General features: G+C 45.5%; 46 protein-coding genes and 1 riboswitch (1 of these 47 running past the window's edge). Of the genes, 7 read left to right on the top strand and 39 right to left on the bottom strand.

Annotated features, from left to right (window positions below):
- The 17 genes from ACJMM4_RS05815 to ACJMM4_RS05735 all read right to left on the bottom strand — a co-directional run.
- Window positions 1-713 carry the 5' portion of an ATP-binding protein gene (locus ACJMM4_RS05815; RefSeq protein WP_405383545.1) on the bottom strand. 586 nt of this gene lie to the left of the window's left edge, so 713 of the gene's 1,299 nt are visible here — the first part of the coding sequence; its start codon is at window positions 711-713; its stop codon lies off the left edge, out of view.
- 277 nt (window positions 714-990) lie between these two features.
- Window positions 991-1,620 carry a precorrin-8X methylmutase gene (locus ACJMM4_RS05810; RefSeq protein WP_405383543.1) on the bottom strand — a complete coding sequence of 210 codons (630 nt, stop codon included), beginning with the start codon at window positions 1,618-1,620 and terminating at the stop codon, window positions 991-993.
- A gap of 40 nt (window positions 1,621-1,660) precedes the next feature.
- Window positions 1,661-2,191, bottom strand: coding sequence for a cob(I)yrinic acid a,c-diamide adenosyltransferase (locus ACJMM4_RS05805; protein ID WP_405383541.1), 531 nt, complete (start codon window positions 2,189-2,191; stop codon window positions 1,661-1,663).
- Window positions 2,191-3,711: a cobyric acid synthase gene (locus tag ACJMM4_RS05800; protein ID WP_405383539.1), complete on the bottom strand. Its 1,521-nt coding sequence runs from the start codon at window positions 3,709-3,711 to the stop codon at window positions 2,191-2,193. Before ACJMM4_RS05800 ends, ACJMM4_RS05805 begins: the two co-directional genes overlap by 1 nt.
- 1 nt (window position 3,712) lies before the next feature.
- A complete protein-coding gene (locus ACJMM4_RS05795) occupies window positions 3,713-4,846 on the bottom strand; it encodes a phosphoglycerate mutase (RefSeq protein WP_405383537.1) in 1,134 nt (377 codons plus the stop codon).
- Window positions 4,821-5,909, bottom strand: a complete 1,089-nt coding sequence (locus tag ACJMM4_RS05790; protein ID WP_405383535.1) for a pyridoxal phosphate-dependent aminotransferase — start codon at window positions 5,907-5,909, stop codon at window positions 4,821-4,823. The genes ACJMM4_RS05795 and ACJMM4_RS05790 overlap by 26 nt, the downstream gene beginning before the upstream one ends.
- A 23-nt stretch (window positions 5,910-5,932) precedes the next feature.
- A complete protein-coding gene (cbiB, locus tag ACJMM4_RS05785; protein WP_405383533.1) occupies window positions 5,933-6,898 on the bottom strand; it encodes an adenosylcobinamide-phosphate synthase CbiB in 966 nt (321 codons plus the stop codon).
- A gap of 15 nt (window positions 6,899-6,913) precedes the next feature.
- The gene (locus ACJMM4_RS05780) at window positions 6,914-8,296 is read right to left on the bottom strand and encodes a cobyrinate a,c-diamide synthase (protein WP_405383531.1); all 1,383 of its coding nucleotides are present in this window, start codon (window positions 8,294-8,296) and stop codon (window positions 6,914-6,916) included.
- Window positions 8,289-9,509 (bottom strand): precorrin-6y C5,15-methyltransferase (decarboxylating) subunit CbiE, encoded by a 1,221-nt coding sequence (gene cbiE / locus ACJMM4_RS05775; protein WP_405383529.1) that lies wholly within the window; start codon window positions 9,507-9,509, stop codon window positions 8,289-8,291. Before cbiE ends, ACJMM4_RS05780 begins: the two co-directional genes overlap by 8 nt.
- An 11-nt stretch (window positions 9,510-9,520) precedes the next feature.
- Window positions 9,521-10,285 (bottom strand): precorrin-6A reductase, encoded by a 765-nt coding sequence (cobK, locus tag ACJMM4_RS05770; protein ID WP_405380460.1) that lies wholly within the window; start codon window positions 10,283-10,285, stop codon window positions 9,521-9,523.
- Complete coding sequence (gene cobJ / locus ACJMM4_RS05765; RefSeq protein ID WP_405383527.1) at window positions 10,282-11,010, bottom strand: precorrin-3B C(17)-methyltransferase; 729 nt, start codon at window positions 11,008-11,010, stop codon at window positions 10,282-10,284. Before cobJ ends, cobK begins: the two co-directional genes overlap by 4 nt.
- 97 nt (window positions 11,011-11,107) lie before the next feature.
- Window positions 11,108-12,130, bottom strand: a complete 1,023-nt coding sequence (locus ACJMM4_RS05760; RefSeq protein ID WP_405383525.1) for a cobalt-precorrin 5A hydrolase — start codon at window positions 12,128-12,130, stop codon at window positions 11,108-11,110.
- A gap of 43 nt (window positions 12,131-12,173) precedes the next feature.
- Window positions 12,174-12,959 carry a precorrin-4 C(11)-methyltransferase gene (gene cobM, locus ACJMM4_RS05755; RefSeq protein WP_405380471.1) on the bottom strand — a complete coding sequence of 262 codons (786 nt, stop codon included), beginning with the start codon at window positions 12,957-12,959 and terminating at the stop codon, window positions 12,174-12,176.
- A complete protein-coding gene (cobI, locus tag ACJMM4_RS05750; protein ID WP_405383523.1) occupies window positions 12,959-13,660 on the bottom strand; it encodes a precorrin-2 C(20)-methyltransferase in 702 nt (233 codons plus the stop codon). The genes cobM and cobI overlap by 1 nt, the downstream gene beginning before the upstream one ends.
- A 1-nt stretch (window position 13,661) precedes the next feature.
- Window positions 13,662-14,804 (bottom strand): cobalt-precorrin-5B (C(1))-methyltransferase CbiD, encoded by a 1,143-nt coding sequence (gene cbiD / locus ACJMM4_RS05745; RefSeq protein WP_405383521.1) that lies wholly within the window; start codon window positions 14,802-14,804, stop codon window positions 13,662-13,664.
- 439 nt (window positions 14,805-15,243) lie between these two features.
- Window positions 15,244-17,253 carry a TonB-dependent receptor gene (locus ACJMM4_RS05740; protein WP_405380477.1) on the bottom strand — a complete coding sequence of 670 codons (2,010 nt, stop codon included), beginning with the start codon at window positions 17,251-17,253 and terminating at the stop codon, window positions 15,244-15,246.
- Window positions 17,254-17,417: 164 nt separating this feature from the next.
- Window positions 17,418-17,586, bottom strand: a riboswitch (cobalamin riboswitch).
- A 190-nt stretch (window positions 17,587-17,776) separates the two neighbouring features.
- Entirely contained in the window at window positions 17,777-19,645 is a 1,869-nt protein-coding gene (locus ACJMM4_RS05735) for a heavy metal translocating P-type ATPase (protein ID WP_405383519.1), read from the bottom strand.
- Between the two features lie 163 nt (window positions 19,646-19,808).
- Here ACJMM4_RS05735 and ACJMM4_RS05730 point away from each other — a divergent pair, with 163 nt between their 5' ends.
- Entirely contained in the window at window positions 19,809-20,372 is a 564-nt protein-coding gene (locus ACJMM4_RS05730) for a TetR/AcrR family transcriptional regulator (RefSeq protein ID WP_405380481.1), read from the top strand.
- Window positions 20,373-20,432: 60 nt separating this feature from the next.
- On the opposite strand, the gene ACJMM4_RS05725 is transcribed toward ACJMM4_RS05730, so the two are convergent.
- Together ACJMM4_RS05725 and ACJMM4_RS05720 are read right to left on the bottom strand one after the other, a co-directional pair.
- Window positions 20,433-21,398 (bottom strand): ABC transporter substrate-binding protein, encoded by a 966-nt coding sequence (locus ACJMM4_RS05725; RefSeq protein WP_405380483.1) that lies wholly within the window; start codon window positions 21,396-21,398, stop codon window positions 20,433-20,435.
- Between the two features lie 121 nt (window positions 21,399-21,519).
- On the bottom strand, window positions 21,520-23,448 hold the full coding sequence (locus ACJMM4_RS05720) for a TonB-dependent receptor plug domain-containing protein (RefSeq protein WP_405383517.1): 1,929 nt from the start codon (window positions 23,446-23,448) through the stop codon (window positions 21,520-21,522).
- 277 nt (window positions 23,449-23,725) lie between these two features.
- Between ACJMM4_RS05720 and ACJMM4_RS05715 the strand changes: the two genes are divergently transcribed.
- The gene (locus ACJMM4_RS05715; protein WP_405380487.1) at window positions 23,726-24,052 is read left to right on the top strand and encodes a DUF805 domain-containing protein; all 327 of its coding nucleotides are present in this window, start codon (window positions 23,726-23,728) and stop codon (window positions 24,050-24,052) included.
- A gap of 65 nt (window positions 24,053-24,117) precedes the next feature.
- Here the strand turns inward: ACJMM4_RS05715 and ACJMM4_RS05710 are convergent, their stop codons facing one another.
- Window positions 24,118-25,062 (bottom strand): nitronate monooxygenase, encoded by a 945-nt coding sequence (locus ACJMM4_RS05710; protein ID WP_405380489.1) that lies wholly within the window; start codon window positions 25,060-25,062, stop codon window positions 24,118-24,120.
- 305 nt (window positions 25,063-25,367) lie between these two features.
- Between ACJMM4_RS05710 and ilvD the strand changes: the two genes are divergently transcribed.
- On the top strand, window positions 25,368-27,044 hold the full coding sequence (gene ilvD, locus ACJMM4_RS05705) for a dihydroxy-acid dehydratase (RefSeq protein ID WP_405380491.1): 1,677 nt from the start codon (window positions 25,368-25,370) through the stop codon (window positions 27,042-27,044).
- A 132-nt stretch (window positions 27,045-27,176) separates the two neighbouring features.
- Here the strand turns inward: ilvD and ACJMM4_RS05700 are convergent, their stop codons facing one another.
- Window positions 27,177-29,405, bottom strand: coding sequence for an autotransporter outer membrane beta-barrel domain-containing protein (locus tag ACJMM4_RS05700; protein ID WP_405380493.1), 2,229 nt, complete (start codon window positions 29,403-29,405; stop codon window positions 27,177-27,179).
- A 664-nt stretch (window positions 29,406-30,069) separates the two neighbouring features.
- Here ACJMM4_RS05700 and ACJMM4_RS05695 point away from each other — a divergent pair.
- The gene (locus ACJMM4_RS05695) at window positions 30,070-30,921 is read left to right on the top strand and encodes a hypothetical protein (protein WP_405383515.1); all 852 of its coding nucleotides are present in this window, start codon (window positions 30,070-30,072) and stop codon (window positions 30,919-30,921) included.
- 95 nt (window positions 30,922-31,016) lie between these two features.
- Here the strand turns inward: ACJMM4_RS05695 and ACJMM4_RS05690 are convergent, their stop codons facing one another.
- From ACJMM4_RS05690 to pyrH, 13 genes are all read right to left on the bottom strand, one after another.
- Window positions 31,017-34,775 carry a PolC-type DNA polymerase III gene (locus ACJMM4_RS05690; protein ID WP_405383513.1) on the bottom strand — a complete coding sequence of 1,253 codons (3,759 nt, stop codon included), beginning with the start codon at window positions 34,773-34,775 and terminating at the stop codon, window positions 31,017-31,019.
- 39 nt (window positions 34,776-34,814) lie between these two features.
- Window positions 34,815-35,543, bottom strand: coding sequence for an MgtC/SapB family protein (locus tag ACJMM4_RS05685; protein ID WP_405383511.1), 729 nt, complete (start codon window positions 35,541-35,543; stop codon window positions 34,815-34,817).
- 19 nt (window positions 35,544-35,562) lie between these two features.
- Window positions 35,563-37,272 (bottom strand): proline--tRNA ligase, encoded by a 1,710-nt coding sequence (locus tag ACJMM4_RS05680; protein WP_405381411.1) that lies wholly within the window; start codon window positions 37,270-37,272, stop codon window positions 35,563-35,565.
- Window positions 37,273-37,479: 207 nt separating this feature from the next.
- A complete protein-coding gene (locus ACJMM4_RS05675) occupies window positions 37,480-39,849 on the bottom strand; it encodes a hypothetical protein (protein WP_405381413.1) in 2,370 nt (789 codons plus the stop codon).
- A 1,168-nt stretch (window positions 39,850-41,017) separates the two neighbouring features.
- On the bottom strand, window positions 41,018-42,094 hold the full coding sequence (gene ispG / locus ACJMM4_RS05670; RefSeq protein WP_405381415.1) for a flavodoxin-dependent (E)-4-hydroxy-3-methylbut-2-enyl-diphosphate synthase: 1,077 nt from the start codon (window positions 42,092-42,094) through the stop codon (window positions 41,018-41,020).
- Between the two features lie 15 nt (window positions 42,095-42,109).
- Window positions 42,110-43,126, bottom strand: a complete 1,017-nt coding sequence (rseP, locus tag ACJMM4_RS05665) for an RIP metalloprotease RseP (protein WP_405381417.1) — start codon at window positions 43,124-43,126, stop codon at window positions 42,110-42,112.
- Window positions 43,127-44,278 (bottom strand): 1-deoxy-D-xylulose-5-phosphate reductoisomerase, encoded by a 1,152-nt coding sequence (locus ACJMM4_RS05660; RefSeq protein WP_405381419.1) that lies wholly within the window; start codon window positions 44,276-44,278, stop codon window positions 43,127-43,129.
- A 9-nt stretch (window positions 44,279-44,287) separates the two neighbouring features.
- Entirely contained in the window at window positions 44,288-45,166 is an 879-nt protein-coding gene (locus ACJMM4_RS05655; protein WP_405383509.1) for a phosphatidate cytidylyltransferase, read from the bottom strand.
- 24 nt (window positions 45,167-45,190) lie between these two features.
- Entirely contained in the window at window positions 45,191-45,982 is a 792-nt protein-coding gene (locus tag ACJMM4_RS05650; protein ID WP_405381423.1) for an isoprenyl transferase, read from the bottom strand.
- Window positions 45,983-46,057: 75 nt separating this feature from the next.
- The gene (locus ACJMM4_RS05645) at window positions 46,058-46,222 is read right to left on the bottom strand and encodes a 4Fe-4S binding protein (RefSeq protein WP_405381425.1); all 165 of its coding nucleotides are present in this window, start codon (window positions 46,220-46,222) and stop codon (window positions 46,058-46,060) included.
- Entirely contained in the window at window positions 46,206-46,445 is a 240-nt protein-coding gene (locus ACJMM4_RS05640) for a hypothetical protein (protein WP_405381427.1), read from the bottom strand. Before ACJMM4_RS05640 ends, ACJMM4_RS05645 begins: the two co-directional genes overlap by 17 nt.
- Window positions 46,445-47,008, bottom strand: a complete 564-nt coding sequence (frr, locus tag ACJMM4_RS05635; RefSeq protein ID WP_405381429.1) for a ribosome recycling factor — start codon at window positions 47,006-47,008, stop codon at window positions 46,445-46,447. The genes ACJMM4_RS05640 and frr overlap by 1 nt, the downstream gene beginning before the upstream one ends.
- On the bottom strand, window positions 47,008-47,736 hold the full coding sequence (gene pyrH / locus ACJMM4_RS05630; RefSeq protein ID WP_405381431.1) for a UMP kinase: 729 nt from the start codon (window positions 47,734-47,736) through the stop codon (window positions 47,008-47,010). The genes frr and pyrH overlap by 1 nt, the downstream gene beginning before the upstream one ends.
- A 202-nt stretch (window positions 47,737-47,938) precedes the next feature.
- Between pyrH and ACJMM4_RS05625 the strand changes: the two genes are divergently transcribed.
- Window positions 47,939-48,463 carry an ECF transporter S component gene (locus ACJMM4_RS05625; protein ID WP_405381433.1) on the top strand — a complete coding sequence of 175 codons (525 nt, stop codon included), beginning with the start codon at window positions 47,939-47,941 and terminating at the stop codon, window positions 48,461-48,463.
- A 137-nt stretch (window positions 48,464-48,600) separates the two neighbouring features.
- Here ACJMM4_RS05625 and ftsY read toward each other — a convergent pair whose 3' ends face one another.
- The 5 genes from ftsY to ACJMM4_RS05600 form a co-directional block, all read right to left on the bottom strand.
- A complete protein-coding gene (gene ftsY / locus ACJMM4_RS05620) occupies window positions 48,601-49,518 on the bottom strand; it encodes a signal recognition particle-docking protein FtsY (RefSeq protein ID WP_405381435.1) in 918 nt (305 codons plus the stop codon).
- A gap of 2 nt (window positions 49,519-49,520) precedes the next feature.
- Complete coding sequence (gene smc, locus ACJMM4_RS05615) at window positions 49,521-53,087, bottom strand: chromosome segregation protein SMC (RefSeq protein WP_405381437.1); 3,567 nt, start codon at window positions 53,085-53,087, stop codon at window positions 49,521-49,523.
- A gap of 99 nt (window positions 53,088-53,186) precedes the next feature.
- A complete protein-coding gene (locus tag ACJMM4_RS05610) occupies window positions 53,187-54,185 on the bottom strand; it encodes an elongator complex protein 3 (RefSeq protein ID WP_405381439.1) in 999 nt (332 codons plus the stop codon).
- A gap of 1 nt (window position 54,186) precedes the next feature.
- Window positions 54,187-54,996, bottom strand: coding sequence for a Cof-type HAD-IIB family hydrolase (locus tag ACJMM4_RS05605; protein WP_405381442.1), 810 nt, complete (start codon window positions 54,994-54,996; stop codon window positions 54,187-54,189).
- Window positions 54,986-55,414, bottom strand: coding sequence for a hypothetical protein (locus tag ACJMM4_RS05600; protein ID WP_405381444.1), 429 nt, complete (start codon window positions 55,412-55,414; stop codon window positions 54,986-54,988). Before ACJMM4_RS05600 ends, ACJMM4_RS05605 begins: the two co-directional genes overlap by 11 nt.
- A 215-nt stretch (window positions 55,415-55,629) precedes the next feature.
- Between ACJMM4_RS05600 and ACJMM4_RS05595 the strand changes: the two genes are divergently transcribed.
- Window positions 55,630-55,890, top strand: a complete 261-nt coding sequence (locus tag ACJMM4_RS05595) for a YhdT family protein (protein ID WP_405381446.1) — start codon at window positions 55,630-55,632, stop codon at window positions 55,888-55,890.
- A complete protein-coding gene (gene panF / locus ACJMM4_RS05590; RefSeq protein WP_405383507.1) occupies window positions 55,883-57,376 on the top strand; it encodes a sodium/pantothenate symporter in 1,494 nt (497 codons plus the stop codon). Before ACJMM4_RS05595 ends, panF begins: the two co-directional genes overlap by 8 nt.
- Window positions 57,377-57,671: the final 295 nt, after the last annotated feature.

Below are 57,671 nucleotides of genomic sequence, written 5' to 3'. Positions count from 1 at the left end.
GAACCGATAGCAGAAGACAGCATATTTAACAGATCTTCTAATTCACCAATGTTTTTAACCTTATTGCGTATTTTGATATCTCTAATATATATTTCACTAAAAAGATTCTGCAGCAAAGCAATTTTATCCTTAGCATCTTCCCGCAACACTACAAGGGGAATACCACCATAAAGCATATACTCAGACAACCCCATATACTTGTCGCCTTGATAAACGGACATAAACTCTGCAAAACTTAAAGGATACATACGGATTTCATCACCACGGCCGGCAAACTCCGTAGCCACATCCTTAGATAACAGCTTAGCATTACTACCGGTAACGAAAACGTCTAGATTGCTTATCCGTAAATAGCCGTTTAAAACAGCTTCAAAACAGTCTAACATCTGAATCTCGTCCAAAAGCAGATAGTAAGTATCATCATCCTTTACTTGTGACTGAATATATTCAACAAATTTTTCCGGATCAACACCTCTTTTTTCTTTTTGCATACTGATTAAGCTTTCGCCTATAAGATGCAGATCATCAGCAGAATCGAAAGCAAAACGGAGAATGTGGTCAGCAGTTACGCCTTGCTCCAAAAGATGGTTGTAGAACAAAGTATTTAACAAATATGATTTACCACAACGACGAATACCTGTGATTATTTTGATCAGACCATTGCCCTTGCGCTTAATTAATTGCTCTAAGTAAAAATCTCTTTTTATTTCCATGCTAGCACCTCTCTAGAATAGATTTTTGCAACTTTTTACACTTTTCTATTCTAGAATACCACTTTCGTGCTGCAAAATCAATCCAACCGCCATTTTCTAGAATAGATTTTTGCAACCTTTCACACTTTTCTATTCCAGAAACGTTTTCGCCCATTAAAAAAGACCTATGCAGATGTGTAAAATCTACATAGGTCTCTTCTTTTTCTAAAAAGTTCCCCTCTCAGGCGCTTCGCGCCAGCTCTCCCCAAGGAGAGCCGAGAGATTTGTCAGAAATATTCTATTTTCTTGTCAGCTTGTAAATTAAAGCGTTGCAGATAGCCGCAGCAACATTGCTGCCACCCTTGCGTCCACGAGCCACAATATAGGGAATCCCGGTCTTCATAATGATTTCCTTAGACTCCACTACATTAACAAAGCCAACAGGCACGCCGATAACAAGTTCAGGCTTAATCTTGCCTTCCTTTACCAGTTCATCAAGACGTACCAACGCTGTAGGCGCATTGCCAACAGCAATAATCACCGGTCCTTCAACAGTGCAAGCCTTTTCCATGCAGGCCGCAGCACGGGTAGAGCCTGCTTCCTTGGCGCGGGCTGCCACATCGGCATCCGCCATAAAGCACACTGCCTTAGCGCCCAGCTTAGCTAAACCCATCTTGTTAATACCGGTACAGGCCATATTGGTATCTGTGATAATCGTAGCACCTTTTTGCAAAGCTGCCAAAGCCTTCTCCACTACACCATCACTAAAAAGCAAAGTGCGAGCATAATCAAAATCTGCGGAAGTGTGGATAACGCGCTTAACAATATCCAGCTTTTCCTCATCAATCTTAATTTGTCCCAGCTCTTCGCCAATAATTTCCATACTGCGTTTCTCAATATCCGCAGGCAAAACATTTTGTAGTTGCATAACCTTTACCTATCCTTTCTTCACTCTCACCAAAGGGTTTTTATCTCTCTACACCCGTCCGTGCAGGGATGCCCTTTTCATAAGGATGTTTACGTTTACAAACTTCAGAAACATAATCCGCAAGCTCCACCAGCTGTGGTGCAGGATTACGTCCTGTCAGCACTACCTCCAGCTCTGCAGGCTTCTGCTTGAGGAAAGCTACCAAAGCATCCACATCGAAAACACCAGTATTGCAGGCGCCGATAACTTCGTCCAGAATAAGCAGGTCAAGATGCTCGTCCATGCATTTTTGTTTAACCTTCTCGAAAAGGATTTGGTGCTCACCTTTCACCTTAGCCTTCTCTTCCTCATTCATTTGGAAGGTGAATTTTTTAGTTTCCTTCCCCCGCATAACTTCAATACCGGGGATTAATGCTAAACTTTTAAGCTCACCCGTAGGGCGGCTTTTGAGAAACTGTACCAATAGTACATGGTTACCATGACCGGCGCAGCGCACTGCCAAACCAATAGCGGCAGTGGTCTTGCCCTTGCCGTCGCCACAGTAAAGATGGATTAGGCCACCATTCTGCATCAGATACCAGCCTCCAAAATTTCATAAATCTTCTTCATATCCAAATTTTTGCGGATACTGTCTGCCAGGATATCATACTGTTGACGCTTGTAATCAGCAAAATTTATCGTTTCTACGTCGTCCATCCGTAGACCCTTCTTCGCCAAAAGCGCCTCCACAATCTTCACAGCAATACCATCACCGTCAAAAACACCGTGTACATACGTACCATAAACATTTAGCTTATCGGCAACATTTTGGCTGCCTTCGGCAAAAACTTCGCCCTGCTCATGAATGGGCTTAATAGCGGTCAACGCCGTTTCTTCCGCATAAGTAGTAACTCCGGAATGAATTTCGTAGCCCACAAGGGGTACGCCGCTCAAGGCGGAGAAAACGCCCTGTACTTTGCCAAAACTACCTTCCATTTGGATAGTCCGCTTGTGCTCGATAAAAGAAGTTTCCACGTCCAAAAGTCCAAGTCCGGCAAAATCGCCGCCTTCCTCCACCCCAAAGGGGTCAGAAATCTTCTTGCCCAGCATCTGGTAGCCACCGCAAACGCCCCAAATAACCGTCCCATTATTGGCGCGTTTTAAAATAGCTGCTTCCATACCGCTTTGGCGCAACCACAGCAAATCTCCAATGGTGTTTTTAGTACCGGGAATAATAATCATATCCGGATTACCAAGCTCACGTACTTTTTGCACGTAGCGCAAAGAAACACCGGGAATAAGCTCAAAAACATTGAAATCCGTGTAGTTGGACATGCGGGGAATGCGTACCACCGCAATATCCACTAAATCAACCTGTGCTTTACCGCTAATGCGTTCGGACAGGCTGTCCTCGTCTTCAATATCCACATTAAGCATAGGCAGCACGCCCACAATGGGTACGCCCGTCTTATCCTCGATCATCTTCAACCCGGGACGCAGGATTTCTACATCTCCGCGAAATTTATTGATGACCACGCCCTTGATCATCGCACGTTCTTCCTCACCTAACAGCATAATTGTACCGTAGATAGAGGCAAAAACACCACCACGATCTATATCCGCCACTAGTAGTGCCGGAGCTTTAGCCATTTTTGCCATACCCATATTGACGAAATCGTCCTGATTGATGTTGATTTCCGCAGGACTGCCTGCACCTTCAATGCATACAACATCATATTGGTCCGCCAAAGTATCAAAAGCCTTTTGCACTTCACCCCGCAGGTTATGCTTCATAGCATAATATTCTGCAGCGGTATACGTGCCTATCGCCTCACCGTTTACAATAACTTGGGAACCGCTGTCACCCGTAGGTTTTAACAAAATAGGGTTCATAAGCACGCTAGGCTCAATATTGGCAGCTTCCGCCTGCACCACTTGGGCGCGTCCCATTTCCGCACCTTCCTTAGTAATAAAGGAGTTTAGTGCCATATTTTGGGATTTAAAGGGAGCAACCTTGTACCCATCTTGATTAAACACACGGCATAACCCTGCAGTTACCAGACTCTTGCCTGCATTGGACGTGGTACCAACGATCATTAATGCTTTTGCCACATCAATCACTCTCTTTCATCAAAAAGTCCAGAATATCACCATAGCTGTAAAGGCTAATCGCTTTGCCTGCTGTGCCTAAAGGCAGATAACCTGCCACCACCGGCGTACAGCCTGCGTCATGCCTGCCTGTTACGCTACTGGTTACGTGATCACCACAAATAACCACCTTCGTAGGCTCAGAAATCTTATCAGCCACCACCTGCAGGAACTCCCTGTCAATGCGGGCAATAAAATCTGCCTTGCCTTGATAGTCATAGCGGTGGGAAGCTTCATCGGAACCATTAAAATGGGCGAGGACGAATTTGTTCCGCTGCAGCAGCTCTATAGCAGCCTGCGCTTTGGCAGCCAAATCCGTGTCCACATCTCCGGTTGCCGTAAATGGCACAATGGTTTCCAATCCCAGTGCGCGGGCAATGCCTGCTACAATCTCTGCCTTGCACACAGCTCCACCGTAAAAGCCATGCAATTGAGCAAAGCTTGGCATCGTCTGCCTAGCACTGGCACCCCATGGATAAAGAATGTAATGCAAGCCTTTTTTAGCAAAAGGCTCTAAGCGTTTAGTAGTTTCTTTCAGAAAATAGTCTATAGCCAAGGACTGCTTCCGCAAAGGCGCCAACAGCTCTGCTACATCCTCCCCCACACTCTCATGAGGAGGACGTACATTGCAGTCAAGCACCTTCTGTTCCCTATTCATAATCAGTAGATTACGGTACTCGGATAAATGGATGAACTCAATATCCTTGAGCACATCATCACAAAGCTGCGCCGCCCTGCGCATTTGGGCTTGGTCAAGCCCAGCGCCGTTAAAGGCCGCCAATCTGCCTGCATCGTCCACTACAGCCAGATTACAGCGCAGCACCATCTCGTACTCGGAAATATCTCTATTATGGGCTAAAAGCTCAAGGTACGCCCGATTTGTAGGCATATCCTTTTTATCTACACCTAAAAGCCGGAGAATACAGCTACAGCTTTCAGGGACAATATCCTGTTCACAAATGCTGAATTGAGCAAAGCTCCCTTTAGCAGCAATCTCATCCATTACAGGATGCTCTGCCTTCTCAAACGGTGTCCGTCCACACCATTGAGAAATAGGGTCATCACCCAATCCATCAATCAATACTAATAATGCTCGCATTCTTCCTTGCTTCCTTAATTGCTTTAATCAAGCCTTTATTAAGAGTTCTTGTTTTTACAGCTATGCGGTAATATCCCGAGCCAAGGTTATGGTAATTAGCACAAGAGCGAATTAAATACCCTTGTTCACGCAGTCTTGCCTGTAAATCCACCGGCTCGGACAAAAAGAAGAATATATAGTTAGCTTCAGAGCCGTAAACTTTGGCTCCCAACGCTTTAAGTTCGCTGATTAAATATTGACGTTCCTCCCTAATCAATTGGAAGGACTCACTCAGGTAATCCTGCTCTTTTAAAGCAGCAATACCTGCTGCTTGGGCCAGTACGGATACGCTCCAATCCTGGCCGCTTTGGTGGAGCGCGTTAAGCAGCTCCATGTCGGACGTCATGCAGTAACCAAGACGGATACCGGGCATAGCGAAAGTCTTCGTAAAAGCTTTCAATATGATCAGCTCCGGATATTCCGCCAACATGTCGCGCATGCTGAAAGCCTTATCTTCGTCAACGAAATCCATAAAACATTCGTCTACCAAAAGCTTGGCACCAATCATCCGGCATTTCATGAGGATACGTTCCAAATACTGTCTATCAGTCAATTGACCTGTAGGATTATTTGGATTGCAGATTACTATAAAATCCATGCGGGCAGAAACCTTGCCCACGATGTTTTTAGTAACAGTAAAATTATCGTCCTCCTGCAACTGGTAGTCTTTACAGATACAGCCTACAGAGCGCAATGCTTTTTCGTAATCAGCGAAGGTAGGCGCTAGTAGCAGCGCTCTTTTGGGCTTCGCTGCCAAGGCCAAACGAAAAAGTACATCTGCAGCGCCATTACCAAAGAAAAGGTATTCTTCAGGTACCTGCAGATATTGAGCTGTTGCCGCCCGCAAATCCCTGCAGAAAGGATCAGGGTAATTGACGCAATTTTTTATAGCGTCCTTAACAGCCTGCTTTACCCCCGCAGGCAGGCCCAAAGGATTGATGTTAGCGGAAAAGTCCACAAACTCTTTGCCTTGGGCAGTACACTTTTCTGTATAAATATCGCCGCCATGCTGGTATGCGTACATTGTTCCACCTCATTTATTAGCTTCTAGAATAAAAATAAACTCACAAGATAAACTAAAGCAAAGAGCAGCAAGCACAGTACCGCTGTCATATACAGCAGATTATTTGTGAGTACAATGTCTTCAGGACACACAGGACGAATATTATCGCCAATAGTATCCTTATGCACCAGCTTGCCAAAATAATAATGGTCACCGCCCAATTGGATGTCCAAGGCACCGGCCGTTACTGATTCCGTCATAGCAGAATTAGGACTTAAATGGTTATAACGGTCACGCTTAAATATTCTCCAAGCATTCCTAGCATCTAAATCCAGAATATAGGATGCCATTACCATCACCAGCCCCGTAATCCTCGCCGGAAGCAGGTTGGCCAAATCATCCAATTTAGCTGCACAGCGTCCGAAATACAGATACTTGTCATTTTTATATCCAACCATGGAATCCATGGTATTGATACCCTTATAAAGAAAAGCCAAAGGAGCGCCACCAAGAACCATATACAGCATAGGAGCAACAATACCGTCGGAAGTATTTTCCGCTATAGTTTCCACTGCTCCCTTAGTAACTTCTTCAGCATCCAGATTCTGAGTATCACGGCCTACAATCCAACTAAGCTTTTTACGCGCATCCACCAGATCACCTTTTGCCAAAGCATCGTACACCTTCATGCTTTCATCACGAAGGGACTTAGTTGCAAAAATCTGGTAGCACATAACTGTCTCCAAGGCAAAGGCCAGCCATGAGCTTACGCTGCCTGCTGCCAATAAAATAGCATAGGGCACGGCGAAGGAAGCAATTATAACAATTACCACCATCAAGGCACCGCCGCACAAAAGCGCTGTTTTATTAGGCTCCAGCAATTTGCGCAGGTTACGCTCCAAAAAACCAATCATATTGCCTATAAGGCAAATAGGATGAGGTAGCCAATGGGGGTCGCCAAATATTAAATCTAAGATAAAGCCTGCCACAATGGCAGCTAAATGTAACATAAGCACAATCCCCTTCTACTCTGTCTGTTGCTTCTTTTGGGCAAACGCGCAGCAATGCTGCACGAAGCTGCGGGCGAACTCCACATTCCCATAAAGATGGATATGCGGATAGCCTGCATAGAGACTGTCCGAAACGTGGACACAGTCCCACGTACCACGACCGCTGGCTTTTACAGCCGTAAAACCATCGCCGTTATTAGTACTGTCCGAATAGTGAAATTCATGTCCGTTGATGCAGCCACCCTTTTTACACAGCACGTTATCCTGTTGGGCAGTAAGCTGCACGTAGCCAAAACGTTTAAGGCTTTTGGTCATAGCCGTTTCCCCGGGGATAGCGCCTACCCAATTATAAGCATGCTCCCCTTCCACGTAGCGCTCCAGCAGATACATAAAACCGCCGCATTCAGCAAAGCAAGGCATAGCGCTAAGGATAGCGGTCTTTACTTCCTGCAGCATTGTGCTGTTATCTGCCAATTGCTGTGCATACAGTTCAGGATAACCACCGCCAAAAATAATGCCATCACAGTCAGGAAGATGTTTATCCTCTACAGGGCTGAAAGGTACTAGCTCCGCACCCAGTTCAGCCAGCAAATCCAAGGCATCCCGGTAATAAAAGCAAAAAGCTTTGTCTTGCGCAATCGCAATCCTTGCTTTACCAACCGGTTCAAGGCCTACCGGTTCGTAGGGCAAGGGCGCTGCTCCCTTAGCCAAAGCAACAATGCCTTCTATATCCAGGGATTTTGCTGCCTGCTGAGCCAAACGTTCCACAATCTCCTGCAGGTCACCAATTTCTTCCGCTGTTACTAGTCCTAAATGACGGCTTTCAAAATTGCAATTATCCATTTTAGGAAAATACCCCAAAAGCTTAACGCCTGTTTCCGCTTCAATTGCTTCCTTATAGAAAGCATAGCTCATGGGATTGACGTTGTTTAGAATCGCACCTGCAATATGGCTGTCCTTACGGAATTCCTTAAAGCCTTTGATAGTCGCAGCAACGGATAAGGCGGCTCCTTTGCCATTAACTACCAAAACAACAGGAACATCACAAGCCTTTGCCAAAGCATAAGCGCTTGCCTCCGTAGTTTTGCCCATACCATCGTAAAAACCCATGGCACCTTCAAAAACAGCCACATCTGCCTGTGCTGCATTCTTCGCCACCAAATAGCGGGCTGTGTCCTCTCCTAACATGAACAAATCAAGGTTACGGGAATGGGCACCCATCACTCGGGTATGGAACATAGGATCAATATAGTCAGGCCCGGATTTAAAAGCGGATACGCTCACACCTTGGTTAAGCAAAGCTTTTAGCAAACCGCAGACCAAAGTGGTTTTGCCTACACCGCTTCCGGTAGCGCTGATCATAATGCGGGGTACGTTGCTAATGGCCATGTCAGTCATCCCTCTTTACTGCAGTCATCACATACACAGGATTTTGCGCCATCATCAGATTGTAGCTGCCCAAAGTTTTGTTGCGGGCAATGCTTACATTAACGATTTCCAGTGCATATTCCTGATGCTCTTTGTAGTAACCTGCAACCTCTGCCAAGGTTTCCACCGTAATAGCGTTGATTACTACCCAGCAAGAACTGTTCTTGGCATAGACTACATCTAACATTTGGCACAGGTCGCCACCGCTGCCGCCAATAAAGACACAGTCCGGCGTAGGCGCGCTTTGGATATTCGCCAAAGCCTCCCCTGCAACAATGGTTAGATTATCAATTCCAAAAAGCTCCTTATTCTTCCCTAACAGCTCCACAGCCACCGGATTACGCTCGAAAGCGAATACCTTTCCGTAAGGTGCCAGCAGCGCCAGTTCGATGGAACAAGAACCCGTACCTGCGCCTATGTCATAAATAACATCGGCAGGTTTGGGCTGGAGTTTGGACATAGAGATGCTGCGTACTTCCTGCTTTGTCATAGGCACCTTGCTCCGCAAAAAAGCGTCATCAGGAATGCCATGAACATTAACAGCAGGACAAGGTTGTTCATTAATGATCATCATAACGGACAAAGACGGGAATTGTCCTTTGGCAATTTCTTCCGCAGTACCGCAAGTAATTTTTTCTTCAGGATAGCTCAGGTTTTCGCCTACATATACTTGCACACCACCAAGGCCATGGTCGCAAAGTTGGCCACACAGAACTTGGGGAGAGTTATCCCCTCCTGTCAGAGAAAAGACCTTGCTGTTTTGCTGCACAGCAGCTACCAGTTTTTGCTCCCTGCCATGCATGCTGACGATTTTGGCATCATCCCATGACATTTCCAGTTTGCTGGCAAAATACACCAAACTGCTAATCCCTGCATAGCGCACGCATTGACAGTTGGGCAATTTGCCACTGATAGTTTTTGCCAAACTAAAAAAGCCCACGTCCCCACTAACAAGAACTGCTAAAACATCTTTGGCAGGATCAGCCTTAGCGGCAATCTCTGCAATTTCAGCAGCCCTTATAGTAGGATACACCATTTTTGCATTTTCTGCAAATTCTCCATAGATATTTAACATTCTTTTATCGCCAATAAGAATATTGCTATCTATAATTGCCTGACGCGCTGCGCCGGTCAACAGCTCCGGATTACCGGGTCCAATGCCGATGATATTTACTTTTAGCATAGCACGCCTCCTTAAGGTTCTTTTTTATATGTAGTGCGCAGCAGGTTAACCACTGCATTGTATTCCAAGCCTTGCTCTTCCTGCGCTCTACCAATAACGATTAAGTGAGCGCCTGCTGCAGTAGCTGCCTCCACCTTTTCCGTAAAGCCACCTACACTGCCACTATCCTTAGTTACCATAAAGCTGCAACCGAATTTGCGCAACGTAGCAACATTCATTTCCTTGCTAAAAGGGCCCTGCATACACACAATATTAGCAGGCTTATAGCCTAGGCTCAAGGCAGTATGCAAGCTATCCTCCATAGGCAGGATGCGCAAGGCAATACGTTCGGCATAATCTTGAACGCTTGTAAAATCACGCAGATTTTTGCTACCTGTTGTAAGGAAAATCTTCCCTTTAACTTGGTTGAGCAAATCCACTGCTTCTGTAAAATCGTTTAAAACAGTATAGCTACCACGCTCTCCTACAGGACGTACCAAGCGTACATAGCTTGCAGTTTCTTTAGCGCAAGCAGCTTTAATAGTTGCAGTGACGATAGTAGCATAAGGATGGGTTGCATCTATAACCAGTTCAGGCTTATGTTGGCGGATAAAGGCACACATGGCAGCCTCGTCCATACGTTCAGCCAACAAATGCAGATTAGCTTGAGCTTCTATGAGTTCCGCACCATACTCCGTAGCAACGCTTACATAAAGCTCCACAGGATAATCCGCCAGCTCCTTAATCAGCAGCCTGCCTTCGCTAGTACCGCCAATAAGCCAGATTACCGGTTTCATGCTAATCTGTAACCGCGTGGGGTTACCAGACGGCCGTTAATAACCTCGGTCTGGGTGTTACCAATAATAACAGTGGAGAACATATCCACTTCTTTGTCGCGGAGTTCGCCTAAAGTAGTCAATTCATAGCTTTGACCTTCACGACCGATGTTGCGGACAATACCGGCAGGAATGGTCGCAGGCTGGTTCTTCAGCATAATGTCACAAGCTCTTTGCAGATAATCATGACGCTTAATACTGGAAGGATTGTAGATACAGATGCAGAAATCTGCTTGGGAAGCACAATCCAAACGTTTTGCGATTTTTTCCCAAGGAGTTAAAAGGTCACTAAGGGAAATCAGGCAGAAGTCGCTGATTAAAGGCGCACCCAAAACAGCTGCACCGCTGCAGGCTGCAGTAATACCGGGTACAACTTCAATGTCTACTTCAGGATGGTCCTTAGCTACCTGGCACATAATGCCTGCCATGCCGTAAACGCCTGCATCACCGCTGGAAATCATGGCTACAGTCTTACCTTTCAATGCTTCATCCAAAGCCAATTTGCAACGATCAACTTCTTTGCGCATACCGGTAGAAAGGAATTCCTTTTCTGCAAAGTCTTCTTTAATCAGATTTACATATACATGATAGCCTGCAATAACATCACAAGACTTTAATACATCATAAGCACGTTTGGTCATTTGCTCCACACCGCCGGGGCCCAGACCTACTACATAAAGTTTCATCTTTATCTCCTTCAATCATTTCTAAGTACAGTATAGGTAGCACATCTACCTATCTCGTTCCCCCTACTAAAGGAATGTTGCATATCGACAAGGGGTTTTATTTCTTTAATCCTGTATGTTGAAAATCCACTTGCAGTTTTTCCACTGCCACCGCCAATGTCACACCATCCCTACAGGTTTTGTGCAACAGGAGGCGTCCGCCTTTACTATCCAACACTGCGCTACGCTCGCACACATTGCTAACGCCCACAGTATGGGCTACAAAGTCGGAAGCAGTAAATTCTCCTGCTACTTTGTTCAACTCAGCAGCAGAGTAAAAACTCACAGGAACTTTATATTTTTCAGCAAAAGCTAACAAGCCTTGCTCATCTTTTTTTACGTCGATGGAGGCAATGCTTACCACACTGCGCTTGTCCAAATTGAGCTGCGCCAATTGGGATAAGACGAGGTCCTCTATTTTCTCCATAGCAGTGCCGCGCCTACAACCAATGCCAAGATGCACAATCTTCGGCAGTAAGCGAACCGTGGTTTTAAACGGCTGTAAATCCTTAGTCAAGGTAATCGCCATGCCAATGGGTAAAGTAGAACTATATTCCACTTGCTGCGGCAGTGCGCTGTTAACATTGATGTCCTCATCTACGTACAGACCAACTTTTTCGCCACCCACTAAAGCTGCTGCAAAGTCTTTGGCTGCTTTTAAAGAACAAAGCACCATATTATTCCGTGCTGCCCATTCGTCTACTGCGAAAAGCCCATTAACATCGCTGGCAGTGGTAACGCAGGCAGTGCCTCCCAAATTAGCTGCCAAGCAGCGTGCCAATTCGTTAGAACCGCCAATATGGCCTGCCACCAAAGGAATGACAAAAGTACCGCGTTCATCCATAGAAATTACAGCAGGATCTGTCAGTTTACTTTTGATAAAGGGAGCGATGGTACGCACAGCAATTCCTACTGCACCGATAAACACCAAAGTCTGGCAACGCAGGAAATCCACGCTGCAAACTGCATTGTGGTCAGGCAGCATAGGTTCCAATCCTGCAGTTTCGGCATACTTTACAAAAGTAAGGTTCCGCACTTCGTAACCAACGCTGCGCAGATACTGCTCCACTTTTTTGCTCAATTCCGCTCCTCGCAGGGAAAAGGAATAGATGGCAGCCTGCATCTTATTTCACCTCAGGCTTAACATTCAGCTTACTGGGATCTGCCTGACGGAATTCATGAGAGAAAGTGGGATTATACAATTCACTGCGGTCGTACTCGTTGCCCAAGAAACCACCAACAGTAATCAGCGCTGTTTTAGTAATGCCGTATTTTTCAGCATTCTCTGCTAAAGTACCGACAGTGCAGCGAATAACCTTTTCATCAGGCCAAGAAGCTTTGTAAACGATGGCTGCAGGAGTATCCATGGTATAACCGCCCCTAATCAGCTCGTTTTGCAGTTTATCCAGCATACCGCTACTGAGGAAGATAACCATGGTTGCCTTATGAGCAGCATAGTCAGCAATTTTTTGATGAGGAGGTACAGGAGTTCTACCTTCCATACGGGTAATGATTACGGATTGGCTGACATTGGGCAGCGTATATTCTGCTTTGAGGCAGGCTGCAGCTGCACAGAAAGAAGATACGCCGGGCACAACTTCGTACTCCAGATTATAACCGCGAATCAAGTCGATTTGCTCTCTGTGGGCACCATAAACACTGGGGTCGCCGGTGTGCAGCCGTACTACCATTTTGCCTGCTTGCGCGGCGGGAACCATGGCGGCAACAACTTCTTCCAAAGTCATTTCTGCACTATTCATAATTACACATTCAGGTTTGCAATATTTCAGCAGTTCGGGGTTCACAAGAGAACCTGCATAAATGCACAAATCGCATTTTTCCAGCAGTTCTTTACCCTTCACAGTAATCAGATCAGCGGCACCGGGGCCTGCACCAATAAAATAAATCATTATTTATCAAACTCCTTTTCTTTAACTAAAATTACGGAAAAATAACTGCTAGCAGGATCTATATCCTCTAAATTGCGGTATACCTTTTCACCGGGCAGACCGCAGCGCTCGACCATACCCGCGTTTTTGATTAAGCCTCTGGCACGTAGGTCATCACGTACACGACCAATTTCACTGGCAGACTTCATCAATACTTTGTTACCGGGGCCATCCAAAAACTTGGCAGAATCCTTATAACTACCGGGTAGGATAATCAACGGTTCTGAGCGCTCGCACAAGCTGGTATTCAATTTAGCAGCCACTGCGCAAATGGAGGTTACACCTGCTACAAGCTCTGCATCATAACCATCCGCTAACACCAGTTTATGAACATAAATGCAGGTAGCATAAATAGTGGGACAGCCCAAGGTAATGAATACCACATTTTTACCTTCATCTAACAACTTTTCAATGACGTCCGCACCTTCTCTATGTGCTTTGTCCATCACTGCCATATCCTTAGTCATAGGCATATAAATAGCAATCTGCTCTTTGGCATCCAAATCTACTATTTGTTCCACAATGTTTTTGGCGGTCATGATGTCTGTATCGCCTTTGGGTAAGGCAACCACATCACATTCTTTGAGAAGACGTACAGATTTCAGTGTCATCAACTCCGGATCTCCCGGACCAATACCAACGCTATAAAGTTTGCCACGCATCTTATTCACCTTCTCCTATACGTAAATGTAATTTTACCAGTTCATCAGCGTCTTTAGTTTTTCCTAAAATCCCATAAACATTAGAAAACATCAAGGCGCCTGTCTTTATTTTGCCATGCACTCTATGCTGCATGTAAAAATCAATTTTTTCCGTCACTTTAGTCATAACTGCAGCAAAAAGTCCTTCTCGTTGCAAAACTTTAGTTACTTCGTCCGTAGTTAAGCAATTATATATTTCCTTGCCCACTTCTACGGATGCTCCATGGAACATCGCTTCTAAGGCAAATAACTCTGTACGGCAGTCCGCATATTTAGAATGGGTATTCATCACGCCTTGAGCAAGCTTGACAAGCTTACCGCTGTGGCCAACAAGCAAAAGTGTTTCAAAGCCACAGAAAACTGCGTAATCCAAAAGCTCACCTACAAAGTTACTGCAGGTTACGGCGTTTTCTATATCCATACCAAGCACATCACGGGTAAAGTCTTCGCCATAATTACCGAAGAATACTAAAAGATGCTTGTTGCCTCTAGCCTGCTGCGCCCGCATTTCCACGCGCATGGTTTCAATTAGAGCGCTTTCGCTCATGGGTTCCACAATGCCGCTGGTACCGAGGACAGAAAGCCCGCCCACAATACCCAAACGAGGGTTGAAGGTCTTCTTGGCAATTTCCACGCCCTCGGGAATAGAGATAGTCACATTCAAGCCTTTATGGTAGCCAATTTGCTCCATAGCAGCAGACACTTCACTAATCATCATTCGTTTAGGTGTTGGATTGATGGCAGGACCGCCTACTGCACAAGCTAAGCCGGGTTTAGTTACCTTGCCCACGCCTACGCCGCCTTCAATACGCACCCCAGGTGCTACAGCACGCTGTACTTTGGCGTAAACGAGAATACCATTAGTATCGTCAGGGTCGTCGCCGCTGTCCTTGCGGATGGCACAGCTAACATAGTCGCTGGCCATTTCCACATCTTCCGGTTCAAGGTTAAGCACTACGCCCTTGGGTGTATCAATCTGCACAGAGTCAATCCGTTGGCCTGTCAACAGCATCAAGGCTGCTGCTTTAGCTGCGGCGGTAGCGCAGCTACCTGTAGTATATCCACAACGCAGATTTTTTCCTTGGGAAAATTGATATGTTTCCATAGGTTTCTTCCCTTCTAATACATATTCCATAAATATCAAGAAAACGGGCTTCCGCCGAATCCGACAGAAGCCCATAAAGACAAAATTCCCTAATATCGCTACAACACTACTTTGCAATACTACTGAAATTCGCTGTCTTTATCGCTTGTGGATACAGAAGAAACGATACGCAGACTGCTTATTAAAACAGGAATCTATTCGTACAGCTGCAGGACCGTCCACAAAGCGTTTTCTAACCTTTTATGCCTATAGCATCTATATTACAGTGTTTTCATTATAGCACACCCCTGTAAAATTTCCAATACCAAAAGCATAAATTTTAACTTCTAATTAGAAGTTATTACTATTATTGTACACATATTATAATATAGTTTAAATAGAATTTAATATCATATTCATGTTTTACACTTATAAGATTTGAACTTTTCTACTTTGTAAATCAGAAGCTGTATTCATAGCCAAGCATAAAGTTGCGACCGACGGACAAATAAGCAAGATGCTCGTCGCTGGGAGAGGTATTAGTAGTAAAATCATCACGATCAAAGATATTATTTACATGCAGGAATACCTTGTGGTTTTTTTCCGGAGCATAAGAGAAATGCACATCAGTATACAGTGCAGGCTTAACCTTTTTGCCAGCATAAGCATCCACATCATCATCAAGTCGTTTACCAAGGTAGTTAAAGACTGCAGAAGCCCCAAATTTTTCTTCGTGATAATCTACAGAACCAGTTAATTGCAATCTATTGCCATAATCTTCAAAATGACCTGCATCGGTACGCTTTTCAGGATTAGAGTAAGAAACTCCCCAAGAGCTGCTAACTAAATCACTATGCTGGATATCGCAGGACAATTCCACACCTACACTTTTAGTATCAACGTTAGTATATTCCAAATTACCTTCAGCAGCAGAAGTACCCGCCACTTTAGTAATGGTGTCTTCAATATCATACTTATACAAAGCTAAACGCCACGCTCTATTGTTTTCGTTTAACTTGTAGCCTAATTCATAATGCGTGCCTTTTTCAGGATAAAGCTCCATTTGCGGACGAATATTGCCACTACCATAAATACGGGTCAAATCGGGCAGGCGGAAGGATTTACCAAATTTAGCGTATACGGAGCTATCTTCCGTCAATTTTTTGATATATTGTACCTCCGGCGTAAATTGATTCATGTCCTTTTGTTCAGAATCAAAGTTAAAGGTTTGGTAATCAGCGTTGCAATTTTTTGCCCAAGTCTCGCGAGCATTAAAAATAAGATTATCTTTATCCGTAAGCGCCCAATCATAAGATGCATATACAGAATATATATCGCGATCATAAGTTGCACGACCTTTAACGGATTCAGTAGTGCCTATTTTGTCGCCAAGAATATCCATATTTTCATTCTTATAAGTAGCACCCACCAAAAGCTTGTTAGTGCCCATATTAAAGCTCTTTTGCAGATCAAGATTGGTGTTGTGTCCCTTGCGCCAACTATAAGGTGTTTGCCTTGTCAGAGCCCCTTTTGCACTATAGCTATCTTTATCATATTGCTTTTCTTGGGTGCCATAGGATAAATGAGCCTTAAATCCTTGCTTATCGTCCAGATTCAATGCGAAGTTATTGTCCGTATCAATATAAGTATTGCGTTGATACAGTCCATTTTTGTATTTGCCTTCGGGATTAATCTGAGAAACGACGTTTTCATTCTCTGAATATTGATGAGTAAAAGTCAGCTTATCATTAATATCATAGTGCCAGCGAATACCTTTACGATCACCGCTGTCATAGCGATAGTATTTTTTTGTCTTTTTCCCTGCCATACCGGAAAGAGCTGTAGTAGATGTGCGATTTATAGTGCCGCGATTTTCATAATAAGCAGTTGCGCCGAAATTTTTGTCACCAACTACTAAGCTATAGTTTTCTCTCCCCAAATTACCTGCAGAAATCTTTACTTTATTAATAGGTCCGCGTTTAGTAATAATGTTGATAACACCGCCACTAGCTTCACTACCGTAGAGAACGGAACCACCACTGCGAACAATCTCAATCTTTTCAATCATTTCCGCAGGAATGTCTTCCAAATTGTATTTGCCATCTTGGTTAAGAGGCATACCATCTACCAAAACCAAAGTGCCGCGTTCAACACCACGAATCGTAGCTTCACTGGTCATGGAGCCATAGGATACACCATTAGGACCTTGGCTAGTCACACTAACGCCTAAAGATTGACGCAATACTTCAAAAGCACTTGCACCACCAATGCGTTCAACTTGTTCCCTAGTAATAACATCGACTGCCGCAGGTGTATCCAAGTCGCGTTTCTCCATTCTGGATGCAGTTACAACCATGGGATCGAGGGTAAATTCTCCCACTGTCTCTGCTGCCCAAACGCATTGACTGCCCAACACAGAACCTGTCATCATTGCTGCTAACAATGCACCTTTAAACATTACTTTTTGCATAACATCCACTCCTATTCTTTGCTAACACCGCACCCCGTTTTACAGCGCTCTTATTTGCAAACAAAAAAGCCTTTCACCGTCAACAAAACAGCGAAAGGCTCAAAAACAGGTACACTTCTCCTAAAAGTACTGATACCTATTTCCGCCCTTACCGTCTCGCGCAGCAGTAGCTTCTATCCCTGGGCAGGTCTTCTGACTTAAGATCATCGCTCCTCCGCGCCTTCCCAGCTTGCGCCAGTGGCATACCGCAGACTCACTCCCTATTACAGCGACGGGATCGTGCAGGAATCGCACCTGCTTCCAACATAAATTACCCAAGAACCCGATTTTAAATTACTCCTACAGTATACTACCAAGCGCACTATATTGCAAGAACTATTCTTAATAAGATTTTACATTTTTTCCATATTCAATTCTAGTATATATGCTATCTATATTATTTCACAAAACAAAAAGGTCTTCTTCCTCTGCATAAATGCGGAAGTAGAAGACCTTTAGAGCATTATTGTCATTATATTTAGTTTCAGATTAGCTTACGGTCATAAAGCATCGCAGCAATCAAAATAACAACAAAAGAGCCCAAATTGTGCACCAAAGCACCGGTAGTAGGATTCAGCAAATGCATAACAGACATCATCACCGCCACAAAGTTTATTACCAAACTCAAAGCAATGCTAAACTTGATAGTTGCTACAGTTGCTTGGGCAAGGCGTTTTAAATACGCTACTTTGCTAATATCATCGTCCATCAGAGCGATATCCGCTGCTTCTACCGCAATATCGCTACCCATGCAGCCCATAGCAACGCCTACTGCTGCAGTTTTCAAAGCAGGCGCATCATTAACGCCATCACCCAGCATACATACCTTGCGACCGTCTTTTTGCAAAGCTTCTACAGCTTTTACTTTGTCCTGGGGCAGCAGTTCCGCAAGAACATTGTTAATTCCCACTTGCTCCGCCAGATATAGGGCAGCCTGAGCGTTATCACCTGTCAACAGTACCGCTTCCGTACCCATGGATGCTAGTTTGGCAATGGTAGCCGTAGCTTGCGGACGCACTACATCGGACAAAGCGATAACGCCAACTGCATTACCGTCCGTGCCTACAACCAGCGTAGCTTTGCCTTCACCACGCAGACTCGCAAGTTTTTGCGCCAATGTAGGAGGCAGTGCAACGCCGTGCTCGCGCAAGTAATGCTCATTGCCGCAAATAATATTTTTACCATCCAGCGTAGCCATGACGCCACGTCCTGCCGTCATTTGGAAATCTTCACCTTCCTGCACCTGCACGCCTTGCTCCTTGGCGTAAGCGACAACCGCCTTACCCAAAGGATGTTCGCTTTTAACTTCCACTGCCGCAACTGCTGCCAGCAGTTCCTCCTGCGTTACTGCAGATTCTAGCGCTACAACATCGCTGACTGCTAGCTTGCCTTGGGTCAAAGTACCTGTCTTATCAAAAGCAACCACATCTACACTCTGCATTTTTTCCAAGGCTTCGCCTGATTTGATAATCACACCATGCTTGGTTGCTTGGCCTATGGCAGCCATAATCGCTGTAGGCGTAGCCAAAACCAAAGCGCAAGGACAGAACACAACCAGAACGGTTACAGCCACAACTATATCTTGCTGATACCAGCCTGCAAGCAGCGCCACTGCCAAGGCTGCAGGAACCAGCCAGCTAGCTGCTTTATCAGCTATTCTTTGCATGGGAGCCTGTTGTACTTCTGCCTGTTGTACTAAACGGATTAAACGCTGCAGGGAAGAATCCTCGCCTACTTTGGTCGCTACCATATCAATTGCGCCAAAACAGTTAATCGTACCGCAGTATACTGTGTCGCCCTCGCTCTTGTCCACAGGCAGTGATTCACCGGTCATAACCGCTTGATTGACAGTAGTTTCACCTGTGCGGATAATGCCGTCCACAGGGATAGTTTCACCGGGTTGCACGCGCAAAAGATCACCTTTGACGATAGCACTGGCAGCTATTATTTCTTCTCTTCCGTTAACCAAACGACGCCCTTGCACGGGAGCAAGGCTCATCAGCTTATGCAAACCTCTTTGCGCGCGTTCCGTAGTCTTATCTTCCAAAATCTCGCCAATTGCCATAATAAAAGCGACTTCGCCTGCAGCGAAAAGGTCGCCAATGGCGATGGAAGCTATCATAGCGATAGTAATAAGCAATGCGGAGGAAATACGGCTGATGCCTTGGTTATAGAAGAGCTTACGTATTGCGCTGTACACAATAGGCGTACCGCTGAGTAATACTGTCACCCACGCAAGGTCTACAGGTGTCGCCATCCCCTGCTCGCTAAGCATATAGCTTGCCACAAGGCAGATGCCGCCCACTGCTGTAGCAGGTATGCTCTCAAATTTTTCTAATAGTTCCTCTAACATTACACGTCCCTCCTTGACAAATAATCTTTATTCCGTATACTTAGTATTATAAAGAACAGCTTGTTCTATAACTAATTATAAAGACTTTATAGCAAAGCACAATAAGCAAATTTCGCTAGCTGTACTTTACGGAACAAAGCATGAAATTTGTACGGGAGGATTTATGGATAGACGTCAATTAAAAACAAGAACCGCTATTTTTACAGCGTTTATTACCCTGTTAGCACAAAAAGGCTATGACAAAATTACGGTACAAGACATTATCGACGCAGCCAACATTGGGCGCACTACCTTTTACGCTCATTTTGAAACTAAAGACGAATTACTAAAAGCGCTATGTCAGGAACTGTTCCAGCATCTGCTTCACAGTGGGCTTGACTGTACCGGCAACCATTGGTTTTTCTCCGATTGTAAAGCTTCTGAATCAATTTTCTGCCATTTGCTCCAGCATCTGCAGCGCAATGATAACAATATTCTGCAGCTGCTTTCCTGCACCAATAACGATATCTTCCTGCGCTACTTTAAAGACAGTCTTAACGAAGTAATCGAAAAGCAGTTTGTGGAACGTACTGTGCGCCGCAAGCACAATGTTCCTGAAGATTTCTTAATCAATCATATTTCCGGCAGCTTTGTGGAAATGGTACTGTGGTGGATTAAAAGCGGCAGGCGCCAAACTCCGGAAGAACTGGACACCTACTTCCGCTCTGTAATCGAACCAATTTTATAAAACTAGCGAACAAAAATATGGCAGTTGCTAGATTTTTCGTCTAGTAACTGCCATTTCTTTTTATTTAAATAGTTCGGGGTAAGCAGCCTGTGCCATCTCTTCTGCTGCCTTGACTGTGTACTGGGAGGTACACAACAAGTAATTATCGTGAAGCATGACAACTTTACCGGTTTTGATGGCTTTGATGTTCTTATACAAAGGATTGTTCAAGATTTTTTGGCGGAACTTCTCAGGATCGCCTTCCTTGCTATAGTCCCAGCTAGGAGTGATAATCATATCAGGATCCAACTCTAACATTTTTTCCTCGGACAATGTGCTTTGGGGAGGAACGTCCACCCCATCCAAAGCATTACGGACACCGCTATAGTAGCACACATCATTAAAGGTTCCCTTCATACCCATAGGACCCATAAAGCTCATACCCAGCACTTTAAGGCGCTTGTTTTCCGGCACATTTGCTACAACCTTGTTGCGGATTGCGTCCAAGCGTTCCTGCATACCGTTGGTCATGGCCTTGCCACGCTCAGGCTCCCCTACAGCGCTGCCTATACTTTCCATAAAGCTGTAAATGCCCTGCAGACTATCGGGAGTACTGCAAATGTACACCTTGAGTCCTGCGTTGCGCATGGCGTTTACAGGTGTCATGGAGTAGTCCGGAATAACCACTAAATCCGGTTGCATTGCCAAAATGCCTTCTATATTAGTGGTGTTGACACGCCCTTTAACAACTTTTGCTTTAGCTGCTGCGTTACAAAGGTTGGCGTCGTCCGCCATTGCGCTTAAAGCAGCGATACGTTTGGAGTCTACTAAATCCAAAAGGATTTCGTCAACAGAAACGTTCAAGCTGACTATGCGCTGGGGCTTTTCGTAAAACTTTAGCTCCGTACCCGTAGCATCCGTTACAGTGTACAGCACTTGCCCGCTGTTTTTGGGCTGCATTTGGGGCACAGGGCTTTTGCAACCGCTTGCTGCAAATAAGAACAGGAGGCAAAAAGCGACCTGCATAATTTTCATTACCAACTTCATCTTTCTGCCTCCTGTATGTGTTTTTATTTTTGTTTTAGTCTAAGACTTATAGTTTTAATCTTGGACTTAGTTCTTTAGGCGTTACTGAAATCAGCTCTACCTATTATACTACATTACCGGCTTAGAAGCTATACTCTGCACCAACAATGAAGCGACGGGATTGTGCAGGGTAATCATAGGTGCCTAAATAATTTACACCACCACGTTCTGCATAAGCTCTGTTGAACAAGTTATAACCCTTAGCATACAATGTCCACGCAGTAGTTGCTTTATAGTTAACTGCCATATCTACAGTTACATAACTATTATCAACAAAGGAAGTTTTATCAGCTCCAGTTCCAGCACGCATGGTCACATCAGCATTCCATTTTTCATCATGATAACGAACACCTAATCTATAGATATTAGGAATGTAATTAGTTTCTCTAACAAAACCAGAATTGTTATAGCTATTGCGAACACGAACATAGGTATAAGAAGCATTTAAATCCCAATTGTCATCAATTTCGTGATTTACGCTTAACTCAACGCCACGTTTTTTCTGTTCTGATACATTTCTAACAGTATAATCACCTTTATCGTTGTACCAATCAATAGCATCATCAATATCACTTTGGAAGTAGCTGATGTTTACGTCAGTTTTGTCTGCAATTTTAGTACCATAACCAATAGTCCAAGTATCACCAGTTTCTGCTTCCAAATCTTTGCTAGACACTCCATTACCAGCATAATAAACATCTTCTGTAGTAGGAGCTCTAAATACTTGTCCCCAGTTTACATAAGCGTGACTGTTTTCATCAAATTTCTTGTTCAATCCAGCACTTAATGTAGTTTCACCACCTGCTTCACTGTGATGATCATAACGTGCACCGGTATTCAAAGACCAGGAAGGAGCAAACTCCCAAATATCACTAACAAATACAGCAACATTATCTACATTGTCCTCATACGGAGCCATCCCATAAGTGCCGCTATTCTTTGCTTTCGTGTGTCTATAGGAAGAACCGACAACAATGCTATTATTGTCACTCAAAGTAACTTTTTGTTGAACATCCATGCCAATGGTTTTTTCGTTCAAGTTACTTGGTACATCACTCAAACAATAGTCATCACTTTCAAATTCATTATGATAAATTTGGAAGTAGCCATCATCAGTATCATTCACGGTCCATGCATACTTAGCATGGAATCTATCTGATTTTAGATTCATATTATGAACATATCCCGGAGTATTGGACATGAAAGCATAACTTGTACCATCGGTTTTAGAATGTTGGAAACCAACCTCCAAATTTTTAGTGTCGGTAATATCTTGTCTTACTGTTAATGCTACATTCTCATTTTCATATTTAGAGCTACCAGGCCATCTATTTGTAGATTTAGTAACAACATCTTTGTATTTATAGTAGCCCTGCTTCTCTTTAGAAGCAGCAACATCTACTCCTGTTTTACCTTCTTTAAAGGAGTAAATTGCTTTCATATCACGATATTGACCAGAACCAAAGCCCATGCCAATTTTACCAAAACTACGATCTGCCTTTTTAGTGATAATATTAATTACGCCACCAACTGCATCAGAACCATATAAAGCACCACCATGTCCTTTAACTACTTCGATGCGTTCAATTAAACTTACATCAGGTAAAAAACGCATATCAAAGCCAGAGTTGCCATTGGTAGTACCCATATCTAAATTCATGCGACGACCATCAACCATTACAAGCACACGATCATCACCATTTAAAATAACAGATTTTACAGTGGCACCTGAACCATTATCAATTACCTGCGCGCCCGGTACATCTTTCAGCACTTCAGACACATCTTGATAACGTCCGCTTTCAATTTTTTCCGCATCAATAACAGTTACATTGGCAGGGGTATCCACTTTAGCAGTTTGGGTACGGCTTGCAGTAACAACATATTCATCCATAGCAAATTCCATGGAATCTGCAACTTCTTCTGCTTGTGCAGCCATGCTGAAACCGGTGGTAGCACCCACTAATAAAGACAGCAGCACTGCGTTACGCAGCATTTCACTCTTCTTCATATACACAACCTCATTTCCTATACAGCTATTTAATGCACTGCTCTAGCAACTGAGCATGCACTGATAATAACCATATATTAGCATATATTCTCAATAATTACAAGAAAAAAGCAACACCAATTTTAAATTTTTATCATTTAGTGAAATTTTATTTTATAAGGAATATTTACTACTAATAAACACTTCAGGAAAGAATCAGCTAGCAGGATAAATACTGACTTGTGTAGAATTATGCCTTATACAATTTGTTCCTGCAAAAATTAGGAGGTATTTTATTATGACACTTTTTGGTTACGAAGTCTTGAGCTTTGACGGTCGCATGAACCGCCAGCCCTACATCTTGGTTCCAATCGTTCTCAACTTCATCAGCGCCCTTATCATCATGGTAGTAGGTGAAGTTGGCACTATGGCGTCCATCGTTAACGCAGTATTTCTGCTCATTGGCCTGTCCTTCCATGTTCGCCGTTTGCACGACCTAGACAAAAGCGGTATGTGGGCAGCACTGCTCTTTATTCCCTTGGTAAACTTTGTCTTCTGTCTCTACTTAATCTTCTGCAAAGGCACTGACGGCCCCAATACCTACGGTCCCGACCCGTTGCAATAACAAACAAAAAGAAAACGCACGTAAATGCCTGCTGTAAGACATCTACGTGCGTTATTATTTATCTTTTAGAACTCTATCTTCTTCACTCTCTCGATAGCTTCCTTAGCTTCTGCCATCAAGCGTTCCATAACCTCTTGGCAAGGCAGGATATCATTAAGCACATTCAGCGCTTGGCCAACCATAACAGTGCCGTTCACGGTATCGCCTTCCACGATACCACGACGATTGGTACCTGTGCCCATAGCCATCAGCTCGGAGTTAGGCGCACCCGCAACTTCCTTGGCAGTGTAAGCGTCAGTAAAAGCGTTAGCCAGGCAGCGCACGCCCAAATTACGGCTGTAACCGGTAGCAACACTATCCGTATCCGTAGCTTTAACAATAGCAGCCTTCGCATCAGGATGTGCAGGACATTCCGTAGTAAGGATAAAACGGCTGCCCATTTGCACGCCATCCGCACCCATGAGCAAAGCAGCAGCAATAGCGCGACCGTCGCTGATACCACCGGCAACCAGTACAGGCACATTCTTTACATTGGGCAGAACATTCTCCATTAAAGACATAGTAGTCTGTTTGCCGATATGACCGCCTGCTTCCATACCTTCAATAACCATGGCATCTGCGCCTGCAGCTTCAATACGTTTCGCCAGCTTTACATTGGGCACAACAGGAATAACCTTAATCCCTGCTGCATGGAATTTAGCAATATGAGGTACAGGATTGCCTGCACCCAAAGTTACAAAAGCAACCTTTTCTTCACACAGCATATCGATAATCTCGTCAATATTGGGAGCCATCAGCATAACGTTAACGCCAAAAGGTTTATCAGTCAAAGATTTTGCCTTGCGTACTTCGTCACGAGTCCACTCCACAGTACGGCCGCCGCTGCCGATAATGCCTGCACCGCCTGCGTTGGAAACAGCTGCTGCCAAAACTGCGTCACTGGTCCACGCCATGCCGCCTTGGATAACAGGATACTTAATGCCTAAAAGTTCGGTAAATCTGGTTTTCATTTATACTACCTCCTACGGTAAATTCCCCAGCCTTGGTTAGCTTGCGAAAACAAAGACCGCGGTTATCTTTCATCTATAATTATACAGCATCCCAAGCACATCTCCTAGTGAATTCTTTGGAAACTTTCTAGCTGTAAAGTTTGTTACTAAAGAAAGCAATTATCCCGGCATTTTTAGTAAAATTTACATTCTCCTGTGTAAAAAGTTGACTTTTGAACACAAAAAATGTAAAATTTTATGAGTAACCTTTTTAGGTTCCAATTTTATATATGTTTATATTTTATAAAGGGAAAGAGGTATACACTATGCGCAGTATCGAAGTTAAAAAGGGTTCTACCCGCGCAGCTCATCGCTCCTTGTTCTATGCGATGGGTTATACTGAAGAAGAATTACAAAAACCGTTAATTGGCATCTGCTGTGCCGCCAACGAAATCATCCCCGGCCACATGCACCTGGACACCATTGCTCAAGCTGCTAAATATGGCGTATTGGAAGCAGGCGGTACTCCCATCGAGTTCCCCGCAATCGGCATTTGCGACGGCATCGCTATGGGCCATGACGGTATGAAATATCCTCTGGCTAGCCGCGAACTGGTTGCCGACAGCATCGAAGCTGTTGCTAACGGCCACGCTTTCGACGGCTTGGTTTTGATTCCTAACTGCGACAAGATTGTTCCCGGCATGCTCATGGCAGCTGCTCGTCTGAACATCCCTGCTGTAGTTGTTAGCGGTGGTCCTATGCTCCCCGGCCGTCTCCATGGCAAGGATATCAGCGTATCCACCGTATTCGAAGCTGCAGGCCGTTTTGAATCCGGTCAAATCGATGCTTGCCAACTGAGCGAAATCGAACATTGCGCTTGCCCCGGCTGCGGCAGCTGCTCCGGCCTGTTCACTGCTAATACCATGAACTGCCTGACTGAAGTATTGGGCATGGGTCTGCCCGGCAACGGCACCATCCCCGCTGCCTACAACGGCAAACGTATTGCTTTAGCTAAACACGCCGGCATGGCAGTTATGAAACTGGTTGCTGAAAACAAATGCCCTCGCGACATTATGACTATGGAAGCATTCAAAAATGCTATCACTGTAGATATGGCTATCGGCGGTTCTTCCAACACCGCACTGCATCTGCCTGCAATTGCTCACGAAGCAGGTTTGGAACTGCCCTTGGAACTGTTTGACGAAATCTCCAAACACACTCCCTATCTGACCAAACTGAGCCCCGGCGGCACCCACCACATTATCGATTTGAACGAAGCAGGCGGCATCCCCGCAGTTATGCACGAACTGGATCGTCTGAACATCATCAACAAAGACTGCATCACTGTTAGCGGCAAAACTGTTGGTGAAATCATCGATGGCGCTGAAATCCAACGTCCTGACGTTATTCACAGCATTGAGAACCCCTACAACAAGACTGGCGGTATCGCTGTTCTGAAGGGCAACATCGCTCCCGAATGCTCCGTTGTTAAAGAGTCCGCAGTAGATCCTTCCATGAAGGTATTCAGCGGTCCTGCTAAAGTTTACAACAGCGAAGATGAAGCAATCGCTGCTATCTGCGCTAAAGAAGTTCAATCCGGTGACGTTGTAGTTATCCGCTACGAAGGTCCTAAAGGCGGCCCCGGCATGCGCGAAATGCTCAACCCCACTTCCGTATTGGCAGGCATGGGCCATGATAAAGACGTTGCCCTGCTCACCGACGGTCGTTTCTCCGGTGCTACCCGCGGTGCCTGCATCGGCCACATTTCTCCAGAAGCACGCGAAGGCGGTAACATCGCTCTGATTGAAAATGGCGATATTATCGAAATCGATATTCCGGCACGTACCCTGAACGTTAAGCTCAGCGATGAAGAACTGGCGGAACGCCGTGCTAAATGGGTTTGCCCTGAACCGAAAGTTAAATCCGGTTACCTGGCACGCTACGCAGCTCTCGTTTCTTCCGCTGCTACCGGTGCTGTACTGAAAGTTCCCGGCCAAAACTAAAAACTACTAACTAAAGTTCAACGCCCCCGTCAATGACGGGGGCTTTTTTACGTGCGCAAAAAAGCGAGGTGAGCATTAACTCACCCCGCTAGTACTCTGATAGCTGGGAACTATCAGAAAGGCTGGACTACATTAGAAGCTGTAACGTACGCCCAAATTCCATTGCCATTTGGTGTCTACGTCGCCACCGAAGGTCTTCTCTACGTCTGCATATACGTAAGTTGCTTTACTCAAGTTGATGTTGGTACCAACGCCAACTTCGAACCAACCGCCACCGAGATCGTCTTCAACGGTCTTGGTAATCTTGCCGTCGCTGAAGCTCATGGATGCTTCACCGTCGAAGTCATACAGGTAGGAAGCTTTTGCGTATACATTGCCTGCAGCCACATCTTTGCCCAGCAATACGCCTACGCGGCCAACGAAGCTATCAAAGCTGTCTTGAGCTGCTTTGCCTGCTGCGGTAGTGTAGGAAGCACTGCCAACATGACCATAGGTCAACTCTGCTTGAGGTTCTACCCAGAAGCCATTGTCTTGAGTAAAGCGTTTGCCGTATTCTGCACTCAGGCTGTAGGCATCAGCATCATAATCGCCACTGCCGATGCCACCATTTACAGTATAGTCATTGTCCAGATTGGTATACTTAGCAACGATATCGATATAGCTACCATTTTCGTTCAGTTTTGTACCATAGAAAGCGATACCTTTTTGTTCGATGTCTGCACTGCCTTTCGCAAAGCTTGCGGAGCCATCTTTATAGGTAATGGCTGCGCCGACAGTCCAGTCATCAGCAACTTTTTGGTCATAGCCTACGCTGTAGGTATTATCCTGCATATTGGCTGCACCATATTCGCTTTCCCTACGGGTCATACGAGCCCAAGTACCTTGCTCGCCGTTAGCATTACGCAATTCGCCCATACGTTTCATAAGAGTGTCGTTGTCTGCGCGCCATGCGCCCAAGCCCAAAGCTGCCATGTCCGCAATACCTGCGTTAGTGGTGTTTTCCTTAGAAACTACTTTTGCAACGGTACCAAGATAGTAGTCAGCTGTAGCCCCAGCATTATCAAGGACAACATTAGTGGTATTGTTATCATAGCCAACTTCTACAACAGTCTCCCCTTCAACGATTCCTTCTGCTCTGATGATAGTTGCTTTAACATCAACATCAGCATCTTTTCTGCCAATATGTTCTGCAATTTTTTCAAGGTCGGATTCGGTGTCCATAGCAAGCCTTAAAGTACCCTCGCCTTTATCCATCAAAAACTTGCCGCTGTTAGTGAATGTAACAGTAGCATCACCATTAAATTCACCTGCAATAATACTTTCAGAAGATTTTTGATTAATCACAGCGTTAGTACCGGTAAGTTTGCTAACATGACTTGCACCGCTGTTATTCCAAAATGCGCTATCAGAGAAGGCAACAGGAGCATCTATACCGGCAATGATTTTACCATTCAAATGAGAATCACTACCTACCAAATTCAGACCCTCAAGAGTACCTGTTGCTTCTACGTCACCGTTAATTTGCATTGTAGATGCTCCGGCTAATTTGATAACAGAACCACTATCAACCTTTAGGGCATTTGCATCGTAGGTATTGCTGCTTAATTTCATCAAATTGGTAGCTTCTAAGGCAATAGTACCCTTATCAGCATAAACTACACCATTTACTGTTAAATTTTTGGAAGTAATACCAATTTTTCCATCCTCTGCAGAAGTCCCACTGGTTTTCATAGCAGTTTCGTTTTTAGAAGTGATTGTTACATCCGCATTGCTAGCATCAATAGTTAAATTGCCAGTCCCGACACGCAAACTATGCTCATCACTATTAATTGTTAAAGACTCTTTAACAGTTAAGTTTAAATCACCAGCCAATCCATCACTAGGATTACTAGTCATAACGAGGATGCCTCTTGTTTGTGATTGCAAATTAACATTGTTTGCTACTATTGTCGCTTTACCGTTGTCAATGTGGATTGCATTATCTTTTGATTTAACATCTAAATTTTTTACATTTATGCTTGAATTAGATACGAAAGCAATACCATATGATTCAGCAACAACATTTAAATCAGCATTAGGCTTAATTATATTAATAGTCTCGTTGTCTGCTCCATGACGTCCCCAAATGCCTACACCAGGAGCTTTCACCCTAGTTGTATCGGTATTAGTTATATCAATTTTCTCTACATCGTCTCCCTTAATAGCTTCATTAAATCTGGCATAATTACCTAAAGCAGAATAGTCTGCATCAAGAAAAACACCTTCATTAAAAGAAACTTCCTTTGCCATTGCGCTCCCGGTAATCGCAAACGCCATTAAAGCTCCCAATGCCAAACTGCGTTTCAACATTTTCCTTTTCATAGATCATCCCAACCTTTCATAAAATTAAGAGTTGCGTATATGTTTTACTATAACAGCAAGCTATAACATTCACATATACTGATGCTACTAAAAGCATTGCAAATTTATCTAAATTTTACAACACTTCTTGCGTTTATTATAGCACTTCTGTACCCCCACGCAAGACATTCAGTTTAAATTAAGATTATTGTCAGCGAGTCTTGCGAAACCGTAAAGATTGAAACATATTTATAAAATTTTCCTTCCATTTTTCGTACACATCAATAATAAACTCCAGAAATTGGTAAGAAGCCTAAACACACCCCTTGTTATGTAAACATCCAAAGCTAAACGTCCTTTGCATCTAGCTTTTCTCGTTGTAAATATTTTCCCATCCTCTTCCCTTATTTGTGCTATAATAAAAGTGATAAGCGAATAGCTTCGCTCATCCGGCAATCTTTTTAAAAAATTGCTATACATCTAAATAGTAGGAGCCAGCGCTAGCTACATTTTAGCTAGCAGCTGGGTGGTTCATCCGCAGGCATGCGATGATTAAAGCTTTGTCTTGAACGCCACTGTAGTAGTAACTTTATCCACCTTTATCGGATGGTTCTATTGCATACCTACGCTTAGATAAGTAGCAGTCAATAGTATCATCCAAATCCCAAAGAAAGGACTGATATTATTGGCAAAGAAACAAAAAGAAGAAAAGATCCATTGGCATCCTCCATTCTGCAGTGCTACAGAGCTAGAGTTTAGAGAGGATGCAGATATTTTGGAATTCAATCCAGAATATAAGCTTAGCAAAGAACCGCTTAGTATCGACTTGTGTATCATCAAAAAATTGGACGGCAGAGTGCTTCGCAATGAGATTGGAAAAATATTTCGCAAGTACAACATTTGGGAATACAAAAGTCCCGGCGACAACTTGACCATAGATGATTTTTACAAAGTTCTCTCCTATGCCGGACTCTATAAAAGCATCGGTCGCAAAACTAATGAAATCCCAGCTACTGAAATTACCGTTTCGTTAGTACAAGAAGCTTTTCCACGAGAACTTTTCAAACGACTTAAAGAAGAGAACGCTATTATTGGCGAGAGTGCTCCGGGAATCTTCCAAATTAGAGGTTCATATCCATTCCCCATTCAAATTATAGTTTCTAAAAACTTGCGACCATCAGAGCACAGTCCATTGAGAATTCTTTCTAAAAACGTAGATAAAGAAGACGTCAAGTTGTTGCTTAACTCGATTTTTAAGCTCACCAATAAAAGAGAAAAATATAATTTTGAAGTTTTGGTAAACATTTGTAGTAGCGCAAATCCCATACAATTTAATGAATTATGCAAGGAGGATGAGAATATGGCAGGTATATTAGAAATTGCAAAAAATCAAGGCAAAGCGGAAGCCAACATTTCCACCGCTACGGATATGATTAAAGATGGTCTGCCTGCGAGCATGATTATCAAATACAGCAAGCTGTCTTTGGAAAAACTACAAGAACTGGCAAAAAGTCTGAACACAACCCTTGTTATGTAAGAACTTACAGCAAAAATCCCCCGTCAAATCAATGACGGGGGATTTTTTACATGCGGAAGAAAGCTTGACAAAAGCTTTCTCCCCTATTAACTTTTTTAGAACAACGAAGTCTGGCTGGACTCAGGTAAATCGCCGAGGACACCAATCTCTGCCAGTTTTTCAATAACAGCGCGACTGATGCCCGCCCGCTGCTTGAGATCCTCTTGGGAAATAAAGGGATGTTCCTTATCCCGGACTGCAGCAATAGCCTTCGCCGCGCTTTCACCCACACCGCCCAAAGAAGCCAAAGGCGGCAGCAAGCCACCCTCCACTACCTTGAACTTGATCGGGTCGGATTCGTATAAATCCATCTTGCTAAAGATTAAGCCACGTTCCATCATCTCATTGGCAAGCTCCAAATAGGTAGCCGTGGATTTTTCCTGCACCGTAGCACGAAAACCTTGGGCATACACATTTTTAAGATAATTCTTTACGTAAGGCAAACCTTTAACTACGTTGGCATAGTCAAAATCCTTAGCGCGTACTGTGAAGTAGGCAGCGTAGAATTCCCGTGGATAATGCACTTTACAATAAGCAATACGATATGCCATCAATACATAGGCCACCGCATGAGCTTTAGGGAACAGGTACTGCACCTTTTCACAGGACTGCATATACCACTCAGGCAGATTAGCAGCCTTCATCGCCTCACGCATTTGGGGCTCCAAGCCTTTCTTAGCAGCTTTACCCTTACGCACGTGCTCCATAGTTTTAAACGCCAAACTAGGCTCCACGCCTTTACTAATCAGGTAAGTCATAATATCGTCACGGGTAGAGATAGTCTCCGCAACAGGCTTGCCTTCTTTAATCAAATCTTGGGCGTTATTCAACCACACGTCAGTACCATGGGAATAACCGGAAACACGGACAACCTCGCTAAACTTCTTGGGCTGTACATCCTTAATCATCTGGCGTACAAAGGTCGTACCACATTCCGGAATGCCAAAGGTGCCTACGTCGCTATAAATTTGCTCAGGAGTTACGCCTAAGGAAGAAGTATTTTGGAAAATCCGCATGGTCTCTTCATCGCCTACAGGAATTTCCTTAGGATTGAAATTAGGATCCTCGTTTTCCTGCATATATTTTTCCAGCATCTTCAAAACCATGGGATCATCGTGACCAAGAATATCCAGCTTAACAAGACGGTCGTTAATGCTGTGATAATCGTAGTGGGTAGTGATGGTGTCCGCCGTTTTGTCGTCGGCAGGACGGTTCATAGGCGTAATGTAATGGATATCCATATTACGCGGCACAACCATGATACCGCCTGGATGCTGGCCTGTGGTACGTTTAATCCCCGCAAAGCCTTCTACCAGCGCTGCAATGCGCGCAGGATGGGCGTGCTGATTCTTTTCCTCGTAATACTTGCGAATATAGCCAATAGCAGTTTTATTAGCAATGGTAGCAATGGTACCTGCACGGCACACATTGTCCCTACCGAACAATTCTTCCGTATACTTGTGCGCCACGGATTGGTCGGACATAGCGGAAGGATCATCAGGGTCGATACCACCGGAGAAGTTCAAGTCGATATCAGGAACCTTATCGCCTTTAAAGCCCAGGAAAACGGCAAAAGGTATTTCGTGTCCGTCGCGAATCATCGGCGTACCGCATTTAGGACAATCTTTCGGCGGCAAATCGAAACCGCTATCCACTTCATTCTTCAGGAAGAACTCGCTGTGCTTGCATTTGGGACAGCGATAATGGGGCGGTAAAGCGTTAACTTCCGTAATCTCCAGCATGGTCGCTACGAAGGACGAACCAACGCTGCCACGGGAGCCAACTAAGTAGCCTCTATCCAAGGAGTGCTTAACCAATTTGTGTGCGATGTAGTACAGTACGGAGAAACCGTTGCCGATAATGGAGTCCAATTCCATCTTCAAACGTTCTTCTACTACTTCCGGCAAAGTTTCGCCATACCACTCGTGGGCTTTGGTATAAGACAGGTTGCGTACAGCATCCTCCGCACCGGGGATGGTAGGAGAATATAATTGGTCGCGGTCAGGCACAGGCTTAAAGCGCTCCACCATATCCGCAATCTTATTGGTATTGGTAACAACTACTTCGTAGGCTGCTTCTTCTCCCAGATAGGCGAACTCTTCCAACATTTCTTCCGTAGTATGGAGGTATAAGGGTGGCTGCAGATCTGCATCCTTGTAGTTCTGCCCTGCCTGCAGGATAGCCCGCAGCAGTGCATCCTCCGGGTTGAGGAAATGGACGTCGCAGGTAGCTACTACCAATTTCCCCATACGCTTGCCTAATTCGTAAATCTTACGGTTATGCTCCTGTAAATCTGCCAAAGTGCAGATGTTCTCCCGCACTAAAAACATATTATTACCCGTAGGCTGGATTTCCAAATAATCGTAGAAGCTAGCGATTTCTTCCAATTCCGCATCGCTGGCGCCACCGCGTACAGCCTGATACAGTTCACCCGCTTCGCAGGCAGAACCGATGATCAAGCCTTCACGATATTCTTTGATAACCTCCCTAGGCAGTAAAGGGCGCTTGTTGAGGTAACGCAGATGGCTGATGGTGACAAGCTTGTATAGATTACGCAGACCAGCTTCATTTTTAGCCAAAAGGATAATATGGTTGCTACGAATTTTCGCAGCACGAGTCTTTTTAATGGTATCGCCGGACTCCTGCTCCACGTCCGCGCCTTTCTGTTGGCGGTCACTGATTAAATAGCCTTCCATGCCAAAGATAAGCTTAATATCGCTTTTTTCTTCTTCGGCAGCATCGAAACAGAAGGGGAACGCCTGCACTACGCCGTGGTCCGTAATGGCCAAAGCCTTGTGTCCCCAGCGTATGGCCTGCTTAACCAACTCTTTCATGGGAGTTAGACCGTCCATCTTGCTCATCTTAGTATGGCAGTGGAGCTCTACACGCTTTTCAGGCGCATTATCCATGCGTTTTTCCTGGTCATCCAGCTTCATGATGCCCGTAGGCGTCATGGTCATTTCGTCGAAAGCAAAACGGTCGGGAGCAACATTGCCTTGGATACGTAGGCGCATGCCCAATTTCAACTTCTTTTTAAAGGCTCTGCACTCATCGGCAGCCTTGGTTTCCGATGCCTTGTCATCTTGGAAACGCATCTTAACAAAAATACCGTTGGTATCATCGCTAATATTAAAGGTCAGGATTACGCTGCCTGTCTTGGTTTCGCGCTCAATAAAAGGCTGCAGTTCGCTGTCTTTATCAAGACTTTTGACGTAAGTACCCTCGATAATTACCCTGTTTTCTTCTTCCAACAATGTTTCAATGGGACGAATTTTACTACCCTTAATATTTTTGCCCCACAAAAGTCCATTGTCCTTCTTTTGGCCATAAAGAGCATTATATGCTTCCATGTAGGCAGCATCATAGGCAGGCTCGCTTGCCATCTCCGGTGGCGGATAGTCACAAGGGCCCAACGGGCCTTCTAAATCGTCAATTGTGGGTTCCTCCGGCGGCAGGGGCGGCTCAGGAGGCAAAGGTGTACCATCGCATTCCGTAATCTCCACCTTGGGCCCTGCTTCCGGCAGTTGGCAGGAAAAACCGTCACCGTCGCAGACCATGTCCACATGCGCCAAAGCAAATGCTTCCGCCAGTCTGGCAGCCATAGTTTCCAAAATACCGGGGGTCAAGTGAGCAGCGCAAGTAAAGTGTACCTCCCAATTGCAGGCAGATTCGTCCACGCAGATTTGGGAAATATGCAGCAAACGCAACTGCATCAGTTCCCCAGGAGTAAACTGCTGACCGGATAAAAAAGTATAAAGTTTTTCTTCGTCAGGTATGATACAGTATTTAGTAGTCATAATTTCTCTTATAGACATCTTCTCCCCCTTATCGCTACGCAACAGGGGGAGATGTTGTTAATATTTATTGTTTTCTACGGACAAAATGCCCTCGATGCCCTGTAAGCCACGGATAATATCCGCGCTTTCAGGAGCAGTCTTACTAATCTTTAGATATAGGTCAATAATCAGGTTGTTCTTTTCCTTATCCTTTTTTACGTTTAAGGAGCGCACCTGCACGCCGTTAAGGGAAAGATAGCCTGTAATATCTGTAATGGCACCGGTACGGTTGCTGGTGGTAATTCGCACAAAACGGCGGTCACTGCGACTGCTGGCAGCAAAGCGTTTTTCCCAAGTGTGGAAAGTAACCAAGGTAATCATGGTGATAATGGTAGCCACCGTACTCAAGAAGAACATACCGCTACCCACTGCCAAACCAATAGCGGAAACCATCCACAAGCTTGCTGCCGTGGTCAAGCCACGGATGGTCAAGCCTTCATGGAGAATGGTACCTGCGCCTAAAAAGCCGATACCGCTAACTACTTGGGCAGCAATGCGGGCGGAATCGCGACGAGCGCCCATGTCCCCCTCCGCAATGGCGGTAGCAGGAGCAACATCATCAAAGCCGTACATGGAAACCAGCATGAACAGGGCAGAACCCACGCATACCAAAATATGGGTGCGGAAACCGGCAGGGCGGTCACCGCTACCTCTTTCTATACCAACTATACCGCCGAGAATGGCGGCAACAACCAGCCGGACAACCATCATTACTTCTTGGTTATGCAAAAAAGCAAGATTATCCAACTTTATTTACCTCAAATTCTTATAAACTCTTCAGCATTTCTTTAATGGTGCCTACATAATCGCTATCCAAAGGCAGCATGTGTACTTCGCCATTGCGACGTACTTTAACTTCCAATTCACCGGTAGTCAAAGTCTTAGGACCAACAACTACACGCAGAGGATAGCCAATCAAATCAGCATCTTTAAATTTAACGCCGGGGCGTTCTTTACGGTCGTCGATAACGACTTCCACGCCTGCGTTTTGCAATTCTTTGTAGATTGCTTCAGCCTTGGCATTGGATTCTTCGTCTTTTACGTTTACAGGTACAACCAAAACTTCGTAGGGAGCAATAGCAGCAGGCCAAATCATGCCGTCCTTATCGTTGTTTTGTTCAACGGATGCAGCCATAGTACGACCAACGCCGATACCGTAGCAACCCATAACCATAGGTTGTTCCTTGCCGTTTTCGTCCAAGAAGGTAGCTTTCATGGCTTTGCTGTATTTGGTGAACAGCTTGAATACTTGGCCAACTTCAATACCACGTGCTTTCTTTACAGGAGCGCCGCAGTGCGGGCAGGGATCGCCTTCAGCCATCAGGCGGATATCTGCTACATAGGTAGGAGTAAAGTCACGGCCGGGGTTAACATTGATGAAGTGGTAGCCTTCTTCGTTAGCACCGCAGCAGATGTTGTGCATCTTCATTACGCTTTGGTCAACAACAATGATAACTTTCTTGGGATCCAAGCCTACAGGACCCATATAGCCGCCGAAAGTACCTGCCATTGCCAGCAGTTCCGGTTCAGCCATTTCTACTTCGGTAACACCAACAGTGTTTACTACTTTAATTTCGTTTACTTCGTGGTCACCGCGAACAAAGCACAGGATCAAGCCTTTTTCGCTTTGGAAAGCAACAGCCTTCATGGATTTTTCTACAGGAGCGTTCAGGAACTTGCAAACATCTTCAATAGTCTTGCAGTTGGGTGTCAGCACCTTTTCCATGGGCAGTTCTGCTTCTTCTGTTGCTTCGATGGTATGCAGTTCTGCTTTTTCTACGTCTGCTGCATAATCACATTCGGGGCAGTATACGATTTCTGCTTCACCACTTTCAGCCAGAACCATGAATTCATGGCTGCCGTTGCCGCCGATAGCACCGCTATCTGCTTCTACAGGGCGGAAGGTCAGACCGCAACGGTTGAAGATATTGGTATATGCATCGTACATTTCTTGATAAGATACATCCAAACCTGCTTCATCACGGTCGAAAGAATAAGCATCTTTCATGATGAAGTCACGGCTGCGCATGAGGCCGAAACGAGGACGGCGTTCATCGCGGAATTTATCTTGGATTTGGTACAAGTTCAAGGGCAGTTGGCGATAGGAACGCACGTCGCTCTTAACAACAGTAGTTACCATTTCTTCGTGAGTGGGGCCAAGGCAGTATTCATGACCATGACGGTCCTTCAAACGAATCATTTCAGCGCCATAAGCACCCCAACGACCGCTTTCTTCCCAAATTTCTGCAGGCTGCATAATGGGCATCATAATTTCTTGTGCGCCCTTCTTATCCATTTCATCACGAATAATATTTTCAATCTTTTTGATTACGCGCCAAGCCAAAGGCAGATAGGTGTACATGCCGTTGGTGGATTTACGCATGAAACCGGCGCGCAGCAACAGTTGATGGCTAGGAATCTCTGCCTCGGACGGAACCTCACGCAGGGTGGGTGCATACATTTTAGAAACTCTCATTAATGGGATACCTTCTTTCAAGTAAAATTTTATACTGTAACAATGTGCACAAAGAAAATTATTTTCTGCAGTATTATACCACAAATTCGGCTTTTCTACTAGACCCCCAGCCACGTATATTGTTGTGATTAGTGCCAATTGTTTTAAATTCGTAACGAAAATGCAAAACCGCCGCAGCATTCGCCACGGCGGTTCGCTTTTATGTAGTTAGAATTTCCAATTCAGGTTGAGGTTGAGGCTCACGCCTTTGGTTTTGCCTGTGTAGCCCATGAAGCCAAGGTCTACGTCCATGGGAGCATCGCTAGGCTGTACTTTCCAGCCCAGTTCCATAATGCCGGTGTGACCCTGCATACTGGGAGAAGGAGCAGCTATGCCTTTAACAGTTGCTCTTGCTTCGGCATCAAATTCGTACTGCCATGCAAGACCTGCGTAGAGGCCGTTCTTAGCGTTGATGCTGCGAGTCCAGCGGCTGCCCAGCATAATGCGTTTGGATTCGCTGCTGTCGAAACTGTAGTCTGCGCCATTGCTCAAGGTTACGTCGTCACCACCCAAATGGGTGTAGAAGAATTTACCATAGTAGTTGATGTTGCTAGCATCGTCAATCTCTACTACTTTGCCTGCACCCAGATGTGCTGCTACAAAGAGGGCATCGCTGTCGTAGCTTACACCGCTACCAATATCGGAGGAGCTGTAATCGCTGTCGCTCTTACCGCCAATAATGCTGCCTTCGTAGTAGAAGCCATTATTGTTAGTTTGGCGAGCCATCAGGCCTGCGCCCCAATATTTGCTGTTACCGTCAGCGTGTACTCCGTTGTCCAAATAGGAGTCGTAATCGCCATGACCGTATTCAACAATGGGAGCTACCAACAGTTTGCCACTATTGTTTTCGATTTCTTTGGCAAAGCCCAGGTTGAAGTTCCAGCCATCAATATCAATATGGGAGCCGGATTCTGCTTTTACATTGCTACCGGAAATATTAGCGAAGATTGCCGCATCACTGGAATCCGCACCTTGTGCAGTTTCGCTCTTGATGGCTGCAGCTGCGCTGTTAAAACCGGTTCTTGCTACTTGGTCAAGACCCATGTTGATCATTGCCAAATTAGCAGTCATAGTTTCCACAGGGGATTTGGAGACTTCGTTGGTAGAGCCTCCAGAGGTAATGGTACCTTTAAGAGAGTTACCATCTTGGGTAATTTTCATATCATAGTCTATGAAATCGGTTTCAGTAACTTTACCAAAGCTAGCAGCAGTACCTGTTAATTCTTTTTCACTCTTTAATAAGGTTAAACTATCACCCTTACTTAATTCAGAACCCTTTTGGACGCCCGCATTAATGGTAGTATCTTGGATATTTACATTTTCCTTAACGGTCAAAACTGTATCACCATTTTTAGCATCGCTAGGAACGTAGAAGTTGATGTTTTCAAAGTTCTCTATTCCTTTAACGGTTAAGTTAGAACCCCTAACATTTAAAGTGTTACCTGTCTTAACATCACCAGTCCCATCTTCGCCGGTCATTCCGCCAAAAAGAGTTGCAAACTTAGCATTTGCGTAAAGGTTAACGGTATTATTAATAGCATTGCCTTCTTCAGAATAACCGCCAACAATTATACTAATTCCTGTGTTTTCGCCGCTGATTGTTACTGTATTTCCATTTGCAGAACCATTTCCGTATGCATATCCACCACCAACAACACCTTCGGAGCCAACATTGACACCGCTCACCATCACTTTATTGTTATTGGCGGAACCAGTTCCACTTGCAAAACCACCAAAAATATCTACATAAGATTCGTCGCCACCAATTGTTCCACCGCTAATCGTCACAGTATTTCCGTTTGCAGAGCCATTTACAATAAGACCTTCTCCGAATCCATCACCATATACCCTGCCACCATAAATTTCCACTTCAGATTCAGTAGCACCAATTGTTCCGCCACTAATAGTTACAATATTGCCATCGGCAGAACCATTTACGGTATTACCGTACCCATCATCCTCTCCGACTACATAACCACCATAAATTTCCACTTCAGATTCGTTGCCAACAATCACACCGCCACTAATCGTTACTTTATTTTCATTGGCAGAACCATTTACATAAGTCTCATCTATCCAACCACCATAAACATTGCAATTAATCGTGCCACCGCTAACTGCTACTTCGTTTTTGCCAGCGTTGCCTGATCCATCATCACCTACGTCCACATAACCACCGCTAACATAACCATATTCTTCAATACCAATTGTACCGTTGGTAACTATAACCTTATTTTCATTAGCCGAACCATCTTCCCATACACAACCACCGACAACTGTCACACCTACAGAGCCACCATTTATTACAACGCTATTTCCAGTTACAGAATCGCCACCATCAACATTGAGACCACCGGCAACAACTTGTAATTCACCATCGTTCATAGTAATTTTCACATCATTACAAGAACCTAAAACAGCATCTCCTCTATTCAATTCTATAGTACCATCGGATGCATTAATCTTAACGCTACTATTACTATCAATCAGAACTGTTTCATCGTCAACACGTTCCGCATTACCGGACAAAACCTTCATGCTAGCTGTTACATAAGCAGCCTCTGCCCCCCCCCGGATTAAAAATGCCCATGCACACAGCTCCGCACAGCATTCCACCCAGCACTTGCTTTTGCAATTTAGTTAACTTCATCTTCCTTGTAAACAACATAAACAACACGCTCCTTTTTTTCGAACACATTACGCTCTCAGTCACGCACCACATGAACAGCCCCTTATCGCCATGTCTATCGCTGACCACGAGCATCTTTCAACTTTATTATAACATCGACAACCACCAGCCACAAGCTAAATGTAAAGAATTTTCAAACCCTCTGTCGCTTCGCGACATCTCCCTAATAGGGGGAACGAGGCACTATATAATTTTTCCGCTAGTGTACGTAAAATTTCTAATAACCATAGGGAAGAATGCAAAAAATGTCTCGGCTCCCCTATTTAGGGGAGCTGGCTGCGAGCTTCGTAGAAGCGAAGCAGACTGAGGGGTGGTGTAGACTAGCTGCCGAAGCGAAACGTAGGCTGCGAGTCTTTACTTTACTACACACTTCCGCTAGCACGCGCCGCGCAGACAGGAACGGATGCCGGATAAAGCCATATTGCGATGACGTGGTGAACGGCAAAGAGCAACGGACAGGAGCGACCGCCCGTCAGCCCACAAGTGTTGTAAAAGCAGATATTAAATTGCTCTCTTTGCGCAGTGAGGCGTATGCAGCGGGCGTTATCTAGGCAACGGAATCCTGCAAGCGGCAAAGGCACTTTTGGGATACTTTTTCTTGCCTTAGAGAAAAAGTATCATAACAAGAACGCCAAACTAACGGAAGAACGCAAAAAAATTGACAAAAAGCCACATGTAATAGTATAATAAAAAGCAAGAGATAGCCGGTTGTGGTAGGTCGGCTCTCCTCTGTGATTTTAATACGTGAAGGAAGCCGTCTAACCGCTAGGCGGTTTTTCTCATTTTAAAAATAAAACGAGAAGATGGTCACTACGATTTTTAAAATATCTAATATCACAAGAAGGATATCAAATATGCTCATAGCAATCACCCCCTACTCTTAGGGAGTAGGAAAACCGACCACCAGCCATCTCTTGCTAGAAAAATTATATCATAACACACCTTTGTTTGCAATATAAAAACTTAGACCGTCTCAGCTTACGCTTTGGCGGTCTATTCGTTTTGTTTTCACAACAGTTAAAGAGCCTTCTTACTTCTTTCAAGTAAAATTTTATCTATTTCAACAAAGAGTTCATTGACCAATTGATCTTCCGGCACTTTGCGCAGCACCTCTCCCTTGCGGAAGATCAAGCCTTCGCCAATGCCTCCGGCAAGGCCCACATCGGCCTCCCGTGCTTCGCCGGGTCCATTAACCACACAGCCCATAACAGCTACAGTAATAGGCTCCGTAATATCTGCCAAACGGCGTTCTACCTCCAGCGCCAGTTTCTCCAAGCTGATACGGGTACGTCCGCAAGTAGGACAGCTAATCAAAGTAGGTCCATGCTCACGCAAGCCCAAGGCTTTCAAGATATCGTAAGCAACTTTGACCTCGTTGACCGGGTCGCCTGTCAGCGAAACGCGAATAGTATCGCCAATGCCCTCTGCCAGCAAAGCACCGATGCCCACAGCTGATTTTATAATACCGCTGTTCACAGTGCCGGCTTCTGTAATGCCCACATGGAGCGGATAGTCGCATTGAGACGCCATAAGGCGGTAGGCAGCCAAAGTCAAAGGCACATCGTGCGCCTTCAAGGAAATCTTGATATTACGATAATCCATATCCTCTAAAATATGGATATGGCGCCAAGCAGCCTCCACCAATGCTTCCGCAGTGGGATGGCCGTATTTCTCTAGCAGATCCTTAGGCAGGGAACCTGCGTTAACACCAATACGAATGGGAATATTGCGCTCACGGGCAGCCTCTACCACCGCGCGCACGCGTTCTTCACCACCAATATTGCCTGGGTTTAAACGCAAGCCGTCCACGCCTGCTGCAATAGCAACCAATGCCAGCTTGTAATCAAAATGGATATCGGCAATAACAGGAATAGGACTTTCCTTGCAAATAGTTTTTAACCCTTCAGCTGCCGCCATATCGGGCACAGCGCAACGGATAATATCACAGCCTGCGTCCGCCAGGCGCTTGATCTGCGCCAAGGTCGCAACTGCATCATCCGTATGGGTATTGGTCATGGATTGCACAGCAACGGGAGCACCGCCGCCAATCAGTACGCCGCCTACATTAAGCTGGCGTGTTTTTCTGCGTTCCATTACAAACTTCACCTCTTAACGTGTTATATCCTTAAATGTGGAAAACAGTGTCAAAGCTATAATCAAGCCTACACCAACCATCTGGATATTATACATAGCCTTGCTGCCCAAAGGCTTGCCACGCAGAACCTCTAGGAACAACAGCACCACATGACCGCCATCCAGCGCCGGTAAAGGCAGCAGATTGATAACGCCCAAGTTAATACTTAAAAAGGCCACAAAATTCATCAACGGCAGCAGACCTTTTTCTGCCACCTGCCCTGCCATCTGAGCTACACCAATAGGCCCGGAAACCTCCGCCGGAGCTTTGCCGGTAATAATCTTGGCTAAGCCATCCACCATAGCAGTAATAATATATTTAGTATAGCTAATGCTTTCGCCTACGGATTCAAAGAACCCCATATTGCGGTGCTCCACTTTAGGAGAAATACCGATCAAAGGACGTTTGGCCTCCGTATCAAAAACCGGTGTCATAGTGTAGTCACGAACCACACCGTCACGCTCTGCAGTCAAAGCCACAGGCTTGGTACCGTTAGCACGCAAGGTGGTAACGACAGCAGACCAATCCTGCATCTTTTGCCCGTTAATAGTCAAAATCCTGTCGCCCTTCTGTAGTCCTGCCTTCTCCGCTGCCATTCCCGTCATCACCGTACCCAAAACAGGCTCGTTGACAACACGTTCACTGCCTTGGACAAAGAAAATGCCTGTAAACAAAATAATCGGCAGGATAAAGTTCATAATAGCGCCTGCCAAAATAACCAGCAGACGTGCAGGAATGGGCTTGGAATTGAAAGCATCGGGCTCTACCGGATCATCAGGGTCCATGCCGGCGATTTTATTATAACCACCCAAAGGAATAATGCGCAAGCTATACATAGTGTCCCCATCTTTTTGCTGATAGATAGTGGGACCGAAACCGATAGCAAATTCATCCACCCGCATACCGGTTAGCTTAGCTGTAATAAAATGGCCAAATTCGTGCACAGTGACTAGAACGCCAAAAACAAAAATGGCCGCAAGAATAGTTAACAATTAGAGCCTCCCAATAATTTCTCTAGCCTGCTCCCTACCCCACGCATCTGCTGCTTCAATATCTTCAATAGTGGGCACAGCAATGTTTTGGTGAGCTTGGGTAACAGTTTCCGTAATATAAGGAATATCTAAATACTTAATTTTATCTGCCAAGAAAGCATACACCGCTTCCTCGTTGGCAGCGTTGAAGACACAGGGCAGCGTGCCGCCTGCTTTGCCGCATTCCACAGCAATACGCAGGGACGGAAAAGCTTCCGTATCCGGTGCTTCAAAAGTCAAGGTGCCAGCCTTCACCAAATCAAGTTGGTCAAAAGCGTAAGGATAGCGCTCCGGCCAGCTTAAAGCATATTGGATGGGTAAACGCATATCGGGTTCGCCCATCTGGGAAATAACGCTGCCGTCACAAAATTCTACCAGACTATGGACGATGCTTTGAGGATGCACTACCACATCAATCTTATCATAAGGCATATTAAACAACCAATGAGCTTCGATAACCTCCAAGCCTTTGTTAGCCAGAGTAGAAGAATCAACGGTTATTTTTTTGCCCATGCTCCAGTTGGGATGATGCAGGCATTGCGCCAAAGTAACGTTTTCCAAATCGGCACGCTTCCTGCCTCGGAAAGGACCACCGGAAGCAGTAATCAATAAACGCTTTACTTCGTTAGCACGCCCGCCGCGCAAGGATTGGAAAATAGCGCTATGCTCGCTATCCACAGGAGTAAGGCTCACACCCTGCTCCGCTACAGCACTCATAACCAGACTGCCTGCAGCCACAAGTGTTTCCTTGTTGGCCAAGGCAATATTCTTACCGCATTTAATGGCAGCCATAGTAGGACGCAGACCTGCATAGCCAACCATGGAAGCAAGGACGGTATCTGCACCTGCATAGGTAGCAGCGGTCAAAAGGCCTTCCTCACCTGCCAAAATCTCGGTTTTACCATGGTAACGTTTAGCTAAACGTGCTGCAGCGTCCTTATCGGACAATACTGCCAAATCAGGCTCCACAGCCTTAATCTGCTGCTCCATCAGCTCGTCGCTGGTATGGGCAGCTAAAACGCGAATCTTCATCTTATCAGGATTAGCAGCTGCAACCTCAATGGTTTGCCGGCCGATGGAACCGGTGCTACCTAAAAGAGAAATATTTTTCATAGGAACCTCTTAGAATTGATAAAAGCTAAAAATGCTGATAATCATTAAAACATAATAAACAACAGGTGCAGTAAAAAGCAAGCTGTCGAAACGGTCCAGTACGCCGCCGTGACCCGGGAAAATGTTGCCGGAGTCCTTGATTTCAAAGGAACGCTTGATAATGGACTCGATCAAATCGCCCAAAGGTGCAAAAACAGCCACTGCTGCGCCCAGGAATACTGCTTGCCACAAAGGCAGGCCAAGGTACAGGATGCCCAAAGCCATAACCACAATGAAACAGCCTACAAAACCGCTTACTGCGCCTTCAAAAGATTTTTTGGGACTAACGCTGCAGAAAGGCGTCTTGCCAAAAGCACGGCCGAAGAAATAGGCAAAGGTATCGCTGGCCCATGTGCCTAAGAGCACCACCCACAGACAGATTTCGCCGTACTCAAAAACACGGAAGCCCAAATCAATGTGGGGGCCGCCGTCGAAGGAACGGAGCAGGATTACATGGGCAAACAGCAAGCCGCAGTACAGCATTGCCCAAGCGGACAAGGCAGTGTTGGCAAGCCATTTGTCATCACCACGGTTGCAGTGGCGCCACAAACCTTCAATAGCGTTGAAAATGAAAAAGAGCGCGGTCAGCATGACCATGAAGGCCAGGGTAAAGACCTGCTCCATTTCCACATAATAGCCCAGTGCCGCCATGCCTACAATCAAGACGGAGCCCAAGCCGGAGGTCAATGGGTATACATGATAGTCCTTGGATGCAGCCATTTTATGATATTCGTACCAACCGATAGCTGCCAAGAGAAAGACTGCAGCCGCAAACACCAAGCCACCCTTAGTGATGATGCCGATGGCCGCCGCAATGCCCACAAGACCGGTTATAATTCTTGTTAACATAAAAACTTACACCTGATTTCTCACTTATTTCTTTTCTACTAGGCCGCCAAAACGACGTTCACGCCCTTGGTAGGCTAAAATAGCATCTACCAAATGGTCGGGAGTAAATTCCGGCCAAAACACCTTAGTAGTCCAGATTTCGGCATAAGCGATCTGCCATAGGAGGAAATTACTGATGCGCAAATCACCGCCGGGACGGATGAGCAGATCCGGTGCAGGCAAGCCTGCTGTATAGAGATGCTCCTCCACCACTTTTTTATCTATTTTAGCTACGTCCAGACTGCCTGCTGCAGCTTCCGCCGCAATGGTGCGTACAGCATGCAAGATTTCTGCCTGGCCACCGTAGTTAATAGCCAAATTTAAAATAATGCCGGTGTTATTCTTGGTTGCCTCGATGGCATGGTCCATCTTCTGCTTTACGATTTCCGGCAAGCCTTCCCGGGAACCGATAAAACGTACCTGCACATTATTATCGTTAAATTCTTCAATCTCGTTGGTCAAATAACGGCTCAAAAGTTCCATGATGAAGTTGACTTCCGTTACGGGACGCTTCCAATTTTCCGTAGAAAAAGCATAGGCGCTGATAACCTGTACACCCAGCTTATCCGCTGCCTTAACAATGGTCTTTAAGGTTTCCGCACCTGCCTGATGGCCATAGGTACGCACTTTGCCCTGGGCTTTGGCCCAACGGCCGTTACCGTCCATAATGATGGCGATATGCTTGGGGATATTTTCCATATCCAGACCTGTTGTATCCACAACGACATCGTTCTGTACTTTTCTTTTAGTTTGAAACAAGCCTTTAAACAAATTCATCAAGCCTTTCCGGTCGTCATAATAGAAGAGGCAGGCCCCTAAAAAGAGGCCGCCTTCTCTAAATTACAATATGGATTACTCAATAGCACCAACGGGGCATTGAGCAGCGCAAGCGCCGCATTCTACGCAATCTTCACCGATTTCGTATTTGCCATCAGCCTCAGTAATAGCGCCAACGGGGCAAGTAGCAGCACAGCCGCCGCAGCCTACGCAAGCTTCTTTATCAATTTTCAGAGCCATTAACGTGCACCTCCTTTCCTAATCGATACACTATGGTAAGACCTACTTTATTAGCAGACAGAACTTGCTGTCGTACTACATATTTACGCACCGGTTTACCGGCAAAGTCTTCTTCGCTGTCCCTAGGCGGTAACAAAAGCTGTACTTCGTACTCCATACCTGCAGCCTGCAGGCGGTGCTCCGCTTCCTCCAAGGACAAAGCCAAAAGATTCGGCACTTCCATCAGATTTCCATTACTTCTTTTTCTTTAGCAGCAGCTGCAGAATCGATATCCTTCATAATCTTGTCGGTGAGCTTTTGTACTTGCTCTACGCCCTTCTTGGATTCGTCCTCAGTGATTTCTTTAGCTTTTTCTGCTTTTTTAATAGCATCGTTAGCATCACGGCGCAGGTTGCGTACTACTACGCGGAATTCTTCTGCTTTCTTATGTACCACTTTAACCAAGTCTTTACGACGTTCTTCAGTCAGCTGGGGCAGATTCAAGCGGATGCATACGCCGTCGCTGTTGGGGTTCAAGCCCAAGTCGGATTTCATGATTGCTTTTTCAATATCCTTCAGCAAGTTCTTTTCCCAAGGTTGGATAACGATCATGCGGGGTTCGGGAACAGTTACGCTTGCTACTTGGTTAACGGGAGTGGGAGAACCATAGTAGTCTACCATAACCTTTTCCAACAATGCCGGGGTAGCACGGCCTGCACGCAGGCTTGCCAGGTCTACCTTCAATGCATCTACAGATTTATGCATTTTGCTTTCGATATTAGTGGTGATTTCTTTAACAGTTGCCATTATTTGTTACCTCCTACCAGGGTACCAATTTCCTCGCCAGCGGCAGCACGGAGGATGTTGCCCGGTTCATCAATATTAAATACTACAATAGGAATGTTATTGTCCATACACAAGCTGATTGCAGTGGAGTCCATTACGCTCAGCTGACGTTGGATAACTTCGATATATGCCAGCTTATCAAATTTCTTAGCATCGGGGTTCTTAGCCGGATCGCTATCATATACGCCGTCAACGCCCTTCTTAGCCATCAGGATAGCGTCTGCTTCGATTTCCGCTGCACGCAGTGCGGCAGTGGTATCGGTGGAGAAGTACGGGTTGCCGGTACCTGCAGCGAAGATTACTACGCGAGCCTTTTCCATGTGGCGGATAGCACGACGACGGATGTAGGGTTCAGCAATCTGACGCATTTCGATTGCAGTTTGTACACGGGTAGGCACGCCCAAGTTTTCCAGTGCATCCTGCAGCGCCAAGCTGTTAATAACAGTTGCCAGCATACCCATGTAGTCAGCAGTAGCGCGATCCATGCCCTTGTTGCTACCGCTGAGACCGCGCCAAATATTGCCGCCGCCATTAACTACAGCAACCTCTACGCCGGATTCAGTAACTTCTTTAATTTGTTTAGCCAGGGAATATACAACTTCCGGGTCAATGCCAAAGCCTTTTTCACCGGCCATAGCTTCGCCGCTAAGCTTTAAAATAACGCGTTTGTATTTCTTTAATTCTGCCACTTCAATAACCTCCCTAGGTATAGTCTTAATCTTGTATTCTATTCGCTTATTATAGCAAAAAATCCTCTTTTATTCCAGCATAAAATATAGAAGAAATGTTTCCAACAATCTGGTCATGCTAAATTTTTATATTTTGGTCATATTCATATAACCAAATAGTTTTATAATAGATTCTATCATATAAACCGAAGGGATGTATATAATGGAAAACACTCAAACCCGTACTAATTCTACCACCACAGCTTTATGCGTAACTGCGCTCTTTATGGGCTTAAATATTTTGATGAGCTCCTTTGGCGTACCTGTTCCCGGTGGACGCTGCTACTTGAACGATGTAATCATCTGTACCGCAGCCCTGCTCCTGCCCAGTCCCAAAGCAGCCTTCATTGTTGGCGGCGTAGGCGCTTTCTTAGGCGACCTGTTCTTCTACCCCACGCCCATGTTCGTATCCTTGGCAACCCACGGTCTGCAAGCTGCAGCCATCTGGTACATTGCCCATCGTGACGGCAACGTAACTTTTAAGAATGCTGCTTTGGGCGTATTCGTTGGTGCCATCATCATGGTAGTAGGCTATTCTTTAGGTCGTGCCTTTATCTACAGCACTCCCTACTACGCTTACATCAAACTGCCCTACCAAATTCTGCAAGCTGCGGTTGGTGCCGTTGGCGGCCTGCTGCTCTGCTTTAAAGGCGGTTTGCTGGACACCTTCAACCGTATGCTGAAATAAAAAATGCCTTACACAGAAAGAGGCTGAGACAGATATAGTCAAGTTACCATATCCCGACTCATGAGCTAAAATCGCAAATGATTCGTCTTGGGATATGGCAACTAAGACTGGTTTTGTCTCAGCCTCTTTTTATGCGCTTATTTGCCTGTATCAAACAGAGCTTCTACAAACTTATCAGGTTCAAAGGGTCGGAAGTCCATAATGCCTTCGCCAACACCAATCCATTTTACAGGCAGCCCCAGCTCTTCCTTAATGGCAACAACAACACCGCCCTTAGCAGTACCATCCAGTTTAGTCAATACTACACCGGTTACGTTGGCAGTTTCCATAAACACCTTGGCTTGGGTAATGGCATTCTGACCGGTAGTTGCATCCAACACCAAGAAAGTTTCGTGAGGAGCTTCAGGAATTTCACGTTTAATAATGCGGTGAATTTTTTCCAGCTCGTTCATCAGATTAGTTTTGTTCTGCAAACGACCTGCAGTATCGATAAAGAGAATATCTGCCTTGCGGGCAACTGCTGCCTTCACTGCATCAAAAACTACTGCCGCAGGATCTGCGCCTTCGTTGTGGCGGATAACATCACAATGAGCACGCTCGCCCCAGATTTGCAGCTGTTCTGCAGCTGCAGCACGGAAGGTATCGCCTGCTGCCATAATTACCTTGTATTTGAACAAAGTAAAATAGTTAGCAAGCTTGCCGATGGTAGTAGTCTTGCCTACGCCATTTACGCCTACTACTAAGATTACTGTAGGTTTAGCACCAATGCGGGTGCGTTGGCCGGAATCCTTGAGCAGCTCGCTCAAATACTTCTTCAAGAAAGGAATAACTTCCTCCGTACCGGAGATCTCTTTCTTCTTGGCAGCCTGACGAACAGCATCAATCAATTTTTCTGTAGTCTTTACACCTACGTCCGCAGTAAGCAGGATCATCTCCAGCTCTTCTAAAAAGTCCTCGTCAATAGTTGCGGACATACCGACCAATTCTTGAATACGGTCAGTAAAATTGCGTCTGGTCTTGCTCAGGCCCTCCTTTAAACGCTCAAAAAAACCCATGATCAACTCTCCTTTGCATTTATCTTAACGGATAGTAATTTCGATACACCGGACTCTTCCATGGTCACGCCATACATAATATCAGCACATTCCATGGTACCTTTACGGTGGGTAATAACAATGAACTGCGTCTTGCCTGCATAGTCACGCAGGAAGTTGGCAAAACGCTGGATATTGGCATCATCTAAAGCAGCATCGATTTCGTCCAAAATACAGAATGGTGACGGCTGATAGCTTAGCAAAGCAAAAAGCAGGGCGATAACCGTCAAGGCTCTTTCACCGCCGCTCATCAGATACAGGCTTTGCAGCTTCTTACCGGGAGGCTGCACTTCGATATCAATACCGCTGTTAAGCAAATCTTCAGGCTCCGTCAGCTTTAGTACCGCTGTACCGCCGCCAAAAAGCTTGACATAGCATTGGGCAAAATACTCATTTATTTTGGCAAAAGCTTCTTTAAAGCGCTTGGTCATACCGCTGTTGATTTCACCGATAACCGCTTCTAAATTATCTTTTGCTGTGGACAAATCTTCATACTGGCGTGCCAAGAACTGGCTACGCTCCTTAATAGCAGTATATTCTTCAATGGCTGCCGCATTAATGGGGCCCAAGGCACTAATAGCCAAGGACAATTTGCTTTCCTGCTTCTGCAGTGCTTTTATATCAAAAGTGTCCAGCGCACTGGTATCCACCTGACGGGCTGCTGCCTCATCCATGTGGTAATCCTGCGCCAGCTGCTCCAATACATGCTGCCAGTCGCTTTCCTGACGTGCCAGCTCCAGCTCCGTCTGTCGCAGTTTCGCTTCTGCTCCTGCCACATCTTTACGGACCTGGGCAACTTCTTCTTCCAACTGCCCCTGCTTGGTCAGCAGCTGGCCGCGTTGCTCTGCAAAAGCGTCCTTGCCGCCCATAATCCGCTGCAATTCCGCCATAGCAGTCTGCTCTTTATCCTGCAGTTCTTCCTTTTCTATAGCACATTGCTCTACAACCTTTTGCAGTTGCTCTGCTTCCTCAGTGTTGGCAAGGATTTCCTTACGCACCTGCACTGTATCTTGGTCTAAGCCTTGCATACGTTCGCTCATCAGCTTGCTTTGGGCTGCAGATGTTTCCAAAGTAACGCGAGCATCCTGCAGTTGGTTTTCCAACGCCGTCAAGGCACTACCTGCTTGAGCAATCTGCTTCTGCAGTGCTTCCATTTGCGCTTTTGCTTCCGTATCTTGGTTTTCCCGCTCCGCTACGGTAGCACGCAAAGCCTTCACTCTATCGCGATCCGCTAGGTATTCATTGGTTACCTGGCTACGGTCGTCAAGAAGAACGGTTAAGCGCTCGTTTTCTCTATCCTTCGTCTGCAGCACCTGCTCCAAGCGCAGCTTGATTTCGCTGGCCTTTAAGCGTTGCTGCTGTAAATCTTCGTTAACTGTCTGCAGCTTGCGATCATGTCCCATAAGCACGGCTTCTTCTGCTTCCAGTTGTTCCTGCCAGTTAAGCATTTCTTCATGGAGCCTGCGGCACTGCTCTTGGGCACGCTCTATTTCTGCTTCACGGCTCAAATAGCCTTCCTTCTGCTTCCTGCTGCCGCCGCTCATACTGCCGCCTGCGTTAATAACGTCACCGTCAAGGGTGACAACCCGCAGACGGAAGCGCGCAGCCTTTGCCGCTGCCAAGGCAGCATTCATGTTTTCCGCAATCAGCACCCGTCCCAAAAGAAAACGAATGGCATTTTCTGCTTCCGAACGGAAGTCGATAAGGTCCACGGCGAACCCACAGACACCGGGCATACGTGCCACCGCTTCTTCCTCACGGGTAGGTGTACGCTTCTGCACTGTATCCAAGGGCAGGAAGGTTGCTCTGCCTCCCCCGGTCTGTTTCAAGTAGGCAATGGCGGCTTTCGCTGCATTAGCAGTACGTGCCACGATATTCTGGGCGCCTTCGCCTAAAGCAGTTTCCATAGCTGCCACGTATTTAGCATCTACCTTAATTAGCTCTGCAGCAACGCCCAAGAGCTCACTGCGCCAAGGGGCATTGCTTTTCATTACGGACTTAATGCCATAGCCAAAGCCCTCATAGGCAGTCTGCAAACGGCGCAAGCTTTGCTCCCGCGTTTCCGCCGCCGTCAATTGACGTTGGCACTGCTGCTGTGCGTTAGTAATAGTAGCCAAACGTTTTTGATTCGCTTCCTTTTGACTCGCAATATCAGTCGCATTTTTTTGGAGTAATTCCAAAGCATGGTTTGTATTAGCCTGATTTTCTAATAGGCGGTTATATTGTTCTTCCGCTCTAGATTGTTGTTCTTCTGCTTCTTCAATGCTTTTCTTCAAAGCATCGCGACGGCGCATTCTTTGCTCCTGCTGCTGCTCCAAGCCATGAAGCTCGTTACGAAGCTTTAAAAGCTCCTGCATTCCGGCAAAGAAGCTGCTTTGGGCCGCAGCGCTTTCATGTTGTACATCTGCCAAAGCTTTAGCCTGCACGTCTCGCTCAGCCTGCAGCTTTTCCATGGACATAGCTGCCTGGGCACGCTTTTCGTCAACAGCATCAAACTCCGCTGCCAGCTCCTGCATTTTTTGCTCCAGCTCTTCCGCGCGCATGGAAAGCTTCTCATTATTTTGCAGCAAACGCTCTGCAGAACGGGCGCTTTGCTGACTGCGTTCCTCCAGCACGCCCTGCTTGCCGCGCAACTTTTCTAAAGCAGTTTCCTGCTCCTTGACCGCTTCCTGCAATTGGCTATAGCCTTCTGCCAGCTTATCCAATTCATGCTGCAGTTGGACTATTGCCGCTTCCTTACGGCTCAACACTGCTGCCTGCGCAGAAAAAGCATCAGCTGCAGCATCCTTCTTGGCAATCAAAGCAGCATTGGCGTCCGCCATATTATCTAATTTACGCATCAGCACCGTTAAACGGCACAAACGCAGTTCTTCACTCAGCTTATTATATTGCTCCGTTTTGGCAGCAGCCTGAGCCAAAGGCTCCACCTGCGCCTCTACTTCGCTGCGGATATCGTTGATACGTGTCAGATTCAAAGCTGTATCATCCAGCTTGCGAACTGCATCCTTCTTCCGCAGGCGGAATTTAGCAATGCCTGCAGCTTCTTCAAACAAGCCTCGGCGTTCTTCCGGACGGCTGTTTAAAACTTCGTCAATCTTGTTCTGACCAATAATAGACATGGAGCCCTTGCCCAAACCTGTATCGGACATCAAATCCACAATATCCTTCAAGCGGCAGGCTTTTTTATTAATAGCGTATTCGCTATCGCCGCTACGGAAAAGACGGCGGGTCAAGCTTACCTGCTCAAAGTCCAAAGGCAAAGTATGGTCGCTGTTGTCAAACTCCAAGTTAACCTCAGCCACACCTAAAGCACGTCGCTTGCCGCTACCGGAGAAAATAACATCTTCCATCTTCGTGCCGCGAAGATATTTAGCGCTCTGCTCACCTAAAGCCCAACGAATGGCATCAGAAATATTGCTCTTGCCGGAACCGTTAGGACCGACAACAGCAGTAATGCCTTTGTCAAAAGTTAATTCAGTTTTATCAGCAAAAGATTTAAAGCCATAAGTGCTAAAGGACTTTAAGCGCAAAGATACTCACTCATTTCATATTATTCTATCTTATCATTGTACCAAAAAAACAGCCTGTTAACAACACAGGCTGCTTAAAATATCTTCTATATTAGGATTTTATTCTTCAGGAATAACTTCTAGGCGTTCTCCTTGGGAGCGCAGAGACAACTTCAACACAGGAAACAGCTGCTGCCAATAGTGCAGATTAGCGTTCTTCTGGCCTCGCACCTGGGACTCCCAGCCTGCAGGATAGCATATACTTGCCTGAGCCACGCCCTGCTCCACTAGTTCCGCCAAAGCAGGTGTCACTTCTTCCCGCAAAAGGCAGCTTTTCACCATTTCGCCGAGAGCAGGATGGAAAGGACCTGCCACAATATTGCCCTCTGCACACAGTTCTTCATCTGCCTGCAGACCTGTGCGGATGACCTTGATCCCTGCTTCTGCCAAAATTCTGTAGACCATAGCGCACTGTTCCACTGCTTCTTCCAAAGCAAGGGGTGCAAAGCGACCTTCCTTATAAGCAGTCGCCAAAGGCGTATCCTTTAACACTAACAGCGGATAAATACGGGCAACATCCGGCTTTAAGGCTGCAGCCTGGAAGGCTGTATCTACTAGGCTGGCAAAATTTTGCAAAGGCATGCCTACCATCAGCTGTAACCCGGTTTTGAAACCATATTGGCGCAATAAAGCATGGGCAGCATATACGGCTTGGGCATCGTGACCGCGTTCTGCCGCTGCCAAAACAGCATCATCCAAAGATTGTACGCCCAGTTCCACAAGGGCAACCTTGTGCTTGCGTAGCAGATCCAAGCGTTCTGCATCAATGTAGTCAGGGCGGGTGGAAAGGCGGACGCTGCCGATAAAGCCTTCCGCCAAAAGTTCATCAGTAAGCTGCAAGAGTTTTTCTTGCAGAGTTAAAGGCAACGCCGTAAAAGAACCGCCGTAGAAAGCAGCTTCGTTGGCGGTAGAAGGGCGCAACCGATCGCGCCAACGGGCAATCTGCTCTTTGGCGCCTTGCAATGCAGCTGTCTTCTGCCCGCTAATGGTTTTTTGATTGCAAAAAACGCATTGGTGAAGGCAGCCTGCGTGGGGTATAAAAATAGGTAAAATAGACATACTACTCCTTTGCTTGGGGGGTGAGAATCATATCAATAACCATGGCTACGCCATCTTGGTCATTGGAGGCAGTAACGATTTTAGCGTGCTGTTTGACGCTGTCTTTAGCGTTGGCAACTGCCACGCCAATCCCTGCGTTAGCAATCATCTTGACATCGTTGTTCGAGTCGCCGATACACATAATTTCTTCCGGTTTTACGCCATAGCTGGCAGCCACGTTTTTTACTGCTTCCCATTTATTTACGCCGGGCTCCATCAATTCCAAGAAATTATCTTTAGAACTGGTAACATCCAGCTTGCCTTGGAATTTTTCGGCAATCTGCTGCCATACTTCGTTAAATTCTTCCGGCTTAGTCATAATCAAAATCTTGTAAGGCGCTACCTCCGTATGGTACAGTGCATCACCAATAGCATGAGTTTGGATGCCGATAATTTTAGTGTACATACGGGAATTGTCGTTTTCTTCCTTAATGAGGATTTCATCACCACAATACAGCTGCAGGTAGTAGCCTTTTTCCTTGCAATATGCCAAAACTTCGTTGGCAGTATCTAAATTCATCTTATGCTCATAAAAAACTTTACCGCTGGCGCTACTTTTTACTAAAGCACCGTTATAAGTTACCAAAGGAACATCAAGGCTCAGCTTTTCTGCGTACTTGCGCACGGAAACATACATCCGTCCTGTAGCAATCAAGAAGATTTTACCTGCAGCAATCGCTCTGCGGATAGCAGCAGCATTACGCTCAGAAATTTGGCAGTCTTTATTTAAAAGAGTGTCATCCATATCACTGGCAATCAGCTTAATTTCCATGTTCCTGCTCCTTTTTTCCTTCATTTACCATAACAAGTTCCAGCCACATGGCAACCACAGGATACACCACCAGTAAAAACAGCAGATGCAACAGATGGCTGTGCATGGTGTAACCGGGCATGACGTGACACAAAATCATAGCGCCCTCCCAAGCGAAGGCTGCCACAACAATCAAAGCTTTTATAGTTTCGCTACCACGGCGCAGTGCCTGGCTAATATTGCAGGTTAGGAACTCTTTGCTGACGATCTTGCCCATGAGTTTCAGGCCAAGGGTAACAACAAAGCCTTCAAAAAAGGCGCCTGCTACTTGTCCTCCCAAGGTAACTACTTCCAACCATTGGGTAGCATATTCCACCATAAAAAAGATTACACTTAAAGTGAGCCACATAGTGGCAAAATTATACATTGCTTTCTTCAAATTAATCACCGCATGATATTATAGCATAGAAAAAGCCAGATGCAAGTTAGTTTCCTAAAATTTATAGCCCATGGCAGAGTATTTTTCTGGTACTGGCTATAAATTTAACGACAATATCTTGCCAAGCTACTATTCTATTCTGCATATACATGGTATAATGAGGTGTTTAAATCTGTCATGGGGACCCTTATGGGCCGCAACGAAAGGAGAAAAAAATGAAAAGAAGCGAAAAATTCCGTCAAGCCAACCGGGAGGCTATTGCTACCGTAGTGGCAGCTATTGCCGTAATCATCTTTTGGTGCTTGGCCGGCTTTGGTTTGGCCGACAGCGACATCACTATCCTGCACACACCTTTATGGGTTTGGGGAGGATGCGTAGGCACTTGGATCTTTGCCATCATCGTGACGGTAATTTTGTCCGAAAAAGTATTTGTAAACTTTGATTTGGACGAAAAGGAGGGCCAACATCATGAGTAATATCGTGAACCTCTTTCCCGTTCTGCTTTTCTTAGTAGGCATGCTGGCCATCAGCGCCTACATCCAACGTACTTCTCAAGAAAATCGTCAAAAAGACTTTGCTAAAGACTACTTCATCGGTGGTCGTACCTTGGGCGGTTTCGTCTTGGCCATGACCACTGCTGCCACCTACAGCAGCGTAAGCACCTTCGTCGGCGGTCCCGGTATGGCGTGGATCATCGGCTATGGCTGGCTGTACATGGCGATTGTACAGGTCATCGTAATTTTCTTGGTGTTGGGCGTTTTCGGTAAGAAGATTGCTCTCATCGCCCGCGAAATCGATGCGGTAACTGTTATCGACGTACTCCGCGCCCGTTACCAATCCGACCTTTTGGCCAACCTTTCCGCCTTGGTTATCGTAGCCTTCTTCTGCTCTACCATGGTGGCACAGTTCGTTGGCGCTGCTAAACTTTTCGAAGCAGTAACAGGCTTTTCCTATGTAACAGGTCTTACGCTCTTTGGTTTAATCGTAGTTATCTACACCACCATCGGTGGTTTTAAGGGCGTTGCCGTTACTGATGCTTGCTGCGCTATTGCCATGATCGTGGGCATGTGCATCCTTATGGGCGGCATGATGAACGCAGGTGGCGGTTTCGATAAGATGATGAGCTACATTGCCAGCCAGCATCCGGATATGCTGGAACCGCTTTCCCGTGGCAAAATGCCCATCTCCTTGTACATCAGCCAATGGCTCTTAGTAGGTATCTGCACCCTGTCCCTGCCTCAATCCGTAGTCCGCGGTATTTCCTATAAGGACACCAAAGCTTTGCACCGCGCTATGATCATCGGCACCGTAGTTATCGGCGCTATGACCTTGGTAGCAACCTGGATTGGCGTGCTCTCCAAAGGCATCCTCACGGATCCCTTCTCCACCTATAAGAGTGTGGACAACATCGTGCCTTTGGCTATTATCAAAAGCCTCTCCCCCTTCTGGGCAGGCGTAATCATCATCGGACCTATTGCTGCAACCATTTCCACCGTTTCTTCCCTGCTTTTGAGCACCTCTTCTTCCATCGTCAAGGACGTGTATATGAACGTTAAAGGTGCTAAAGGCGAATCCTTAAGCAATAATCAAATCCGTATGTACAGCTTGACCGCTACCATCATCCTTGGTTTGATTGTTTACGCAATCGCTATTAAGCCCCCCAGCGTCATTTGGCAGATTAATATGTTCGCCTTCGGTGGTCTGGAAACTGCTTTCTTCTGGGTGTTGATCTTCGGCCTGTTCTGGCCTAAAGCTAACAAGCACGGCGCAATTGCTGCCATGGCAGGTGGTGTTTTAGTATACTGCATAACCATGGCTATGAAGATTAAGTTCATGAGCCTGCACCAAATCACTTTGGGTATCTTCTTCTCCCTGCTTCTCTTCCTCATTGGCAATGCCATGGGCAAAGACAGCGATGAAAAAGTACTGCGTACCTTTTTCCCCGAAAAGTTTGAAGACTAACTACACATAAACACACAAAAGCCCCTAGACTAAGCATTAACGCTAGTCTAGGGGCTTTATCTGTATCTACATAAAAAAGCGAGGTAGGTGTTATGAGGTGGCCCCCTAAAGTTAGACACATCAAAAGAGTTAAAATTTATTTTTAGTTTTCTTTGGTTAGTTGTAAAATAAAGTTGCACAACTAAATAAAAAAGATCCATGGTGGTATCTTTCTGTTAAAATAAAGTTGCTACACAAAATCAGCAGAAAGGACTGACCACCATGGATCAATCTCAAGATACCACATTTCATCAAA

This window comes from Phascolarctobacterium sp. (genome assembly GCF_045124115.1).
Taxonomy (GTDB): Bacteria; Bacillota; Negativicutes; order Acidaminococcales; family Acidaminococcaceae; genus Phascolarctobacterium_A.
This window is presented reverse-complemented; position numbering and strand designations above follow the sequence as displayed.

Bases quoted from the DNA above. Each gene is read 5' to 3' on its own strand.
- ACJMM4_RS05810 (WP_405383543.1), bottom strand. From the start codon at position 1,620: ATGCAACTACAAAATGTTTTGCCTGCGGATATTGAGAAACGCAGTATG.
- ACJMM4_RS05805 (WP_405383541.1), bottom strand. From the start codon at position 2,191: ATGCAGAATGGTGGCCTAATCCATCTTTACTGTGGCGACGGCAAGGGC.
- ACJMM4_RS05795 (WP_405383537.1), bottom strand. From the start codon at position 4,846: ATGCGAGCATTATTAGTATTGATTGATGGATTGGGTGATGACCCTATT.
- ACJMM4_RS05790 (WP_405383535.1), bottom strand. From the start codon at position 5,909: ATGTACGCATACCAGCATGGCGGCGATATTTATACAGAAAAGTGTACT.
- cbiB (WP_405383533.1), bottom strand. From the start codon at position 6,898: ATGTTACATTTAGCTGCCATTGTGGCAGGCTTTATCTTAGATTTAATA.
- ACJMM4_RS05780 (WP_405383531.1), bottom strand. From the start codon at position 8,296: ATGACTGACATGGCCATTAGCAACGTACCCCGCATTATGATCAGCGCT.
- cbiE (WP_405383529.1), bottom strand. From the start codon at position 9,509: ATGCTAAAAGTAAATATCATCGGCATTGGACCCGGTAATCCGGAGCTG.
- cobK (WP_405380460.1), bottom strand. From the start codon at position 10,285: ATGAAACCGGTAATCTGGCTTATTGGCGGTACTAGCGAAGGCAGGCTG.
- cobJ (WP_405383527.1), bottom strand. From the start codon at position 11,010: ATGAAACTTTATGTAGTAGGTCTGGGCCCCGGCGGTGTGGAGCAAATG.
- cobM (WP_405380471.1), bottom strand. From the start codon at position 12,959: ATGATTTATTTTATTGGTGCAGGCCCCGGTGCCGCTGATCTGATTACT.
- cobI (WP_405383523.1), bottom strand. From the start codon at position 13,660: ATGCGTGGCAAACTTTATAGCGTTGGTATTGGTCCGGGAGATCCGGAG.
- cbiD (WP_405383521.1), bottom strand. From the start codon at position 14,804: ATGGAAACATATCAATTTTCCCAAGGAAAAAATCTGCGTTGTGGATAT.
- ACJMM4_RS05740 (WP_405380477.1), bottom strand. From the start codon at position 17,253: ATGCAAAAAGTAATGTTTAAAGGTGCATTGTTAGCAGCAATGATGACA.
- ACJMM4_RS05735 (WP_405383519.1), bottom strand. From the start codon at position 19,645: ATGTTAGAGGAACTATTAGAAAAATTTGAGAGCATACCTGCTACAGCA.
- ACJMM4_RS05730 (WP_405380481.1), top strand. From the start codon at position 19,809: ATGGATAGACGTCAATTAAAAACAAGAACCGCTATTTTTACAGCGTTT.
- ACJMM4_RS05725 (WP_405380483.1), bottom strand. From the start codon at position 21,398: ATGAAGTTGGTAATGAAAATTATGCAGGTCGCTTTTTGCCTCCTGTTC.
- ACJMM4_RS05720 (WP_405383517.1), bottom strand. From the start codon at position 23,448: ATGAAGAAGAGTGAAATGCTGCGTAACGCAGTGCTGCTGTCTTTATTA.
- ACJMM4_RS05715 (WP_405380487.1), top strand. From the start codon at position 23,726: ATGACACTTTTTGGTTACGAAGTCTTGAGCTTTGACGGTCGCATGAAC.
- ACJMM4_RS05710 (WP_405380489.1), bottom strand. From the start codon at position 25,062: ATGAAAACCAGATTTACCGAACTTTTAGGCATTAAGTATCCTGTTATC.
- ilvD (WP_405380491.1), top strand. From the start codon at position 25,368: ATGCGCAGTATCGAAGTTAAAAAGGGTTCTACCCGCGCAGCTCATCGC.
- ACJMM4_RS05700 (WP_405380493.1), bottom strand. From the start codon at position 29,405: ATGAAAAGGAAAATGTTGAAACGCAGTTTGGCATTGGGAGCTTTAATG.
- ACJMM4_RS05690 (WP_405383513.1), bottom strand. From the start codon at position 34,775: ATGTCTATAAGAGAAATTATGACTACTAAATACTGTATCATACCTGAC.
- ACJMM4_RS05680 (WP_405381411.1), bottom strand. From the start codon at position 37,272: ATGAGAGTTTCTAAAATGTATGCACCCACCCTGCGTGAGGTTCCGTCC.
- ACJMM4_RS05675 (WP_405381413.1), bottom strand. From the start codon at position 39,849: ATGAAGGTTTTGTCCGGTAATGCGGAACGTGTTGACGATGAAACAGTT.
- ispG (WP_405381415.1), bottom strand. From the start codon at position 42,094: ATGGAACGCAGAAAAACACGCCAGCTTAATGTAGGCGGCGTACTGATT.
- ACJMM4_RS05660 (WP_405381419.1), bottom strand. From the start codon at position 44,278: ATGAAAAATATTTCTCTTTTAGGTAGCACCGGTTCCATCGGCCGGCAA.
- ACJMM4_RS05655 (WP_405383509.1), bottom strand. From the start codon at position 45,166: ATGTTAACAAGAATTATAACCGGTCTTGTGGGCATTGCGGCGGCCATC.
- ACJMM4_RS05650 (WP_405381423.1), bottom strand. From the start codon at position 45,982: ATGAATTTGTTTAAAGGCTTGTTTCAAACTAAAAGAAAAGTACAGAAC.
- ACJMM4_RS05645 (WP_405381425.1), bottom strand. From the start codon at position 46,222: ATGGCTCTGAAAATTGATAAAGAAGCTTGCGTAGGCTGCGGCGGCTGT.
- ACJMM4_RS05640 (WP_405381427.1), bottom strand. From the start codon at position 46,445: ATGGAAGTGCCGAATCTTTTGGCTTTGTCCTTGGAGGAAGCGGAGCAC.
- frr (WP_405381429.1), bottom strand. From the start codon at position 47,008: ATGGCAACTGTTAAAGAAATCACCACTAATATCGAAAGCAAAATGCAT.
- ACJMM4_RS05625 (WP_405381433.1), top strand. From the start codon at position 47,939: ATGGAAAACACTCAAACCCGTACTAATTCTACCACCACAGCTTTATGC.
- ftsY (WP_405381435.1), bottom strand. From the start codon at position 49,518: ATGGGTTTTTTTGAGCGTTTAAAGGAGGGCCTGAGCAAGACCAGACGC.
- ACJMM4_RS05610 (WP_405381439.1), bottom strand. From the start codon at position 54,185: ATGTCTATTTTACCTATTTTTATACCCCACGCAGGCTGCCTTCACCAA.
- ACJMM4_RS05605 (WP_405381442.1), bottom strand. From the start codon at position 54,996: ATGGAAATTAAGCTGATTGCCAGTGATATGGATGACACTCTTTTAAAT.
- ACJMM4_RS05595 (WP_405381446.1), top strand. From the start codon at position 55,630: ATGAAAAGAAGCGAAAAATTCCGTCAAGCCAACCGGGAGGCTATTGCT.
- panF (WP_405383507.1), top strand. From the start codon at position 55,883: ATGAGTAATATCGTGAACCTCTTTCCCGTTCTGCTTTTCTTAGTAGGC.